General features: G+C 73.7%; 43 protein-coding genes and 1 pseudogene (1 of these 44 running past the window's edge). 27 read left to right on the top strand and 17 right to left on the bottom strand.

The window, feature by feature from the left end; genetic code table 11:
* From AQJ66_RS35015 to AQJ66_RS35005, 3 genes are all read right to left on the bottom strand, one after another.
* Positions 1–763 carry the beginning of an ATP-binding protein gene (locus AQJ66_RS35015; RefSeq protein WP_061930465.1) on the bottom strand. The gene continues 1,259 nt to the left of window position 1, outside the view, so 763 of the gene's 2,022 nt are visible here — the first part of the coding sequence; it begins with the start codon at positions 761–763; its stop codon lies off the left edge, out of view.
* On the bottom strand, positions 760–1,443 hold the full coding sequence (locus AQJ66_RS35010) for a Pvc16 family protein (protein ID WP_061930462.1): 684 nt from the start codon (positions 1,441–1,443) through the stop codon (positions 760–762). The genes AQJ66_RS35015 and AQJ66_RS35010 overlap by 4 nt, the downstream gene beginning before the upstream one ends.
* Before the next feature lie 154 nt (positions 1,444–1,597).
* On the bottom strand, positions 1,598–2,263 hold the full coding sequence (locus AQJ66_RS35005; RefSeq protein ID WP_061930459.1) for a helix-turn-helix transcriptional regulator: 666 nt from the start codon (positions 2,261–2,263) through the stop codon (positions 1,598–1,600).
* Positions 2,264–2,508: 245 nt separating this feature from the next.
* Between AQJ66_RS35005 and AQJ66_RS35000 the strand changes: the two genes are divergently transcribed.
* Positions 2,509–5,307 carry a helix-turn-helix transcriptional regulator gene (locus tag AQJ66_RS35000; RefSeq protein WP_061930456.1) on the top strand — a complete coding sequence of 933 codons (2,799 nt, stop codon included), beginning with the start codon at positions 2,509–2,511 and terminating at the stop codon, positions 5,305–5,307.
* A gap of 71 nt (positions 5,308–5,378) precedes the next feature.
* Here AQJ66_RS35000 and AQJ66_RS39180 read toward each other — a convergent pair whose 3' ends face one another.
* On the bottom strand, positions 5,379–10,505 hold the full coding sequence (locus AQJ66_RS39180; RefSeq protein WP_244163019.1) for a hypothetical protein: 5,127 nt from the start codon (positions 10,503–10,505) through the stop codon (positions 5,379–5,381).
* Between the two features lie 238 nt (positions 10,506–10,743).
* Between AQJ66_RS39180 and AQJ66_RS34990 the strand changes: the two genes are divergently transcribed.
* The 4 genes from AQJ66_RS34990 to AQJ66_RS34975 all read left to right on the top strand — a co-directional run bounded on the left by AQJ66_RS34990 (position 10,744) and on the right by AQJ66_RS34975 (position 12,793).
* The gene (locus AQJ66_RS34990) at positions 10,744–11,121 is read left to right on the top strand and encodes a hypothetical protein (RefSeq protein WP_061930453.1); all 378 of its coding nucleotides are present in this window, start codon (positions 10,744–10,746) and stop codon (positions 11,119–11,121) included.
* Entirely contained in the window at positions 11,118–11,729 is a 612-nt protein-coding gene (locus tag AQJ66_RS34985) for a class F sortase (RefSeq protein ID WP_061930450.1), read from the top strand. Before AQJ66_RS34990 ends, AQJ66_RS34985 begins: the two co-directional genes overlap by 4 nt.
* Before the next feature lie 91 nt (positions 11,730–11,820).
* Positions 11,821–12,312, top strand: coding sequence for an RNA polymerase sigma factor (locus tag AQJ66_RS34980; RefSeq protein WP_061930448.1), 492 nt, complete (start codon positions 11,821–11,823; stop codon positions 12,310–12,312).
* Entirely contained in the window at positions 12,296–12,793 is a 498-nt protein-coding gene (locus tag AQJ66_RS34975; protein ID WP_061930445.1) for a hypothetical protein, read from the top strand. Before AQJ66_RS34980 ends, AQJ66_RS34975 begins: the two co-directional genes overlap by 17 nt.
* Here AQJ66_RS34975 and AQJ66_RS34970 read toward each other — a convergent pair.
* Both AQJ66_RS34970 and AQJ66_RS34965 read right to left on the bottom strand, forming a co-directional pair.
* Complete coding sequence (locus tag AQJ66_RS34970) at positions 12,790–13,476, bottom strand: glycerophosphodiester phosphodiesterase (RefSeq protein ID WP_208611525.1); 687 nt, start codon at positions 13,474–13,476, stop codon at positions 12,790–12,792. The two genes, AQJ66_RS34975 and AQJ66_RS34970, sit on opposite strands and share 4 nt — an antisense overlap.
* A 20-nt stretch (positions 13,477–13,496) precedes the next feature.
* Positions 13,497–14,718: pseudogene (locus tag AQJ66_RS34965) on the bottom strand (adenosine deaminase).
* A 22-nt stretch (positions 14,719–14,740) separates the two neighbouring features.
* Here AQJ66_RS34965 and AQJ66_RS39795 point away from each other — a divergent pair.
* Positions 14,741–15,580 carry a DUF4190 domain-containing protein gene (locus AQJ66_RS39795; RefSeq protein WP_208611524.1) on the top strand — a complete coding sequence of 280 codons (840 nt, stop codon included), beginning with the start codon at positions 14,741–14,743 and terminating at the stop codon, positions 15,578–15,580.
* A gap of 266 nt (positions 15,581–15,846) precedes the next feature.
* Here the strand turns inward: AQJ66_RS39795 and AQJ66_RS34955 are convergent, their stop codons facing one another.
* Positions 15,847–16,410 (bottom strand): NADAR family protein, encoded by a 564-nt coding sequence (locus tag AQJ66_RS34955; protein WP_061930435.1) that lies wholly within the window; start codon positions 16,408–16,410, stop codon positions 15,847–15,849.
* 210 nt (positions 16,411–16,620) lie between these two features.
* On the opposite strand from AQJ66_RS34955, the gene AQJ66_RS34950 reads away from it, so the two are divergent.
* From AQJ66_RS34950 to ykgO, 8 genes are all read left to right on the top strand, one after another.
* The gene (locus AQJ66_RS34950; protein ID WP_061930432.1) at positions 16,621–18,156 is read left to right on the top strand and encodes a gamma-aminobutyraldehyde dehydrogenase; all 1,536 of its coding nucleotides are present in this window, start codon (positions 16,621–16,623) and stop codon (positions 18,154–18,156) included.
* Between the two features lie 52 nt (positions 18,157–18,208).
* Complete coding sequence (locus AQJ66_RS34945; RefSeq protein WP_061930429.1) at positions 18,209–19,456, top strand: ABC transporter substrate-binding protein; 1,248 nt, start codon at positions 18,209–18,211, stop codon at positions 19,454–19,456.
* Positions 19,453–20,616, top strand: coding sequence for an ABC transporter ATP-binding protein (locus AQJ66_RS34940; protein ID WP_061930426.1), 1,164 nt, complete (start codon positions 19,453–19,455; stop codon positions 20,614–20,616). Before AQJ66_RS34945 ends, AQJ66_RS34940 begins: the two co-directional genes overlap by 4 nt.
* A gap of 2 nt (positions 20,617–20,618) precedes the next feature.
* Positions 20,619–21,548: an ABC transporter permease gene (locus AQJ66_RS34935; RefSeq protein ID WP_061930423.1), complete on the top strand. Its 930-nt coding sequence runs from the start codon at positions 20,619–20,621 to the stop codon at positions 21,546–21,548.
* Positions 21,548–22,345 carry an ABC transporter permease gene (locus AQJ66_RS34930; protein ID WP_061930421.1) on the top strand — a complete coding sequence of 266 codons (798 nt, stop codon included), beginning with the start codon at positions 21,548–21,550 and terminating at the stop codon, positions 22,343–22,345. The genes AQJ66_RS34935 and AQJ66_RS34930 overlap by 1 nt, the downstream gene beginning before the upstream one ends.
* Positions 22,346–22,367: 22 nt before the next feature.
* Positions 22,368–23,795, top strand: a complete 1,428-nt coding sequence (locus tag AQJ66_RS34925; RefSeq protein WP_061930418.1) for an NAD(P)/FAD-dependent oxidoreductase — start codon at positions 22,368–22,370, stop codon at positions 23,793–23,795.
* A 179-nt stretch (positions 23,796–23,974) separates the two neighbouring features.
* Complete coding sequence (gene rpmG / locus AQJ66_RS34920) at positions 23,975–24,139, top strand: 50S ribosomal protein L33 (RefSeq protein WP_061930415.1); 165 nt, start codon at positions 23,975–23,977, stop codon at positions 24,137–24,139.
* A gap of 44 nt (positions 24,140–24,183) precedes the next feature.
* The gene (gene ykgO / locus AQJ66_RS34915) at positions 24,184–24,306 is read left to right on the top strand and encodes a type B 50S ribosomal protein L36 (RefSeq protein WP_061930412.1); all 123 of its coding nucleotides are present in this window, start codon (positions 24,184–24,186) and stop codon (positions 24,304–24,306) included.
* Here ykgO and AQJ66_RS34910 read toward each other — a convergent pair.
* Together AQJ66_RS34910 and gabT are read right to left on the bottom strand one after the other, a co-directional pair.
* Positions 24,285–24,989, bottom strand: coding sequence for a phosphatase PAP2 family protein (locus tag AQJ66_RS34910; protein WP_061930410.1), 705 nt, complete (start codon positions 24,987–24,989; stop codon positions 24,285–24,287). The two genes, ykgO and AQJ66_RS34910, sit on opposite strands and share 22 nt — an antisense overlap.
* A 437-nt stretch (positions 24,990–25,426) precedes the next feature.
* Positions 25,427–26,761 (bottom strand): 4-aminobutyrate--2-oxoglutarate transaminase, encoded by a 1,335-nt coding sequence (gabT, locus tag AQJ66_RS34905; protein WP_061930407.1) that lies wholly within the window; start codon positions 26,759–26,761, stop codon positions 25,427–25,429.
* 249 nt (positions 26,762–27,010) lie between these two features.
* On the opposite strand from gabT, the gene AQJ66_RS34900 reads away from it, so the two are divergent.
* The 3 genes from AQJ66_RS34900 to AQJ66_RS34890 all read left to right on the top strand — a co-directional run bounded on the left by AQJ66_RS34900 (position 27,011) and on the right by AQJ66_RS34890 (position 32,413).
* Positions 27,011–29,137, top strand: a complete 2,127-nt coding sequence (locus tag AQJ66_RS34900; protein ID WP_061930403.1) for a hypothetical protein — start codon at positions 27,011–27,013, stop codon at positions 29,135–29,137.
* Between the two features lie 127 nt (positions 29,138–29,264).
* Positions 29,265–30,833, top strand: coding sequence for a PucR family transcriptional regulator (locus tag AQJ66_RS34895; RefSeq protein WP_061930400.1), 1,569 nt, complete (start codon positions 29,265–29,267; stop codon positions 30,831–30,833).
* Positions 30,834–30,967: 134 nt separating this feature from the next.
* The gene (locus tag AQJ66_RS34890; protein WP_061930397.1) at positions 30,968–32,413 is read left to right on the top strand and encodes an aldehyde dehydrogenase family protein; all 1,446 of its coding nucleotides are present in this window, start codon (positions 30,968–30,970) and stop codon (positions 32,411–32,413) included.
* A 118-nt stretch (positions 32,414–32,531) separates the two neighbouring features.
* On the opposite strand, the gene AQJ66_RS34885 is transcribed toward AQJ66_RS34890, so the two are convergent.
* From AQJ66_RS34885 to AQJ66_RS34865, 5 genes are all read right to left on the bottom strand, one after another.
* Entirely contained in the window at positions 32,532–33,458 is a 927-nt protein-coding gene (locus AQJ66_RS34885) for a CDP-diacylglycerol diphosphatase (protein ID WP_079060595.1), read from the bottom strand.
* Between the two features lie 191 nt (positions 33,459–33,649).
* Positions 33,650–34,222, bottom strand: a complete 573-nt coding sequence (locus tag AQJ66_RS34880) for a TetR/AcrR family transcriptional regulator (RefSeq protein WP_061930394.1) — start codon at positions 34,220–34,222, stop codon at positions 33,650–33,652.
* Between the two features lie 28 nt (positions 34,223–34,250).
* Positions 34,251–34,970: an ABC transporter ATP-binding protein gene (locus AQJ66_RS34875; protein ID WP_061930391.1), complete on the bottom strand. Its 720-nt coding sequence runs from the start codon at positions 34,968–34,970 to the stop codon at positions 34,251–34,253.
* Positions 34,967–36,085 carry an ABC transporter permease gene (locus AQJ66_RS34870; protein ID WP_061930388.1) on the bottom strand — a complete coding sequence of 373 codons (1,119 nt, stop codon included), beginning with the start codon at positions 36,083–36,085 and terminating at the stop codon, positions 34,967–34,969. The genes AQJ66_RS34875 and AQJ66_RS34870 overlap by 4 nt, the downstream gene beginning before the upstream one ends.
* 19 nt (positions 36,086–36,104) lie before the next feature.
* On the bottom strand, positions 36,105–36,389 hold the full coding sequence (locus tag AQJ66_RS34865; protein ID WP_159052684.1) for an antibiotic biosynthesis monooxygenase family protein: 285 nt from the start codon (positions 36,387–36,389) through the stop codon (positions 36,105–36,107).
* Between the two features lie 162 nt (positions 36,390–36,551).
* On the opposite strand from AQJ66_RS34865, the gene AQJ66_RS34860 reads away from it, so the two are divergent.
* Positions 36,552–37,331, top strand: a complete 780-nt coding sequence (locus AQJ66_RS34860) for an SDR family NAD(P)-dependent oxidoreductase (RefSeq protein WP_061930382.1) — start codon at positions 36,552–36,554, stop codon at positions 37,329–37,331.
* A gap of 79 nt (positions 37,332–37,410) precedes the next feature.
* On the opposite strand, the gene AQJ66_RS34855 is transcribed toward AQJ66_RS34860, so the two are convergent.
* The gene (locus AQJ66_RS34855; protein ID WP_061930378.1) at positions 37,411–40,263 is read right to left on the bottom strand and encodes a glycoside hydrolase family 3 C-terminal domain-containing protein; all 2,853 of its coding nucleotides are present in this window, start codon (positions 40,261–40,263) and stop codon (positions 37,411–37,413) included.
* A 332-nt stretch (positions 40,264–40,595) separates the two neighbouring features.
* Here AQJ66_RS34855 and AQJ66_RS34850 point away from each other — a divergent pair, with 332 nt between their 5' ends.
* The 6 genes from AQJ66_RS34850 to AQJ66_RS34825 are packed head-to-tail and all read left to right on the top strand — an operon-like array spanning position 40,596 to position 49,247.
* Positions 40,596–42,284 (top strand): extracellular solute-binding protein, encoded by a 1,689-nt coding sequence (locus tag AQJ66_RS34850; RefSeq protein ID WP_061930375.1) that lies wholly within the window; start codon positions 40,596–40,598, stop codon positions 42,282–42,284.
* A complete protein-coding gene (locus AQJ66_RS34845) occupies positions 42,284–43,336 on the top strand; it encodes an ABC transporter permease (RefSeq protein WP_061930372.1) in 1,053 nt (350 codons plus the stop codon). Before AQJ66_RS34850 ends, AQJ66_RS34845 begins: the two co-directional genes overlap by 1 nt.
* On the top strand, positions 43,333–44,259 hold the full coding sequence (locus AQJ66_RS34840; protein WP_061930369.1) for a carbohydrate ABC transporter permease: 927 nt from the start codon (positions 43,333–43,335) through the stop codon (positions 44,257–44,259). The genes AQJ66_RS34845 and AQJ66_RS34840 overlap by 4 nt, the downstream gene beginning before the upstream one ends.
* 44 nt (positions 44,260–44,303) lie before the next feature.
* Positions 44,304–46,295: a beta-galactosidase gene (locus AQJ66_RS34835; RefSeq protein ID WP_061930366.1), complete on the top strand. Its 1,992-nt coding sequence runs from the start codon at positions 44,304–44,306 to the stop codon at positions 46,293–46,295.
* Positions 46,292–48,499, top strand: coding sequence for a glycosyl hydrolase family 95 catalytic domain-containing protein (locus AQJ66_RS34830; RefSeq protein ID WP_061930363.1), 2,208 nt, complete (start codon positions 46,292–46,294; stop codon positions 48,497–48,499). Before AQJ66_RS34835 ends, AQJ66_RS34830 begins: the two co-directional genes overlap by 4 nt.
* 34 nt (positions 48,500–48,533) lie before the next feature.
* Entirely contained in the window at positions 48,534–49,247 is a 714-nt protein-coding gene (locus AQJ66_RS34825) for a GH12 family glycosyl hydrolase domain-containing protein (protein WP_061930360.1), read from the top strand.
* Between the two features lie 49 nt (positions 49,248–49,296).
* On the opposite strand, the gene AQJ66_RS34820 is transcribed toward AQJ66_RS34825, so the two are convergent.
* Positions 49,297–51,339 carry a glycoside hydrolase family 31 protein gene (locus AQJ66_RS34820; protein WP_061930357.1) on the bottom strand — a complete coding sequence of 681 codons (2,043 nt, stop codon included), beginning with the start codon at positions 51,337–51,339 and terminating at the stop codon, positions 49,297–49,299.
* A gap of 139 nt (positions 51,340–51,478) precedes the next feature.
* The gene (locus tag AQJ66_RS34815; protein WP_061930354.1) at positions 51,479–52,492 is read right to left on the bottom strand and encodes a LacI family DNA-binding transcriptional regulator; all 1,014 of its coding nucleotides are present in this window, start codon (positions 52,490–52,492) and stop codon (positions 51,479–51,481) included.
* Positions 52,493–52,807: 315 nt separating this feature from the next.
* On the opposite strand from AQJ66_RS34815, the gene AQJ66_RS34810 reads away from it, so the two are divergent.
* From AQJ66_RS34810 to AQJ66_RS34800, 3 genes are all read left to right on the top strand, one after another.
* On the top strand, positions 52,808–54,745 hold the full coding sequence (locus tag AQJ66_RS34810; RefSeq protein WP_061930352.1) for an acyl-CoA dehydrogenase family protein: 1,938 nt from the start codon (positions 52,808–52,810) through the stop codon (positions 54,743–54,745).
* 115 nt (positions 54,746–54,860) lie between these two features.
* Complete coding sequence (gene dxr / locus AQJ66_RS34805; RefSeq protein ID WP_061930349.1) at positions 54,861–56,132, top strand: 1-deoxy-D-xylulose-5-phosphate reductoisomerase; 1,272 nt, start codon at positions 54,861–54,863, stop codon at positions 56,130–56,132.
* Positions 56,129–57,433 (top strand): M50 family metallopeptidase, encoded by a 1,305-nt coding sequence (locus tag AQJ66_RS34800; protein WP_061930346.1) that lies wholly within the window; start codon positions 56,129–56,131, stop codon positions 57,431–57,433. Before dxr ends, AQJ66_RS34800 begins: the two co-directional genes overlap by 4 nt.
* The last annotated feature ends 238 nt before the right edge of the window (positions 57,434–57,671 follow it).

The raw sequence follows: 57,671 nt of genomic DNA, 5'->3' as shown, positions 1-57,671 counted from the left end.
CGGCACAGGCTAGCCCGTCGCCCTCCCGGCCCTCGCGCAGGTAGGCGGTGAGCGGGGGCCCGGCGAGCCGGGCGGCCAGCCGGTGCGCGAAGCGCGTGAAGTCGCCGTCCCCGCCGGGCTCCTCGCCGTCCGGCTCCGGGGGCGGCGGCAGCGGATGGAGGTGGCCGGTGAGCGCGGCGTCGGGGGTGTCGTCTCCCAGCAGGTGGGCCACGAGCCGGTCGGGCACACGCAACGACCGGCTGAGGAAGGGTCGTTCGGGCTCCTCCACCGCGAGCAGACCGAGCGCGGGCAGCGGGGCCGTGGGGTGCAGCCGGGCCCGGGCGCCCGCCGAGTGGGCGGCGATCCCGCACAGGTCGAGGGCGAGGGCCACGGTGGCCCGCCGCCTGCTGACGTCGTCGTTGAGGTAGCCGTACAGCGGCTCGAAGGACCGGTCCAGGTCGGGGGCGACGGCGATGAGGAGCAGGGCGGCGTCGAGTTCGGTCAGGCCGAGGCGGGCGGACAGGGCCGCCAGGCGGTCGTCCGGCGGTTCGGCGGGACCGGGCGGACCCGGTGGCGCGGGCTCCGCCGGACGCAGCAGGTGCCGTACCGCCTCCTCCGACAGGTACAGGCCGCGCAGCGGGTCGCCGGCCGTGGGATCGTCGGCGGAGCGGTGCTCGACCAGCAGGGCGACCCGGTCGCGCAGGACGGCGAGGCGGGCGAGGAGCGGGGCGGCCGGGTCGGCCGCCGGTGCCGTCGCGTCGTACGGCGGGGTCCACGTGGTCACGTCGCCCGGCCCGTCCCGCCGCGCCGCCCGGCCGCCTTCCGGGCGTCCCGGGCCGCTGCCACCTGCCGGGGCCGGTGCGCGCGTTCCTCCGCCTCCTCCGGGACGCCGTCCAGGGTGCGCACCCGGACCGCCGCGCCCTCGGTGACCGGCGGGCCGGCGTCGTACTCCGGGTAGGCCGGGAAGGGCGCGGTGACCACCAGGTCGAGGGACGGCTTGAGTTCGCCGCCGAGCGCCGACCAGATCTCCGCCAGGGAACGCGACTCCGTCTGGATGCCGGCCACCGACAGCGGCACCGTCAGGCCCAGCGCGCCCAGCGCGCCCGGCAGTTCCGCCGGCGGCAGCAGCTCGCGCGGGATCAGGTTGGCCAGCACGGCGGACAGCAGCCGGTGCTCGTCCTGCGGCTGCTTGGTCCACGCCGTCACCAGGTACGACAGCCGGAACCAGCGCGGCGGCTGGCGGCGTTTGACGACCACGTCCCGCGCGTCGAGCACCGGGACGTGACCGCGCTGGCGCCGGTTCACGTCCTCCCGGATGTCGTACAGGTAGGCGTTGATCGTGGGCGCGTTGCGGCGGGCGGCCCAGTCGCGGGTCGGGGCGTCGAAGGCCACGTCGATACCGGAACCGGCCAGCGCGCCACCGCCGAGCAGGGTCTTGAGGACCTCGTCCACCTCGTGGATCACCGTCGTGCTCCTGCCCTGCCGTGCCCGGCCTCGCCCGTACGCCTGCCGCCCCGACCGATCCTGCCCTGCCCCCCGGCCGTCCCCGCAGGCACGCCGGGGACGGCCCCGGGGCAGAGCGACATGCCCAAGGGGCCGGTGCCGCTTGCCCGTTCGATCAGATGTAGCCTTCCCGGAGGGCATGCGCCACGGCGTGCGCCCGGTTGCGCAGGTGCAGCCGGGTGGTCAGCCCGTGCATGACGTTCTTGACGGTCCGTTCGGAGTAGGACAGCTTGCTGGCGATCTCTCCGGTGTCGAACCCCTCGGCGACCAGCCGCAGCACGTCAACCTCACGCGGTGTCAGTCCCGAGGCGGGTGCGCCGCCCGCCCGGCCGGCCGCGCTGCGGTGCAGCGTGCCCACCTGGGTGATGAGCCGGCCGAGGAGGTCGGCGGGCAGGTCGCCGTCGCCGCGGGCCGCCGCCAGGACGGCCTGCACCAGACGGGTCGCGGTGGCCTCGTGGCGCCACACGATGGCGCCCACCCCGCACTCGATCACGTCGAGCAGCTCGGCCTCCCGCAGGGACCGCACCACGAGCACCGCCCGCGCCCCCTCGCTGCGCACCAGCCGGCGCAGCCGGGTCAGCCCGGCCTCGTCGAGCACGTCGTCGACGAGCAGCGCCACCGTGCCCGGGCCCGAGTCCTCTCTGAGGCCGATCTCCGGGTACCGGCGCAACTGGCTCACCACGCCTTCGCGCAGGATCGGGTCCGGGGCGTGCACCGCCACCGGAATCCGCTCGGCGGTGTCGGCCGCACCGGGGTGTGTGGTCCGCGATGAGCTGAGCAAGCGTTTCCCCCATGTCCACGTGCAGGCCACCTGTGAGAGGTCGGTGGCAGACCTGCGCTCCCCACACTCCTGGGACGGGAGGGACCCGCGCAATCGTGGAGCACCACGAGCGGCACCACGAGATCGGACCCCCGAGGACCACGAGGTCCACGACGACCACCACAGGAAGAACATGCGGGACGTCACGGACGTCCACGACCAGCGCCGCGTCCACGACGCCGGCTCGTCCGAGCAAGGAGGCAGGGATGTCCGCACCGCACGGTGAGCAGCCGCGCGAGCACCGCGAGGCCGCCGCGCTGCTCGCGGACGCGGCCGAGCGCGCCCGCGCCGGCGCGGGCGGCCTGGTGCTGCTGCGCGGGGCCACCGGCACCGGCCGGACCACCGTCCTGGAGGCCGCCGCCGAAGCCGCCGCCGGCCGCGGCATGCGGGTGCTGCGCGCCCGCTGCGCACCCGGCGACAGCGCCGTCCCCTTCGCCGCCGTACTCCAACTGCTCGGCCCGGTGAAGGGGTTCGGGGAACCGTTCGGGGAGCCGTTCGGGGAGCCGGAGGAGACCGGCGGGGAGCGGGAACAGGGGGCGCTGCTGTGGCGGATCCTGCGCGAGCACGCCGAGGAGTCCCCGCTGCTGGTCGCCGTGGACGACGTCCACCTCGCCGACGCGCCCTCCCACCGCTGGCTGGTGGAGTCCGCCCGGCACGTGGACCGATTACGGCTGCCCGTCCTGCTGGCGGTCACCGAACGCAGCCAGTACGACGTCGACCCGCCCGCCCCAGGCTTCACCCACACCCTCTCGCCCGCCGTCGTCCGCACCCACACCCTCGCCCCGCTCACCGCGGGCTCGGCGGCCGAGCTGGTGCGCGCCCGCTTCCCGGCGGCCGGCGCGGCCTGGGTCGACGGCTGCGTGCGGGCCGGCGCCGGCAGCCCGATGCTGCTGCGCGCCCTCCTCGACGACCTCGGCGACCCGGACCGGCACCCGGCCGTGCCCGAGACGGCCGCCGCGCTGTACCCGGGCGCCTACCCGGCGGCCGTCTCCTGGTGGCTGGACAGTGCCGGGCCCGGCACGGCGGAGGTGGCCCGGGCGCTCGCCGCCCTGGACGAGGCCCTCGACGGCACGGCGGGCGACGACCCCGGCTGCACCGCCGGGGGGCTGGGCGGGCTGCTCGCCCACCTGGCGGGCGCCGACCCGGCGCGGGTGACGGGCTGGCTCACCGCGATGACCGGTCTGGGCGTCCTGCGCCCCGACCCGGACGGCCGCCCCCGCTACGCCCACCCCCTGCTGCGGGACGCGGTGCTCACCGGCGTGCCCGCGGCCCGGCGGCGCGCCGCGCACCGGCAGGCCGCGGAGGCGATGCTGCACCGCGGCGCCCCCACCGGGACGGTCGCCCGGCACCTGCTGGTGTCCGGGCCGGTCGGCGACCCCTGGGTGCCGGGCGTGCTCCAGGACGCGGCCGGCCTCGCCCTGCGCGACGGCCGCGCCGACACCGCCGCCGCCTTCCTGCGCCGGGCCCTCGACGAGCCGTTGCCCGACGCGCACCGGCAGCGGCTGCTGACCGAGCTGGGCTCCCTGGAGTGCGCCGGCCCGGGGACCGCGTCCGGCATCTCCCGGCTCACCGAGGCCCTGCGCCTGCCCGGCGCCCCGCAGGACCGGGTCCGGGCGGCCCTGGCCCTCGGCACCGCGCTGGCCGGGCGCGGCGAGGCCCGCGCCGCCGTCGGGATACTGCGCGCGGTGGCCGGCGACCTCGCCGACCGCCCCGATCTGACCGGCCTGCTGCGCAGCGCCTGCGCACTGCTGTCCGAGCAGGACCAGGCGGTCCGCCACGACGTGTACCGGTGGCTGTGCGACACCGCGGCCCGCCGCCCCGAGCTGATCGGGCCGGCCGCCCGGGCCCTGCTCGTCCGGTACGCGGTCACCGCCGGGCTCACCTCGGCGGACGACGCGATGCGGCAGATGCGGGCCCTGCTCGCCGAGCCCGCCGACCCGCTGACCGAGCCGTTCCTGCTGGGCACGGCCGCCGCGGTCGCCCAGTGGGCCGACGAACTCGACGAGGCCGACCGGCTCGTGGAGCGCGGGCTGGCCGGTCAGCGCCCCGACCTGCTGCACCCGATGCACGAGGCGCTGCTCGACGTACGGGCCGACGTCGCGGCGGCCCGCGGCGAGTACGGGCGGCTGCCCGCGGAGCCGCCCGTGACCGCGGACGCCGGGCCCGCCAACGCGCACGCCCACACCCTGATCGCGCTCGTCGAACTGGGCCGGACCGAAGAGGCCCGGCGACTCGCGGACGGTTTCGACCTGCGGGCGGCGCCCGACTCCTGGCAGCTCAACCGGTTCCTGTACGCGCGGGGCGTGCAGCGGGCCGCCGCGGGTGACACCGCGGGGGCGCTGCACGACTTCCTGGAGTGCGGCCGCCGCCAGTCGGCCCGCGAGGTGGTCAGCCCGGTCGTCACCCCGTGGCGCTCGGCCGCCGCCGAGTGCCGCCTCGCCCTCGGCGGCCCCCGGGAGGCGCTCGCGCTGGCCGAGGAGGAGCTGCGGCTGGCCCGGATCTGGGGCACGCCCCGCACGGTGGGCCGCGCCCTGCGGGTGCTGGGCACGGTCACCGGCGGCCGGCGCGGCCTGGAGCTGGCCGAGGAGGCCGTGACGCTGCTGCGGGACGCCGGCGCGGGCACGGAGCCGGAGCTGGTCGCCGCGCTCGTCGCCCGGGGCCGGCAGCTCACCGCCGCAGGGGACCGCACGCGGGCCCGGGAAGCCCTGCGCGAAGCGGCCGGACGCGCCGAGCGCCTCGGCGCCCCGCGGCTGCGCGCGCTCGCCGAGGAGGCCCTGCGCGAGGGCGGTGCCCGCCGCGCGGACGCCGCCCGCACCGGCTCCGGCGCCCTCACCGGCAGCGAGCGCCGCATCGCCCAGCTGGCCGCCGACGGCCGCACGAACACGGAGATCGCCGCCCTGCTGCACCTCGCCCGCCGCACGGTGGAGACCCACCTCACCCACGTCTACAAGAAGCTCGGGATACGGCGCCGGGTGCAGCTGCGGGAGGCACTGGGCGGCGACTAGGGTCTTTCGTCCGGATCAGGCCGGATCAGGGGCCGGGGGCCCGCGAGCCGGCGTGATCCGAACGAGGGGCGCTAAGCGGTGGGGGCGGGCGGTGCCGCCGTCCGGCGCAGGCCCAGGTGGTCGTCGGGGTCCTGGAGCGCGGCCCGCGCCGTCAGCATGCGGCGGACCATCGGTTCCGGCATGCGGACCACCACCGGCGTGGGCAGGGTGACCTCCCGGACGGCGCTCGACGCGCGGCCGGACCGCACCCGGCCGCTCACCTCGGCCACCACCCTGAAGTCCAGCGTGAACTGGACCAGCACCGACGTCATCTTGGGCTTGTGCAGCGGCATGGAACCGGAGGAGTTCACCGCAGCGTCGGCCGCCCCGCCCGAGCCGCCGGTGCCGCCCATCAGCTGGTTGAGCCGGAACTCGTCGGCGTTCAGCAGGCCGGCGCCGAACAGCCCCCGGCCCTGCCTGCCGTGGTCGGCGGAGCTCTGGCCGTCCGTCTGGGTGGGGCGCGGCGCGTCCAGGTGGCTCTGGCCCACCGTCTCGAAGGTCATCTTGTCGCCCCGGCCCAGCACCCGCCCCTCGCGCAGCCGCGCGTGCAGCGAGGCCCGCAGGTCCTGCCCCTCGACGCCGGTGGCGTGCACCGGCGGCAGCTCGGCACCGGCGGTGGTCAGCAGCGGCAGCGCCGCGATCAGCCACTCCGTGGAGACCGCCTCGTGCAGGGCGTACGCGGCGGCCTGCCCCCGGTCCCGGAAGCGGTCGCCGCCGCCCGCGGCGCGGACCGCCGAGGCGACCGACTCCCGTACGCGGGGCGCCCCCCGGAAGCCGTTGACCTGGGCCTCCATCGGCAGCCGCACCCCGCCCGCGCGCCAGGTGCCGAGATCGGCCGCCGGGCCGGCCCCGGCCCCGGAGGCGTGACCGGCGGCCGAGGCGCCGCGCCGGGGCGCGGCCACCCGGCCGAGGGCCTCCAGGTCCTTCTCCAGGACGCGGTGGGTCAGCGTCAGACCGTCCAGCCGGGACAGCTCGACCCGGGTGCCGCCCCGGTACAGTTCGAGGCTCGCCCGGATCGGCACGGTCATCCGGGCCGCCTTCGCGGTCTTCGCCTCGGCGACCGTCTTCATGCCGAGCTGGCCCCGGCTCACGGAGCCGTCGCGCCGGGAGCCGGCGGAGGCCATGCCCAGGCCCGCCGCGGCACCCGTGCTCTTCAACTGACCCACCCCCTCGTCCGGTTTGCCCGACCCGGCGAGCAGACCCTCGACGCCGGTCACCGAGCCCGCGTCGCGGGAGCCGGCCCGCTGGGCGACGGCCGAGGTGATGTACTCCATGTCCCGGCCGTCGCCCGCCGCACCCTGGAAGCCGGCGTCGCCCACGCGGTCGACCCGGAACACCGCCCAGTACGGCGTCCGCCGGCCGTCGAACAGCTCCACGGTGACCCCGCCGTCCATGGCGCCCGACAGCAGCCCGGCCGAACCGTCCCGGTCCAGGACGCGCAGCAGGCGCTGCACGTTGTCGTTGCGGTCCTCGAGCTGCCGCCGGGGCAGCAGGTCGTCGGCGAGGCCCTGCCGCCCGCTGCGGGCGAGGCGGGCCCGCAGCCGCTCCAGCAGCGGCACGAAGTTCGGCAGGTCCTCGATCATGCCGAAGCCGAGGGGGAGTTCCCGCGCGAGGGACGGCCCGGAGCGGACCGGCGCGGACGAGGAGGACCCGCCCGGGTCCGTGGCACGGTCCCGTTCCCGGCCGGTGCCCCGCCCGGCGCCGGCCCGGGAACTCTCCGCCCCGCTGCCGCCCCGCGCGGCGGACGGCGCCGCGACCGGCTCCGCGTCGAGCCCGAGCTGCCGGCGGATCGGCGCCGGCAGCTGCGCCTCGGTCAGCCAGACCGCCGCCGCGCCCGGCAGGGTCCGGGCGGCCTTCGTCACGCAGGGGCCGCCGCCGGTGACCTTCACCTCCGCGACCATGTTGACCAGCAGGTCGCACTGGACGAGGTAGAGCGGGGCCTTCTTCGGGGTGTGGGCGTTGCGCTCGACGGTGCCGGACACGGCGGACGCCTCGGCGGCGCCCTCACCCGTGGTGCGGTAGCCCGCGAGGCCCTGGCCGGTGCGCCACTGGGGGCCGTTCTCCGAGCCCGTCGCCCCGACCTGCACGGTGCTGGTGGTGCTCTGCCCCTGCTGTCCGGCGGACTGGTGGCCACCGAGCACGAAGGTCTCCGTGCCGGGGCCCGCGCCCCGGTGCAGGAACCTCGGGTTCGTCAGGGCGAGCCGGGTGCCGACCGCCCCGTTCAGCGCGGCCAGGCGGCGCGGATGACGCAGGTTCTTCACCACCCAGCCCGAAGAGGCCGCCTGCCGCAGGGACGCCGTGATCGCCTGCGGGCTGAAGCGTTCCTCGACCGCCAGCCGCGGGGCCAGCCCCTCCGTCGCCAGCGCCGGGTCCTCGCGGCCGTCCTTGGTGCGGGCCGCGGCCCGGGCCAGCAGCTCGAACGCCAGGTCCCGGATGGGCTGCCCGTCGCCGACCGTCTCCACCAGCTGCCAGTCGCGCAGCGCGCGCCCGACGGCCGGCCGGGGCGTGAGCGCGGCCAGGTCGCCGATCCCCGCGGCGGCGAAGTCGTGGTCCGGTGCGGGTGCCTGCGCCCGGCGCCGGTCTCGCACCGCGTCCCGCCGCTGCCTGCCCTCCTCGTCCAGCGTGAACTCCGCCGGGGTGAGCAGCCGTACGTCCTGCTCGTCCAGGTGCAGGCCCGCCAGGGTCGCCGGCTCGGGCGCGTCCTGACCGGGACTGCCGGGGGTGAGGGCGCGGGCGAGCTTGCGCTGCCGCGAGGTCATGGTGACGTCCACGTCGAGGCGCAGCGCGGCTCCGAAGGCACTGGCCTGCTCGGACCCGTTGGTGAGGACGTCGGTACGGGTGGTCGGGCCGGCCTGGTTGCGGCGGGTGCCCGCACGCTGCCGCTCGTAGCGGGCCGAGCCGGTCAGGAAGCCGGGCACCAGCCGGGCCTGCGCGAGGACGAGACCGCCGATGGACCGGGAACTGCCGCGCCCGCTCTGGGTATTGCTCGTGACGCCCGAGTGGCTGCGCACCAGCCAGTCCCCGATGTCGCCGAGGTAGCCGGTCTCGCGCAGTGCGCCCTTGACCCGGATCTGCACGTCGTGCGCGTGCAGGGTGCTCTTGCGGCGCAGCCGGACCCGGATGCCGGTGGACAGCAACTGGTCCTTGTTCACCCGCAGGTTGGTCTCCGACAGGGCGGCCGTCAGCTCCCGGTGGTTGCGCCGCTGCACCTCCGCCTCCTCCCTGCCGGGCAGGGCCGCGGGAGGGGTGGCGCCGAACGCGGGCAGGTATCCGGCCAGCCGGGGGTCCGTCGCGAACAGTTCCTGGACCGCCTTGCGCAGGGGCCCGGTGTCCACCCGGCTCAGGGCGACACTGGAACCCATGGCGCCGAAGGGCAGATGGCGCTCGGCGTCCTCCTCGGTCTCCGTGCCGTCCGCGGCCCGCGCCTTCCGCCGGGGCTTGTCGATGAACTCGCCCGCCGTCACCCCCGGCGGCAGCGGCAGCCCGAGCGAGTGCGCCTCGTCGGCGCGCAGACTGATCCACACGTTCATCGTGTGCCGCGCGACCCGGGTCCGCGGGTCGAGGACCATCCCGGCCGAACGGGGGCCCGTGCCCTCCACGGTGAGGGCGACGATCCCGAGGTAGAGCACCTTGTCGCCCCGGACCTCCGCGCCCTGCCGGCTCGACACCGTCTGCTCGGCCACGGTGAACCGTGCGCTGCGGGCGGCCGCGACCGGCATGGCGGTGGCCCGTACGACCGCCGCGTTCCCGGCCGCGCCGACGCCGATCGCCGGCCCCAGCCCGGCCGCCACCGCACGCCCCTTGCCCGCGGACTCGGCCACCGAGTGCTGGGTCTGCTGGTGGGTGCGCAACTGGGTCCCGCCGGTGCCCCAGGCGGGGGAGAGGCCCGTGATCGCGGCGTGCATGCGGTAACTGCCCACCGTGCGGCCGTCCTTGGACGGCAGGTCCTCACCCGTCACACCGTCCCGCAGCAGCCGGGGCAGGTCCTCCAGGACGGTCGCCGTGGACGTCGCCTCGTACAGCCGCGCCCGGCCGGGCGCGCCGGGCGCGGTCAGCGAGGGGTGCAGGACGGAGGCGACCGCGTCGAAGAGCCCGCCGCCGCCCTGGTGCGGAGCCGCGCTGTCTGCCACGGCCACCGGGGCCAGGGAGTCGGCCAGTGAGACGAGCCGGGCGCTGTCCTCGCCGACGGGCCGCGGGGCGCGCGGCGCCCCGGTGCCGGCGGGCACCAGATGCTCGGTCGGCACCCGCTGGGTGAGCGTGCCCGCGCCCTGGGCGGTCTGCTCGTCCCGCGCGCCGTGCTTCCTGATCCGCACCCCGTACCGCACCCGGCGCGGCACCTCGACCGACCCCTTGTCGCTGCGCAGCACGCGCGGCTCGGCCACGTTCTTCTGGCTGCGCGACTCCCGCGAGGACTGCCAGGGCTGCACGGTGCCCGTGGCCGCGCCGCCCAGCCACAGGCCCGGCACGACCGGCGCGAGCCCGAAGGCCATGCCGCCCGCGCCCCTGTTCGACGACGCGCCGGCCGTGGTGCTCACGGTGGCCGCGGTGTTGTGCTGGACGTCGACCTTGGTCTCCTTGCCCTCGGCGTCGTCCAGCCGCGCCAGGGGCGCGCCGTCCGGGTCGGGGCCGACCTCGCCCAGGACACCGCCCGGGTGGAAGACCGGCGGCCGGTCGTCGGGCGCGGGGGAGACGGTGACGGTGACGTCGAACCACTCCTTGCCGTTCGTCCCCCGCACCGCGAAGGCCCGGCCCCGCCCGAAGAAGCTCTCCGGCCGCCCGGCCAGTTCACCGGCGATCTCGGCGACCGCGCCGTCACCGTGCCCGACGGCCGCGGCGACGGTGGTGCGGACGAACTCGTGCCCGGTCAGCCCGTACACCGTGGACAGCCCGGACGCCGTCAGGTCCCTCAGGTACGGCGGCAGCGTGAACCCCCGCTCGGTCTCGGGGATGCCGGGCGGCGGGGCTGCGGGGCGCCGCCCGGGCAGGGGCCGGGACATCCCGTCCTGCCGGTGCCGGAGCGCCCGTGCGGTGGCCGCGTTGCCCGCGGACTGCTGGAAGGCGAGCAGGGGCTGCGACGGGGGACCGGGGGTGCGGGCCGCCAGGGGCGCCCGCGGGGAGCCCTCCGTCCGGCCGTCCCCCGACTGCTGCTGTGTCCGCACGGCCCAAAAGTAGCCACCGGCGCGATCACGGACGGGCGGTCGTCCAAGACTGAACCAACTCGCCGCTCCCGCCACACCGTCACCTCGGCCTGCGTTCACCGGGCGTTCCCCGGCGCCCCGGACCGGCGGCGACTTTGCCATCCCTTTACAACGTGCCCTGCCCCTGCCTCGTCTCTCCGCTCGATCCCTGACACGGCCCGCCCCGACGGGCGGGCCCGCCGACGAGAGAGAGCCACCCATGCGTTCAACTGTCCTCAGTGCCACGGCACTCGCGTGCGCCGCCGTGCTGGCGGCCACGGTGCCCGCGTTCGCCGGCGGCCGGACCGCGAGCCCGTCGCCCGTGCCGACGTCCACCACCGTGCCCTCGACCCGGCCGAGCCAGGCTCCGTCCGCGGCGCCGACCAGGGCGGCGAGCCCCGTGCCGAGCACCGCGCCGGGCCGGAGGCGCGGCCAGGTCGCCGTCGTGCCGTCCGGGGCGCCCGACACCGGCGTGGTCCCCGCGTCGCGGGCATCCGGGCCGGACGGCGGACTGATCGGCGGAAGTGCCGCCGGTGCCCTCGCCGTGGGCGGTGCGGCGTTCCTCGTCGTACGCCGCCGCCGGGCGACCGGGGCATGACCTCCCTCTCCAGGCGCGCCTTCGTCACCGCGGCGACCGCCTCGCTGCTCGCGGGCTGCGGACCCCGGCCCCACCCGGCCGCGTCCGCCGCCCCCTCCGCGGGCCCGCCCACGCCCGGCCGGGCCCCTGCCGGCGCCGTGCGCGCACTGGCGCGTTCGGTCCCGGTGCGGCTCGCGATACCGGCCATCGGGGTCGACACCCCGGTGCTGCGGCTGGGGCTGGCCGCCGACGGCAGCGTGCAGGTGCCCCCGGTCACGGACCACGACCGGGCGGGCTGGTACCGGCACTCGCCGACGCCCGGTCAGGTGGGCCCGTCGGTGATCCTCGGTCACGTCACCGTCGGCGCCTACGGGGACGGCGTCTTCCGCCACCTCGACCGGCTGCGCCGGGGCGACGGGATCGCGGTGCGCCTGGAGAACGGGGCCTCGGCCGGCTTCACCGTCACCACCGTACGGACCGTCGCCAAGGCCCACTTCCCCACCGAGGCCGTCTACGGGGACGTGGACCGGCCGGAGTTGCGGCTCATCACCTGCGGCGGACCCCGTACCGGCGGCGGATACCCCGACAACGTGATCGTGTTCGCCGCGCTGAGCGGCCGCACGTCCTGACCCGGCCGGTCCACCCGGCCCCGGGCCGGCGGAACCCCCGCCGCCGGCCCGGGGTCTTCCCCGGCGAGTCACCCGAACCCCCTGGAGAGCGTTGAAACGGTCCCGTGAGAAGGCGGCAGCCGAGCTGTTCGCCGCCCTCTACCCGCGCCTGGCCGGCTGGTGCCGCCGTCTGGTCGACGACGACGGGACGGCCCACGAGATCGCCTCGGAGGCGTTCACCCGGCTCTGGGCCCGCTGGACGTCCGTGGCGGAGCCCCGGGGCTTCCTCTACGTCACCGCCGCGAACCTCGTGCGGGACCACTGGCGCAAGCTGGAGCGCGAACGCAGGGCCGTGCACCGCGCCGGTGTCGAGGCGGCCGTCCGCCCGCCCGCCGAACAGGCCGACCCGTCGGTCCGGTTGCTCGTGCAGGCACTGCCGGAGCGACTGCGCACCCCGATCCTGCTGCACTACTACGCTGACATGCCGATCCGGGAGGTGGCCGTGCTGACCGGGCGCAAGGAGGGGACCGTCAAGGCCGACCTGCACGCGGCCCGCGAACTGCTCCGCGCCCACCTGAGGAGAAGTCTTGATCACATACTCTGACGACGGTCCGGACTTCGAACCCGACGACCCCCTCACCGTCGTCCTGCGGCCCGCCACCGGGCATCTCGCCCCGCCCGCCGGCCGGTTCGAGCAGATCCGCCGGAGTGCGGCCCGCCGCAGACTGCTCCGCGCGGCGGCCGGAGCCGGTGTGTCGTGCGCGGTCGCCGCGGCCGCCGCGCTCCTCGCGCTGCCGCTGCCGCGCACCTCGCACGAGCCGCCCGCCTCCCCGGTGGTCCCGCTCGCCCCGCCCCCCGCGAGCAGCCCGCCGTCGCCGGCCGGACCGTCCCCGTCGGCCCCGCCCGGCCGCGACCGCTCCACCGCTCCCGAGACCCGCCCGAGCCCCCGCCCCTCCGCGGCGAGCTCCACGGACCGGCGGGGGACGGCCGCGCAGGTGCCCACGACCGCGCCGAGCCGCGCGGTGTCGGCGGCACCGCGCGTGCCCGAGGCGAGCCGCCGGCCGGGGCAGCGCTCGGGGGGCTAGCCGGCGGAGCGCAGGGTGTGCAGCAGGTCGACGCGGTTCGTGGTGATCGAGTCGACGCCGAGGCCGAGGAGGCGGCGCTGCGAGCGGCGGGTGTCGGGCGTCCAGACGGAGAGCAGGTAGCCGTCGCGGTGGACGCGGGCCGCGAGCGCGCGGTCGACCAGCGCGAAGCGGTAGTTCAGCCAGCGCGGCCGCACCGCGTCGAGCAGGCCGGGCCGCGGCGGCGCCAGGGTCGTCCAGGTCAGGGCGATCTCGGCGGACGCGTCGGCGGCGCGCACCGCGAGCATCGTCTCGGCGTGGGCGCAGTAGTACACGCGGTCCCGCGCCCCGCTCTCGTGCACGACGCCGACGATCTGCCGCACCGCCCGCGGATCGGCCCGGCCCGGCAGGTCGATCATCACCCGGGTGCCGTCCGTAGCGGTCAGCGCGTCGGCCAGCGTCGGCACCCCGCCCGCGGTGAGTCCGCGCACCTCGTCGGCCGACAGCGAGCGCAGCGGCCGGTCGTGCGCCCACAGCCGCTTCAGCGTGCCGTCGTGCAGCAGGACGGGGACACCGTCACGGGTGACCCGTACGTCGATCTCCACCGCGTCCGCGCCCAGGGCGAGCGCGGCGCGCAGGGAGGCGAGGGTGTTCTCGCGGGAGTGGTAGGGGGCGCCGCGGTGGGCCACGGCGGTCACGGTCTGCATGGCCCCCATTGTGCGGTGCCTCAGCCGGCCGGCCAGGTGCTGGTGTAGGTGTCGATCTCGGCGGTGATCCGCGCCTTGCCGGCCGCGTCCAGGAAGGACGCCTCGACGGCGTTCTTCGCCAGGTCGGCCACGCCGCGCTCGTCCAGGCCGAGGAGGCGGGCGGCGACGGCGTACTCGTTGTTCAGGTCGGTGCCGAACATCGGCGGGTCGTCGGAGTTGATCGTGACGAGGACCCCGGCGCGGGTGAACTCCATGAGGGGATGCTCGTCGAGCGTGGTCACGGCCCGGGTGGCGATGTTCGAGGTCGGGCAGACCTCCAGCGGGATGCGGTGCTCGGCCAGGTGCGCCAGCAGCCTGGGGTCCCGTGCCGAGCTGGTGCCGTGCCCGATCCGCTCGGCGCGCAGCTCGGTCAGCGCGTCCCACACCGTCTCCGGGCCGGTCGTCTCGCCGGCGTGCGGGACCGAGTGCAGGCCCGCGGCGAGGGCCCGGTCGAAGTACGGCTTGAACTGCGGCCGGGGGACGCCGATCTCCGGGCCGCCGAGCCCGAACGACACCAGGCCCTCCGGGCGCAGCCGGTCGTCGGTGGCCAGCCGGGCCGTCTCCTCGGCGGACTCCAGGCCCGCCTCCCCGGGGATGTCGAAGCACCAGCGCAGTACGGTGCCGAGCTCGGCCTCGGCCGCCTTGCGCGCGTCCTCGATCGCCTCCATGAACGCCTTCTCGTCGATGCCGCGCCGGGTCGAGGAGAACGGGGTGATGGTCAGCTCGGCGTAGCGCACCTGCTGCCGGGCCAGGTCGCGGGCGATCTCGTAGGTCAGCAGCCGGACGTCCTCCGGGGTGCGCACGAGGTCGACCACCGACAGGTAGACCTCGATGAAGTGCGCGAAGTCGGTGAAGGTGAAGTAGTCGGCCAGGGCCTCGGCGTCGGTGGGGACCTTCGAGTCGGGGTGGCGGGCGGCCAGCTCGGCGACGATACGCGGGGAGGCGGAGCCGACGTGGTGGACGTGCAGCTCGGCCTTGGGCAGACCGGTGATGAAGGCCCGCAGGTCGCGGTCGGCGGTGCCCTCGGCGGGGACGGCGTCGGTGTGGTCGCTGCGGTCGGTCAAGGTTCCTCCCCGGAACGGCGCGCCGCCCGTGGGGCCGGAGCCGGGGGCGGGCGCGGGTGATCGGCTGATCGGGTGACTCGGGATCATCGTAGGCCCCGGCCGACCGCGGCCGGGGACGCGCCGTAGCATGACGGGACATCCAGCAGAGGGGGTCGCGCACCATGGCCGACGAGGCGGCACAGCCGGCACCGGCGGAGCGCCGGGTGTCCCTGGACAAGGACGCGGCCGCCCGGCCGGGAGACGCGGGTTCGTGGCCGCCTCCGGCGCAGGGTTCCGGCGACACGGTCGCCCCCGGGCCGGGGCCCACCCTCCATGACCACCAGACGGTCACCTCGCTGCCCACCTCGCAGGAGCCGGGCCCCACCGACGCGGCGCCCCCGGCCTGGGCCGCCCCCACCGCGCAACCGGCCTGGGCCGCCCCCACCGCGCAACCGGCCGCGCAGCCCTATCCGCCGCAGGCCCAGCCGGCGAACCCGTTCGCGCCTCCGCCCGCCGGCCCGGCGCACCCGTACGCCCCGCCGGCCGCTCCGGGCCCGTACCCGCCGCCCGCCGCCGCGGCCCAGCCGGTGGAGGCGGTGCCCCCGCCCCCGATAGCGCCCGACGGCCCCGGGCAGATCCCCTACGGCTACCCCGCCGCCCCCGCACCGGCGTACGCCTACCCCGCCGCCCCGCAGCCCCAGCCGGGCTACGGCATGCCCGGCGTCCCGCCCTACCCCGCGGCCCCCGGCTACGGCTGGCCCGGGATGCCGCCGCAGCCGAACAACGGCATGGGCACCGCCTCCCTGGTGCTGGGCATCCTGGCGACGGTCGGGTTCTGCGCGTGGCCGCTGGCCCTGGTGATGGGCATCGTGGCGATCGTGCTCGGCGCCCTCGGCCGCGGCAAGGCCCGCCGGGGTGAGGCGACGAACCCGGGCGTGGCCCTGGCCGGCATCATCTGCGGCTCCACGAGTCTCGTCCTGATCCTCGCCCTGCTCGCCTTCGCGATCGCCCACTACGGCTGAGCCGCGCGCCCCCTCGGCCGGAGTGCGCCGCGGCCGGAGCCGCCGGCGCACCAGGGGCCGGGCGCTCCGGCTCCCGGCCGTCGCCCACCCACCGTCCGACTCGGTGGGGACACAGGGCGCCCGCTCCACGGTGACCCGGCCGATCCCGTCCGGGGTCACCGCCGCATGATGCAGGCCGAGCCGGACTCGTCAGCCCCGGCCGACCGGCCCCGGTCGGCCCAGCCGAGCCGGGAGTGCCCCGGGGCGCGAAAGCCCCGCAGGGCCGCTCAGGCCCCCGCACCCGCCAGGTGCTCTCTCGCCTCCATCAGCGCGAAGCCCAGGAGGTTGGGGCCTCTCCAGCGGGCGGGGTCGGAGGCCGCCTCGTCGTCGGCGGCCAGGCCGATGCCCCACACGCGGTCGACGGGGCTCGCCTCCACCAGGACCCGGTCGCCGGTGTTCAGGAGGAACAGGCCGAGGTCGTCGTCCGAGGTGAACTTGTGGACGCTGCCCTCGACCACGATGCGGAAGCGCTCCCGGGCCCACGTCTCCTCGTCGAAGCCGCGGACCAGGCGCCCTGCCCTCTTGGCCTCGGCCGGGTGCTCCGCCGCCAGGACGCGGCGCTCGGCCTCCGGGTCGCCGAACAGCCGGGCCTTGCCGGCCATCATCCAGTGCTCGGCCGTCGCGTAGCGCACCCCGTCGACGACGAAGGGTGACGGCCACCACTGGCTCAGACAGGCCGGGCCGATCCGGCCGTCCGGGCGCGGCCGGTGCCCCCAGAAGTGGAGGTACCTGATCCGGGTACCGGCCCGGACCTCCCTGATCAGGGCTTCCACCCCGTCGATCTTCCCCATGCACGCGAGTCTGGCAGGCACCACTGACACTCCGTCCGCCCTTTACGACGCCGACTCGACACCTGGTCGACAGATTCCGTCGCGTAACCAAAAGGCAACAACGGAATCACTTGTTGGAGTGCGCCTCCTCTGTCAGGATCGGCACTCAAATCGAGCTGGAGCTACGCCACCCACCCCTTTGGGGAGGGACGCACGGCGGAGGAGAGCGACATGCACAACCCGGGCACCGCCCCCCCGGAACGATTCCCCGCGCAGGACCGGTTCGCCGAGGGCGCGCAGTTCATCGCCGGACGGCCCGCGAAGGGCACCTCCGGGCGGACCCACGCCGTGGTCGACCCCGCCACCGGCGAGGAGGTGTACACCTACGAACTGGCCGGCACCGCCGACGTCGACGCGGCCGTCGCCGCCGCCCGCGAGGCCTTTCCGGGCTGGGCGGCCACCACCCCCGGCGAGCGCTCCGACGCCCTGCACCGGTTCGCCGCCGTACTCGCCGACCGCGCCGAGGAGTTCGCCCGCGCCGAGTCCCTGCAGTGCGGCAAGCCGCTGAAGCTCACGCGCGAGTTCGACGTGCCGGGGACCATCGACAACACCGCCTTCTTCGCGGGTGCCGCCCGGCACCTGCAGGGGCAGTCGGCCGGTGAGTACTCCGGCGACCACACGTCGTACGTCCGGCGCGAGCCGATCGGCGTCGTCGGGTCCATCGCGCCCTGGAACTACCCGCTCCAGATGGCCGCCTGGAAGATCCTGCCGGCGATCGCCGCCGGCAACACCGTCGTCCTGAAGCCGGCCGAGCTGACCCCGCTCACCTCGCTGCTGTTCGCCCGGGCCGCCACGGACGCGGGCATCCCGGACGGGGTCGTCAACATCGTCACCGGGACCGGACGGGAGGCCGGTGAGCACCTCGTCGGCCACCCCGACGTCGCCATGACCTCCTTCACCGGCTCCACCGCCGTCGGCAAGCGGGTCGCCGAGCTCGCCACCGCCACCGTCAAACGGCTCCACCTGGAGCTCGGCGGCAAGGCCCCGTTCGTCGTCTTCGACGACGCCGACCTGGAGGCGGCCGTCCACGGGGCCGTCGCCGGCTCGCTCATCAACACCGGGCAGGACTGCACGGCCGCCACGCGCGCGTACGTGCAGCGCCCGCTCTACGAGGCCTTCGTGGAGCGGACGGCCGCGCTGATGGAGACCGTGCGCCTGGGCGACCCGTTCGCCCCGGGCACCGACCTCGGCCCGCTCATCTCGCACGCCCAGCGCGACCGCGTCGCCGGCTTCGTGGACCGGGCGCGCGCCTACGCGCGCGTGGTCACCGGCGGCGAGGCACCGGGCGGCGACCTGGAGAAGGGCGCCTACTACCGGCCCACCCTGGTCGCCGGCGCCGCCCAGGACAGCGAGATCGTCCAGTCCGAGATCTTCGGCCCGGTGCTGGTCGTCCTGCCGTTCGACAGTGACGAGGAGGGCATTCGCCTGGCCAACGACACCCCCTACGGCCTCGCCGCCTCCGCGTGGAGCCGAGACGTCTACCGCGCGAACCGCGCCACCCGCGAGATCAAGGCGGGCTGCGTGTGGATCAACGACCACATCCCGATCATCAGCGAGATGCCGCACGGCGGCTACCAGGCCTCCGGCTTCGGCAAGGACATGTCCGTGTACTCATTCGAGGAGTACACGCAGGTCAAGCACGTAATGTTCGACAACACCGCGGTGGCCGCGAAGGACTGGCACCGCACCATCTTCGGGGACCGTTAGCCACGAACCGGCCGTGACCCAAGGCCGATCCCTCCGAAAGGGCACCACGCGCATGGAGCAGTACGAGCCCGACCGCCCGACGCCGGCCGTAGCGGCCGCCGTACGGCGCAGCCTCCGCAACGGGCGGGCGGCCCTGACCCGCCGGTCGCTGCTGCGCGCCTCCGCCGGCGGCGCGCTCATGACCGGTGGACTCGGGGCGCTGAGCGCCTGCGGGATCCCCGCGGCGACCAAGACGCAGGGCGGTGTGTCCGCCGACGACCACTCGGCCGAGGAGAAGGTCGTCAACTTCTCCAACTGGCCCGAGTACATCGACGTGGACGACAAGGGCAAGCGTCATCCCACGCTCGACGCCTTCGCCCGGCGGACCGGTATCCAGGTCAAGTACACCGAGGACATCAACGACAACGACGAGTTCTTCGGCAAGATCCAGCCGGAGCTCGCCGCCGGCCAGGACACCGGCCGCGACCTCGTCGTCCTCACCGACTGGCTGGCCGCCCGCATGATCCGGCTCGGCTACGTCCAGAAACTGGACCCGTCCAACCTGCCGCACGCCTTCGCCAACCTGTCGGACCAGTTCCGGGCGCCCGACTGGGACCCGGGCCGCGCCTACTCGTACCCCTGGCAGGGCATCTCGACCGTCATCGCGTACAACAAGAAGGCGCTCGACGGCATAGAGGTGAAGTCGGTCTCCGACCTGCTGGACAACCCCAGGCTCAAGGGCCGCGTCGGCTTCCTGACGGAGATGCGCGACAGCATCGGGATGACCATGCTCGACATGGGCAAGGACCCGGGGAAGTTCACCGACGACGACTACGACGCGGTGATCGCCCGTCTGCAGAAGGCCGTCGACAAGGGCCAGATACGCCGCTTCACCGGCAACGACTACACGTCCGACCTCTCCAAGGGCGACTTCGCCGCGTGCGTCGCCTGGGGCGGCGACATCGTCCAGCTCCAGGCGGACAACCCCGACGTCGGCTACGTCATCCCCGACAGCGGCTACATGACGTCGACCGACAACCTGCTCATCCCCAACAAGGCACGTCACAAGACGAACGCCGAGCGGCTCATCGACTTCTACTTCGAGCCCGAGCCGGCCGCCGAGCTCGCCGCCTACGTCAACTACGTCAGCCCGGTCGCCGGGGTCGAGCCGTACCTCGCGAAGATCGACAAGTCGGCGGCGAAGAACCCGCTGATCCTCCCCGACAAGGCCATGCAGGCCAAGTCCCACGCCTTCCGCGCCCTGACGCAGAAGGAAGAGACGGCCTACCAGCAGAAGTTCTCGAAGCTCACAGGGGCGTGACGACGATGACGACGACAGACCACAGCGGCGACGTCCGCCTCACGGGCATCGGCAAGACCTACGGTTCCTTCACCGCCGTGCACCCGCTGGACCTGACCGTGCCGCAGGGCTCCTTCTTCGCCCTGCTCGGAGCCTCCGGCTGCGGCAAGACGACGACCCTGCGCATGATCGCCGGCCTGGAGGAACCTTCCTGCGGGACCGTGCACCTCGGCGACCAGGACGTCACGCACCTGCCGCCGTACAAACGGCCGGTGAACACGGTCTTCCAGTCCTACGCCCTCTTCCCGCACCTCGACATCTTCGAGAACGTCGCCTTCGGCCTGCGCCGGCGCGGCGTCAAGAGCGTGAAGAAGCAGGTGGAGGAGATGCTGGAGCTGGTCCAGCTGGGGGAGCAGGCGCGCAAGAAACCGCATCAGCTCTCCGGCGGCCAGCAGCAGCGGGTGGCCGTCGCCCGCGCGCTGATCAACCACCCGAAGGTGCTCCTGCTCGACGAGCCGCTCGGCGCCCTCGACCTGAAGCTGCGCCGCCAGATGCAGCTGGAGCTCAAGCGGATCCAGACCGAGGTCGGCATCACCTTCATCCACGTCACGCACGACCAGGAGGAGGCCATGACCATGGCCGACACGGTCGCCGTGATGAACGCGGGCCGGGTCGAGCAGCTGGGCGCCCCCACCGACCTGTACGAGAACCCGCAGACCACGTTCGTCGCGAACTTCCTCGGCACCTCGAACCTCATCGAGGCCGAGGTCGACACGAGGAACGGCGACGACGTCGTGCTCAAGGCGGGCGGCGGCAAGCTCGTCCTGCCCGCGGCGCGCTGTTCCGCCCCGGCGGCGGCCGGCGGCAAGGTGCTGGTCGGCGTCCGCCCGGAGAAGATCGCGCTCACGCACGCCGACGACGCCGGTGCCATCCCCGAGGGCCGCAACCGCCTCACCGGCAGGATCGCCGACGCCAGTTTCATCGGCGTCTCCACGCAGTACGTGATCGACAGCCCGGTCTGCGACGAACTCGCGGTCTACGTCCAGAACGTCGAGCGCGACGGCCGCCTGGTCCCCGGCGCCGACGTGGTCCTGCACTGGAACCCGGCGCACACCTTCGGCCTCGACGCGGCGCAGGACATCGACGCCGGCGTGGAGACCGTCGAGGAAGAGGCCGCGTAGACATGTCGACCCTCACCGAGGCGCCCCCGCCCCTCGCCCCCGCCGAACCCGCGCCGAAGCCCCCGCGCAGGCGCGGCCGCCTCACCCCGTACTGGCTGCTGCTGCCCGGCATCCTGTGGCTGGTCGTCTTCTTCGCGCTGCCGCTGGTCTACCAGGCCTCCACGTCCGTGCAGACCGGCTCCCTGGAGCAGGGCTACAAGGTCACCTGGCACTTCGCGACCTACTGGGACGCGCTCACCGAGTACTGGCCGCAGTTCCTGCGCTCGGTGCTCTACGCGGCCGCCGCGACCGTGCTGTGCCTGCTGCTCGGCTACCCGCTGGCCTACCTGATCGCCTTCCGCGCCGGCCGCTGGCGCAACCTGATCATGATCCTGGTGATCGCGCCGTTCTTCACCAGCTTCCTGATCCGCACGCTGGCCTGGAAGACGATCCTCGCCGACAACGGCCCGGTCGTGCACGCCCTGAACTCGCTGCACGTCCTGGACCTGACCAGCGCCCTCGGCTGGACGGCCGGCGACCGGGTCCTGGCCACACCGCTCGCGGTGGTGTGCGGTCTGACGTACAACTTCCTGCCGTTCATGATCCTGCCGCTCTACACCTCCCTGGAGCGGATCGACGGGCGGCTGCACGAGGCGGCCGGCGACCTGTACGCCAGGCCCTGGACCACCTTCCGCAAGGTGACCTTCCCGCTGTCGATGCCGGGCGTGGTCTCCGGCACGCTGCTGACCTTCATCCCGGCGGCCGGTGACTACGTCAACGCCGAACTCCTCGGCTCCACCGACACCCGCATGATCGGCAACGTCATCCAGACGCAGTTCCTGCGGATCCTGGACTATCCGACGGCGGCCGCCCTGTCCTTCATCCTCATGGCCGCGATCCTGGCCATGGTCACGATCTACATCCGTCGCTCCGGGACGGAGGACCTGGTCTGATGCCCGTCGTCACCTGGCTCAAGCGCCGACTCGTCGTCATCGCCGGCCTGCTCACGCTGGCCTACCTGCTGCTGCCGAACGTCATCGTCACGGTGTTCTCCTTCAACAAGCCGAAGGGGCGCTTCAACTACCAGTGGCAGCAGTTCTCCACGTCCGCCTGGAAGGACCCGTGCGGGGTCGCCGGCATGTGCGGTTCGCTGTCCGTCAGCCTCCAGATCGCCGTCTGGGCGACCCTCGGCGCCACGCTCCTCGGCACGATGATCGCCTTCGCGCTGGTCCGCTACCGCTTCCGCGCGCGCGGCGCCATCAACTCGCTGATCTTCCTGCCGATGGCGATGCCCGAGGTCGTCATGGCCGCCTCGCTGCTCACCCTGTTCCTCAACATGGGCGCCCAGCTCGGCTTCCTCACGATCCTGATCGCCCACATCATGTTCTGCCTCAGCTTCGTCGTCACGGCGGTCAAGGCGCGCGTGATGTCGATGGACCCGCGCCTGGAGGAGGCCGCCCGGGACCTCTACGCCGGCCCCGTGCAGACCTTCCTGCGGGTCACGCTGCCGATCGCCGCACCCGGCATCGCCGCGGGCGCGCTGCTGTCCTTCGCGCTCTCCTTCGACGACTTCATCATCACCAACTTCAACGCGGGCTCCACCGTCACCTTCCCCATGTTCGTGTGGGGTTCGGCGCAGCGCGGCACGCCCGTCCAGATCAACGTCATCGGCACGGCCATGTTCCTGGTCGCCGTGCTGTTCGTCCTCACCTCGATGGTCATCGGCAACCGCCGGAACAAGAAGGCGTAGAGCCCCGTAGGGAGTTGAAATCATGGCCCCAGGCGCCATGAGCCGTGGCACAGACTGGATCTCCTCTCTCTCCGAAGCCCAGCCGGTCCCGTACTGGCTGGAAGACCCCGGCAAGCCCCGCCCCGAGCCCGCCCTCACCACCGCCGAGACCTGTGACCTGCTGGTCGTCGGCGGCGGCTACAGCGGACTGTGGACCGCGCTCAACGCCAAGGAGCGCGATCCGCAGCGGGACGTGGTCCTGCTGGAGGGCCGCGAGGTGGGCTGGGCCGCCTCCGGCCGCAACGGCGGCTTCTGCGCCGCCTCCCTCACCCACGGGCTGCCCAACGGCCTGGCGCGCTGGCCCGGCGAGATCCACAAGCTGGAGGAGCTGGGCCGGCGCAACCTCGACGAGATCGAGGCCGCGGTCGCCCGGCACGGCATCGACTGCGACTTCGAGCGCACCGGCGAGATCGACGTCGCCACCGAGAACTACCAGGCCCGGGAGCTGAAGGACTGGCACCGGGAGCTCCGGGAGAAGGGCCTCGCCGACGGCGTCGAGTTCCTGGACGCCGACGCCGTGCGCGAGCAGGTGGACTCACCCACCTTCCGGGCCGGCCTGTGGGACCGCCGGGGCGTGGCCATGCTGCATCCGGCCAAGCTCGCCTGGGGCCTGAAGAAGGCCTGCCTGGAGCTCGGGGTGCGGGTGTACGAGCACACGCCCGCGCTGACCCTCAGGCAGTACGGCGCCGGGATGGCCGTCGGCACCCCGTACGGCCGGGTCCGCGCCCGCCGGGTCGCGCTCGCCACCAACGTCTTCCCGAACCTGCTGCGGCGCGTGCGGTCCTACACCGTGCCGGTCTACGACTACGCGCTGATGACCGAGCCGCTTTCCGCCGGCCGACTGGCGGAGATCGGCTGGAAGAACAGACAGGGGCTCGGCGACTCGGCCAACCAGTTCCACTACTTCCGGCTGTCCGCGGACAACCGGATCCTGTGGGGCGGCTACGACGCGGTCCACCACTACGGCGGCCGGGTCCGCGCCGAGTACGACGACCGGCCGGAGACCTACGCCAAGCTCGCCGGGCACTTCTTCACCTGCTTCCCGCAGTTGGAGGGCGTCCGCTTCACCCACGCCTGGGGCGGGGCGATCGACACCTGCTCGCGTTTCTCGGCGTTCTTCGGCACCGCCCACCAGGGCAGGGTGGCGTACGCGGCGGGCTACACCGGCCTGGGCGTGGGCGCGACCCGCTTCGGGGCGGACGTGATGCTGGACCTGCTGGACGGGGAGCGGACCGAGCGGACGGCGCTGGAGATGGTCCGCACCAAGCCGCTGCCCTTCCCACCGGAGCCCTTCGCCTGGACCGGCATCGCCCTCACCAAGTGGTCACTGGCCCGCGCGGACGCCCGGGGCGGCCGCCGCAACCTGTGGCTGCGCACGATGGACCGACTGGGCCTGGGCTTCGACAGCTGACGGTGTCCCGACAGGGTCTCCTTCTCCCTCGTGACGCGTCCGGCGTCCACGGGCCACGGGAGAGGGAGGCCCTCTTTCGTACGCCGGGGCTGGGAATGTCCCGAGGGATGCTCGTGTTGTACGCGTCGAATGACATGCCCGGGTCAAGCAGCTCGGGTGATGGCGGAAGGAAACCCCTCATGGCACGCAGCACCGCGCGGCCCGTCGTCAGGCTGAAGTCGACGGCCGGTACCGGAGCCACCTACACCACCCGCAAGAACCGTCTGAACGACCCCGACCGCCTGGTCCTGCGCAAGTACGACCGGGTGGCCGGCGAGCACGTCCTGTTCCGCGAGGAGCGCTGACACGCCACCCGGCGACCCGGGACGGCGAAGGAGAGGAGTCCACGATGAAGGTGCGCGCGTCATTGCGCTCGCTGAAGGCCAGGCCCGGTGCCCAGGTGGTGCGCCGGCGGGGCGTGACCTACGTGATCAACAGGAAGGACCCCCGCTACAAGGCCCGCCAGGGCTGACGCCGGGAGTCCTGCCCGGCGGTGCCGGTGCGCGCGCGGCGCGCACCGCGCTCCAGGGCGAGCCCGGTGACCCGGTCGAGGACCAGTGAGAGCGCGGTCAGCAGCACCGCGCACAGGCACCAGCTCGCCACGACGTCCAGCGGCCAGTGGTAGCCGTGCCGGACCAGCCCGAAGCTCACGCCGAAGGTGACGAGGGCGCAGCCGATGACCAGCTCCCGGCGGACGTGGGCCGAGTGCAGCCAGGGCCGCAGGAGCAGGGTCGCGGAGCCGTAGGCGACCCCCGCCGTCGCCGTGTGGCCGGACGGGAAGTAACCGGTGCCCGGCGGCATCAACGGGGTCCCCGGCCGGGCGGTCCAGTCCTTCAGTGGGACGACGACCGCCGGGACCAGCGCCATCAGCACCAGCGCGGCCACGGGCGGCACCCACCACAGGTCCGCCCCCGTCGCACGGCCCCGCCGGGCGACGTACCCCGCGGCCAGCAGCAGGACGGGGACGGCGATCCGGAAGTCACCGAGGTAGGTCAGCAGCCGGGAGAGGGTGTCCGGATGGACGAGCGCCCGGCTGAGCCGGGCGTCCACGCGCAGCAGCGGGCCGTCGGCCACGACCTGCCAGGTGAGGACGGCGAGGACGAGGGCCGGGACGCCGAGGAGGAGGGAGCGGCGGGCGGGCGCTGAGGTCGACACGGGGACCAGCTTCGCACCCGCGGCCCGCGAGCACCGGCATCCGGAGGAAGAGGAAGGAGGTCGGCCGCCCCGGAACAGGGGGGGTAGTTCCGAGGCGGCCGTCCGGATCGGAACGTCGCTCGCCCCGGGGGGTTTGGGGCGGCGACCGTCCGATCGGTGAGGAGATCCCGAAGCCGTCAGGCCCCGGATGTGTGCGCTAAGCACGACCAGGTCGAAGCTGGGGAGGCCCCGGCCTGAAACCACCCACAGTCCCCTGTGGGCGGGGTGTATCTCTCATCTGAGGAAGAACCTACGGCAGGCCGGGGCGCTTCGGCAGCCGTAATCCCGACCCGCCATCCACCTCGCACACCTTCTTCACACGGCCTGCCGCAGGACGTCGTCAGAGGTGCGGACCACTCGCTCAGATGCGCGACTTCCGGCCTCCAGGACGCGCCGCGTCAGATGCGCGCGAAGCCCTGCTCGATGATGTCCAGACCCTCGTTGAGCAGGTCCTCGCCGATCACCAGCGGGGGCAGGAAGCGCAGCACGTTGCCGTAGGTGCCGCAGGTCAGGACCAGCAGGCCCTCCGCGTGGCAGGCCTTGGCGAGCGCGGCGGTGGCCTCCGGGTTCGGCTCCTTGGTGGCGCGGTCCTTGACCAGCTCGACGGCGATCATCGCGCCGCGGCCCCGGACGTCGCCGATGACGTCGAACTTCTCGGCCATGGCGGTGAGGCGGGACTTCATGATCGCCTCGATGTTCTTCGCCTTGGCGTTGAGGTCCTGCTCCTTCATCGTCTCGATGGCGCCGAGCGCACCGGCGCAGGCCACCGGGTTGCCGCCGTAGGTGCCGCCCAGGCCGCCCGCGTGCGCGGCGTCCATGATCTCGGCGCGGCCGGTCACGGCGGCCAGCGGCAGACCGCCGGCGATGCCCTTGGCGGTGGTGATCAGGTCCGGGACGATGCCCTCGTCCTCGCACGCGAACCACTGGCCGGTGCGGCAGAAGCCGGACTGGATCTCGTCGGCGACGAACACGATGCCGTTGTCGGCGGCGAACTGGCGGATCGCCGGCAGGAAGCCCTTGGCCGGCTCGATGAAGCCGCCCTCGCCGAGCACCGGCTCGATGATGATCGCGGCCACGTTGTCCGGCCCGACCTGCTTGGTGATCTGGTCGATGGCCTGCTTGGCGGCCTCCGGACCGCAGTTCTCCGGACCGGTCGGCCAGCGGTAGCCGTAGGCGACCGGGACGCGGTAGACCTCGGGGGCGAAGGGGCCGAAGCCGTGCTTGTACGGCATGTTCTTCGCGGTCAGCGCCATCGTCAGGTTCGTCCGGCCGTGGTAGCCGTGGTCGAACACGACGACCGCCTGGCGCTTGGTGTAGGCGCGTGCGATCTTCACGGCGTTCTCGACGGCCTCGGCGCCGGAGTTGAACAGCGCCGACTTCTTGGCGTGGTCACCCGGGGTGAGCTCGGCGAGCGCCTCGGCGACCGCCACGTAGCCCTCGTACGGGGTGACCATGAAACAGGTGTGGGTGAAGTCGGCCAGCTGGGCGCTCGCGCGGCGCACGACGGCCTCGGCGGACGCGCCGACGCTCGTCACGGCGATGCCGGAACCGAAGTCGATCAGGCGGTTGCCGTCGACGTCCTCGATGATGCCGCCGCCCGCGCGGGTGACGAAGACCGGCAGCGTGGAGCCCACGCCCTGCGCGACCACGGCGGTACGGCGGGCCTGCAGCTCCTGCGACTTCGGGCCGGGGATGGCGGTGGCGACGCGGCGCTCCTGCGGAAGTGCGGTCATGCGGGGCTCCTGGGGTGTTGCAGACGCTTTTCTTCTTCATCTCGCAGGCTAGGCCGGGCGCCGGGGGCTGGGCATGCTCCATGTGGGCGTTGTCGCCGGGGCCGGTTGTCCGTGGTGGACATAGCCGCTCGGAGGCGGTACCCCCGGACGGGCCCGTCCTACGGCCGCGTAAGCGGTGAACTCCCCTTGCCGGGGCGTTAGATTGGCTCGCTGACGGTGGACGGAACGGCTGGTCAGGGGGCAAGCGAGATGGACAGCGACGGGACGCGGGACGTGCGCGGCACGCATCCGAACCCGGTGCCGCGCCCGGCGGTGCCCCGGGAGGCCGCGGCCGTGCCGCCCAGGCCCCCGGTCCCCCCGGGCGCGCCACCCCGGCCGGACGGCTCGGCGTTCCTCGCCTGGCTGCGCACGCCCCGGCCCGAGGCGGCACCGGGCGTGTGGCGGCTGGGCCACCGGCCGAGGCCCGAGCGGGAGCCCGAGCTGATCCCGGCCCGGCAGCTGCTGAGCGGCGCGCTGATCGCGTTCCTGGTCGGCTGGCTGGTGTGGTCGCTGCTGTGGAACGGCTACCTCGGCGGCTGGTGGGTGCTGCCGCTGGAACTGTTCACCCCGGACTCCTGGCGGCAGAGCAACGACGCCGTGGGCAACGCGGTCGTCTGGTACGGCTACTACACCCTCATCGCCCTGGCCATCATGCTCGTCGTCGGCCGGCTCGGGCGCTGGGGCGAGGTCTGGCGCCGCTGGGGCCCGCCCGCCTGGCGTCCCGCCGAGCCCGCCACCGCTCCGCCGCCCGCGCCCGAGCAGGACCCCGCCGAGTGGCCCGAGCTGCGCCGGGCCGGGGCGCACGAGGCCGCCGAACGGCTGGCCGCCGACGCCCGGGCCGGCCTCATGCGGGACGTCGACCTGGCCCGGATCGACCGCGCCTGGCAGGGCGTGCGGTCCGGCACCCACAGCCTCGCCGCGTTCACCGGCACCGTGCTGCGCCAGGGCGCCGCGGCCTGCCCGCACCCCTCCGGCGAGCGCGACCTGCCCGCCCGGCACGCCCGGCACGACCTGCTCACCGGCCAGGTCCGGCTCGGCACCGCCGCCGACGACCCCCGCAACCCGTACCACTACCGCGGCGCCGGACTCGCCCTCGGCCCCGACCTGCTCGGCACCTCGCTGCTCGCGGTCGGCCCGGCCGGCTCCGGCAAGACCGGCTCCCTGGTCCGGCCGCTCGCCGAGTCGCTGTGCCTGCACGCCCTCGCCGGCCGCGCCGCCGTCGTGGCCGTCGGCGCGGCCGGCGCCGGACTCGGGCCGGACGCGTCGTACGACGTCGTCGTCCGCGTCGGGCACCCCGACTCCGTCCACGACCTGGACCTCTACGGCGGCACCACCGACCCAGACGAGGCCGCCGCCATACTCGCCGAGGCGCTCGTCGGCGACCTCACCGACCCGCACCCCGGCAGCGACAGCCGCCGCTCCACCACCGTCCTCGCCCAGCTGCTCGGCCCCTTCCGCGCCGTCCACGGCCGCTTCCCGTCGGTGCCGGAGCTGCGCCAGCTGCTCGACGGCACGACCGGCCCGCTGGCCGCCCTGCGCAAGGCGCTCACCGACTCCGGACAGGACTCGCTGCTGCGCGAACTCGACGCCCGGGAGCGGCAGATGGCCCACCCCGGCGACGTCGGCGCCGTCCTCGCCGACCGGATCGCGCTGCTGGACCGGCCCGCCTTCGCCGACTTCTTCGACACCTCAGGACAGTCCCGGCCGTTCTCCCTGAAGGCCCTCGACCACCCCGTCCGGGTCCGCATCGACCTGCCCCAGCGCGGGCACGCTGACGCCTCCCGGATCCTCGCCCGGCTGGTGCTCGCCCAGTTCACGGCCGGCGTGACGGTACGGGAGGACCGCTCGCTGTTCGCCTGCCTGCTGCTGGACGACGCCTCCGGTGTCGTCACCCCGGAGGCCGTGCGCGGCATCCAGCGGCTGCGGTCCGTGAACGCCGGGGTCGTCCTGACCCTGCGCACCCTGGACGACGCCCCCCGGCCGCTGCGCGGCCCGCTGCTCGGCGCCACCGGCTGCCGGATGGCGCTGTCCGGGCTCACCCCCTGGGACGGGCAGGACTTCGCCGAGGTGTGGGGCAAGGAGTGGACCGAGACCCGGGACGTCACCGACCGGCAGATCATCGCCGAGACCCCGGCCGGCAAGGCCGTGCACATGCTGCGCCGGGTCATCACCGGGCAGGCGCCCACCGCCCGCGCCGTCACCGTCCGCCAGGTGGAGCGCGAACGCTGGTCGGCCTCCGAACTGGCGCACGGGGTGCCGCCGGGGCACGCGGTGCTGTCCCTGACCACGGTCCGGGGGGAGCACGCGCCACCGGTGCTGGTGGACCTGCGGGGGTGAAGCGCCCGGATCGCTCCTTTCCGGTCCTCGCCGGACCGTACGGTGAGGCAGAATCGGCATAGGTCGTTCATACGCGGCGGCCAACTGATCACTTCGATCACCGGATCTCCCTCACCGTGAAGGCCTCATGCCCCCGACGCTCGCCTCGCTCGTCCACCACTCCGCGCTCAAGCTGACCGTGCGGGCGGGCGAGGACCGGCTCGACGTGCCCGTGCGCTGGGCCCACGTGAGCGAGCTGGCCGACCCCGTCCCCTACATGGAGGGCGGCGAGCTGCTGCTGATCACCGCGCTCAAGCTGGACGCGGAGGATCCGCAGGCCATGCGGCGGTATGTGAAGCGGCTGGTCGGAGCCGGTGTCGTCGGGCTCGGCTTCGCCGTCGGCGTCAACTACGACGAAGTACCCAAGGCCCTCGTCGAGGCCGCCGAGCGGGAGGGGCTGCCGCTGCTGGAGGTGCCCCGCCGCACCCCCTTCCTCGCCATCAGCAAGGCGGTCTCCGCCGCGATCGCCGCCGACCAGTACCGCGCCGTGACGGCCGGCTTCGCCGCCCAGCGCGAACTGACCCGGCAGGCCCTCACCCACGGGCCCGAGGGCCTGCTCGCCGCGCTCGCCGCGCAGGTCGACGGATGGGCGGCGCTGTACGACGCCTCGGGCGCCGTCGTCGCCACCGCACCGGAGTGGGCCGGCCGCCGGGCCGCCCGCATCACGGCCGACGTCGAACGGCTCAGGGAGCGCCCCGCGCCCGCCTCCTCGGTGGTCGGCGGGCCGGACACCGAGGACCGGGTCGAGCTGCACTCCCTGGGCACCGGCCGCCGCCCGCGCGCCGCGCTCGCCGTCGGCACCGCCGCCGCCCTCGGCACCGCCGAGCGGTACGCCGTCCACTCCGCCATCGCCCTGCTCACCCTCACCACCGAGCGCTCGCGCTCCCTGCACGCGGCCGAGCAGCGGATCGGCGCCGCCGTGCTGCGCATGCTGCTCGCCGGGGAACCCGACCACGCCCGGGCCGTCGCCGGGGACCTGTACGGCGGTCTGCTCGACGCCCCGTTCCGGGTGATCGTCGCCGAGGCGGTGTCCGGCGGCGACCCGCTGGGCGGTCTCACCGAGGCCGTGGAGTCGGCGGCCGCCCGGTCCGGGGAGGCCGTGCTCGTCGTGCCCGAGGGGGAGCGGCTGGTGGTGCTCGCCGGGGACGGGGGAGCGGCGGCCGCCGCGTGCACCGCGTACGCCGCGGGACGGGAGAAGGCCCGGTCCGCGCCGGAGGCGCAGCCGGAGGAGGACGAACTGGTCGTCGGCCTGTCCGCGCCGGCCGGGCCGATCGCCGCGGCCGCCGCCTACAAGCAGGCCGAGCAGGCGCTGTCGGTGGCCCGGCGGCGGGGCCGGGTGCTGGTCGAGCACGAGCAGCTGGCGGCGGGCTCGGTGCTGCCGCTGCTGGCCGACGACGCGGTGAAGGCGTTCGCGGACGGGCTGCTGCGGGCGCTGCACGAGCACGACGCCACCGGCCGCGGTGACCTGGTCGCCTCCCTGCGGGCCTGGCTGTCCCGGCACGGGCAGTGGGACGCGGCCGCCGCCGACCTCGGCGTGCACCGGCACACCCTGCGGTACCGGATGCGGAGGGTGGAGGAGATCCTCGGGCGCTCGCTGGACGACCCGGACGTCCGCATGGAGCTGTGGCTCGCCCTGAAGGCGACGTCGTCCGACTGACGCCACCGCGCCAAACCGGAGTGACCCGGCCCCCGACTGCGCCGACTCGGACAAGCGCTCCCCGCCCGCCCCGGCCCTACCGTGGACGACGAACCGAAAGCACACTCCTACGCGGAAGGGCCGGGACTCGACACATGACTTCCCTCCACGCCTTCTGGCTCGCCGGCCGCCAGGCCACCGGCGAGGACACCTTCGACGTCACCTCCCCGTGGGACGGCCGTCTCGTCGGCACGGTCAGCGTGCCGACCGACGCCCAGGTCGAAGAGGCCGTGGCCGCCGCCCACGCCGTCCTCGAGGACTTCGCCGCCACCCCGGCCCACGTCCGTGCCGCCGCCCTCGACCACGTCGGCAAGCGGCTGGCCGAGCGCACCGAGGAGATCGCCCAGCTGATCTCCGCCGAGAACGGCAAGCCCGTCAAGTGGGCCCGGGGCGAGGTCGGCCGCGCCGTCTCCGTCTTCCGGTTCGCCGCCGAGGAGGCCCGCCGGTTCAACGGCGGCGAGGCCCAGCGGCTCGACACCGACGCCGGCGGCCAGGGCCGGCTGGCGCTGACCCGCCGCTTCCCCAAGGGCGTCGTCCTCGGCATCGCGCCGTTCAACTTCCCGCTGAACCTGTGCGCGCACAAGGTCGCCCCCGCCATCGCCGCGGGCGTCCCGATCATCCTCAAGCCGGCCCCGGCCACCCCGCTGTCGGGCCTGATCCTCGGCGAGCTGCTGGCCGAGACCGACCTGCCGGCCGGCTCCTGGTCGGTCCTGCCGGTCACCAACGACAAGATGCCGGCCCTCGTCCAGGACGAGCGCCTGCCGGTGATCTCCTTCACCGGTTCCGAGAAGGTCGGCTACGCGATCATGGACTCGGTGCCGCGCAAGCACTGCACCCTGGAGCTGGGCGGCAACGGGGCCGCGGTCGTCCTCGGCGACTACTCCTCCGACGCCGACCTCGACTGGGCCGCGAACCGCATCGCGACCTTCTCGAACTACCAGGGCGGCCAGTCCTGCATCTCCGTGCAGCGCGTGATCGCCGACGCCTCGGTGTACGACCGCCTGCTGCCGCGCATCGTCGCCGCCGTCGAGGCCCAGGTCACCGGTGACCCGAGCGACTCGGCGACCGACGTCGGCCCGCTGGTCAGCGAGGACGCCGCCCGGCGCGTGGAGTCCTGGGTCGACGAGGCCGTGTCGGCGGGCGCCAGGCTGCTGACCGGCGGCAAGCGCGAGGGCGCCTCGTACGCGCCGACCGTCCTCACCGACGTGCCGGCCGACGTGACCCTCTCCTGCGAGGAGGTCTTCGGGCCCGTCCTGACCGTGCAGCGGGTGGACGGCGAGGCCGAGGCGTTCGCCGCGGTCAACGACTCCAAGTACGGCCTCCAGGCGGGCGTGTTCACCCACGACCTCCAGGTCGCCTTCCGCGCCCACCGCGCCCTCGAGGTCGGCGGCGTCGTCGTCGGCGACGTCCCGTCCTACCGCGCCGACCAGATGCCGTACGGCGGCGCCAAGCAGTCCGGCGTCGGCCGCGAGGGCGTCAAGTTCGCGATGGACGACTACACCTACGAGCGCGTCCTGGTCCTCACGGGCCTCGCACTCTGACCTGCCACGAACAGGTCACACAACGGCCGGAGCCCACTGTGCGGGGGCTCCGGCCGTTGTCTCACGTCCTGTGCCCGGTGACCTGCCCGCGTCGGGCACGTCCTGCGCCGGGGGAGCGTCAGGTGTACACCAGCAACTTGTCGCACGTGCTCGTACCGTCGTGGAGCGAGGTGTCACTGTTGAGGACGTAGAAGGACCCGGCGAACCCGGTGGCGGACATCTTCGGAACCACGATCAGTGTCTCGTTCGCCATGTCCAGCCCGGCCGGCTGCACCACGTTGTCGTACAGCAGCCTGAACAGGTTCTGCGCGAGGTTCGGCAGCCTGAGGATCCGGTAGGTGCGATCCCCCCCGGTGCCCGGGCGACCCGTGATCAGTGCCTGACTCCCGGGCTTCGCCCAGTCCGAGGGCTGGAAGGCCATGCGGCCCATCGATTCGAGATCCTGCAGCCGCCGCTGCGTACTCGCCTGGACGCCGGCCATGTGGATGTGCAACTGGTTGAGGCTGCGGATGCCCTGCGAGTTGATGCCCAATCCGATATTCGGATACTGGACGGGCACGCTCCCCCCGCTTCTCGCGTTCTGCCACGCGTCGTCCCAGTAGTTCTCCACGCCCGGGGTCGTGAGGAACGGGCACTCGATGCCGGTGATCCGGCACGTGGGAACCAGCAGGTAGTTGTGCGGGTTCTCCGGCTTGCCGTGCAGTACGACGTAATCGGGAGTCGTCTTCAGGCAGTCGGGCGGGAGCTGTGGCGGCGGCGGGATCGTCCCGTGCGTGCAGTACTGGACGTCGTTCCACAGCGGGTCGTTGTCGGCCGGGCTGCCGCACAGGCGCTGGAACTGCGCAGGGGGGCAGGGGCTCGCCCCTGATCCGGGGGGAGCGGGGGTGGGGGCGCACGGGTCGGGTGCGGGCGTCCCGGGCACCGGGCCGGCTGCCGCGTTCCCGGTCCCCGCCGCACCGGCCAGGAGCGCCGCCGCTCCCACAGCGCCGGAAAGGGCGAAGAATTGACGCCGAGGGACCTCTTGGGAATTGCTCTGGCCGTTCATGCGTGATCTCCGATGGTGATGACCGCTGCTTCACTCCGCCGAATGCGATCGAGTTCCCCCGCTGATTCGCTCACAGGGTAGGCAGTGAAAAGCGGATTTCCCATCAACTGGAAAGGTGAGTGTCGCCTGTTCCGCGTTTCAGGTAACAGCCCCTACGGGAAGACCGCGACCGTCTGCCCGGCCGACGGCTGTCAGTCGAGCCCGTGGCGCACCAGGTGCAGGGCCCGGTCGGCGACGTCCTCGGGGTCGGCCCCGTGTTCCACGGCCGTCATGGCGGCCTGGAGGAGGCCGCCGATTAGTTGGGCGGTCAGCTGCGGGTGGGCGGGGCTGAGGGCGGCGATCGCCGACTGGAGCGGCGCGTAGTGCACGAGGTGGAGCTCGTGGACGCGGTCGCGGCACTCCCGGGGCAGTTCCGCGCGCATGAGGGCGGCGGCCGGGCGGTGCATGCCATCGGCGGCGAGGCGGAGTTCGGTCCGGACGAAGGCGTCGATGCGGTCCGCGGGGTCGCTCACGGTGTCGAGCGCCCGGGCGAGGGCGGCGTTCGCGGCGGTGAAGGACTCCTCGACGACGGCTGCCAGCAGGGCCGCGCCGGAGGGGAAGTACTGGTAGAAGCTGGAGCGGGCCAGTCCCGCCCGGGCGCCGACCGCGGCCGGGGTGACCGCGGTGGCGCCCTGCTCGACGAGGATGTCGACGGCTGCCCGGATCAGCGCGGCGCGTTGCTGGGCCCGGTGCTCGGCGACCGTGGCGGCGTTGATCTTGGGCATGGCGCGGGAGTGCCTTTCGAGGCCGGGGTCAGGTCAGCCGGCCGTCCCGCATGACGAGGACGTGGTCGGCCGCGTCCAGTATCTCGGTGTCGTGCGTGACCATGACCGTGGCGGTGCGGTGGGCGCGGGTCTGCTGGGCCAGCAGCTCGACGATCTCGCGCGCGCGGGCGCGGTCGAGGGCCGAGGTGGGCTCGTCCACGAGCAGGACCTCGGGGGCGAGCAGCAGCGCGCGGGCCAGGCCGACGCGCTGGCGTTCGCCCCCGGAGAGCTGGTGGGGGCGCCGGTCGGCGCGGGCGGTCATGCCGACGGCGTCCAGCAGTTCGTCGGCACGGCGGCGGGCGGCGGCGTCGAGGCGGCCCGCGACGTGGGCGGGCAGCAGGAGCTGCTCGCGGGCGGTGAGGGAGGCCAGCAGGTTGGCGTGCTGGAAGACGTAGCCGATGTGGTGGCGCCGGTGGGCGGTGCGCTGGTGCTCCTTGAGGGTGGTCAGGTCGACGCCGGCGACGTGGACGCTTCCCCGGGTGGGGGTCTGCAGGCCGCCCGCGACGGCGAGCAGGCTGGACTTGCCCGAGCCGGAGGGGCCGGTGACGGCCAGGAACCGGCCCGGGGCGACCGACAGGCCGACCCCGTCGAGTGCGGTGACCTGCTGCTGTCCGGTGCCCAGGCGCAGGGTGACGTCGGTCAGGCGCAGGACGGCCGCGGCGGCGGTGGAGTCCGGGGCGGGGGTCCCGGCGGGGGTGGGGTGGGTCATCGGTCGGCTCCCAGGGCGGTGAGGGCCTGGACTCCGGTGATGCGGCGGACCGCGACGGCGGCTCCGGCCAGGCCGAGGGCGGTGAGCAGCAGTGCGGCCGCGGTGACCTGGCCGGTCTTCAGTGCGAAGGGCGCCGATGCGTTCATGGCTCCGCCCAGCGCCAGCCCGGCGGCGGTGCCGGCCGCGGTGGCGGCGAGCAGGACGACGGCGACCTGGGTGAGGGCGTCGCGCAGGATGTAGCCCGTACTCGCGCCGATGGCCTTGAGCAGGGCGATCTCCTGGCGGCGCTGGATGGTCCAGACGGTGAAGAACGAGCCCACCACGAGGGCGGAGATGGCGTAGAGGAAGCCGCGGATCAGGGTCATGGTGCTGGACTCGGCGGTGTAGCCGGGGGAGGCCGCGTAGGTGCCGGCCTTGCCGACGGTCCGCGTGCCGAGCCGGTGGTCGATCGCGGCGGTGCCGGCACCGGGGGCGAGCCGCAGGGCCACCGCGGTCGCCTGGCCCGTCGCCGCGGGCGGCAGGGCGCCCGGCAGGCCGTAGTGGAGCTTCTGCCACAGGGCCAGTGGTGCGTAGACGACACCGACGTGGCCGAACGAGGCGTGGCCGATCGTGCCGATCACGGTCAGCGGCGTGTCCGCCTGCCCGGCGATGAGCCGGTCGCCGACTTTCACGCCGTCCTTGGCGATCTCCTCGCTGACGAGGATGCCGTTCGGGTCGGCCGACAGCGGCCTGCCCGTGGCGGGCGCGGGGGCCAGGAAGCCGGTCGGCCGGACGCCGAACACGGCCAGGTCGAGCTGCTTGCCGCCCGGGCCGGAGAGCTGGGCGTGGACGAGCTGCTGGCCCAGTGGTTCGGCCTCGCGCACCCCGGGCTGTGCGGCCCAGGCCCGCCAGGTGTCCCGGGTGACCGTGGACCGGGAGAACAGCTCGCCGGAGGCGGACTTGTCGAACGCCAGGTGCGTCACGGGCAACGCGCGCAGCGAGGAGATGCCGGAGTCCGCCAGCCCGCTGGCGAGTCCGGACAGGATGACGCCGAGGACGGCGATCATGGCGACGACGGCGCCGATGAGAGCGAAGCGCCCGCGGGCGAACCGCAGGTCGCGTACGGCCAGGAACATGGGAGGGGTCCGTCCGCTCTCAGGCGCCGACGGCGGCGACGGTCCGGTACGCCTCGGCCTGGCCGTCCACCCCGCGCGCGGACGGCCCGTGGGCGGCGCGGAAGGCGGGCGACCGGGTCCAGGCCTCGAACGCGTCACGGGAGGTGAAGTCCATCACCGCGACGTACGCGCCGTCCTCCCGCTCCGGGCGCAGCAGCCGCGCACCGACCAGGCCGACCACACCGGGCAGGGTTTCGCGCATGCTCGCGGCGAACCGCTCCTCGAAGACCGCGGCACCGGCCGCCGGGACCGGAATCCGGTTCATCACCGTGTACATCTCTCGACACCGTCTTTCAGGCAGGAAGGAATCACGGTCGGCGCATCACTTGCCGACACTTGCGTCGGGATCCTAGCCGATGTTCCCGACACTTCTGTCGGCAAGTGGGGGGTGTCCGATGCGGCGCGTGCCCGTCCGTAGGCTTCGGGCATGACATCGCAGGGCTATCTCTCCGAACTGTTCTCCCTCGACGGCCGCGTCGCCCTGGTGACCGGCGGCAGCTCCGGCATCGGGCGCGCGGTCGCCGGGGCGCTCGCCCGCGCCGGTGCGGCGGTGGTGGTCCTGGCCCGCAAGGAGCCGCAACTCAAGGAGACCGCCGAGGAGTTGACGGAGCAGGGATGCCGGGCCGGCTGGGTGAGCGGGGACCTGGGCACCCGGACCGGGGTGCGCGCGGCCGCCGACGCGGCGGCCGCGGTGTTCGGGGAGCCCGACATCCTCGTGAACTGCGCCGGGGTCAACCTGCGGCCGCCGATGGCGGAACTGGACGAGCGGGTGTGGGACACCACCATGGCGGTGAACCTGGAGGCGCCCTTCCTGCTGGGGCAGCGGTTCGGGCCCGGCATGGCCGAGCGGGGCTACGGCCGGATCATCCACGTCACCTCCCAGCAGGCGCACCGGGCGTTCGTGCACAGCGGCGCCTACGGGGTGTCCAAGGGAGCGCTGGAGTCGCTGGCGCGTTCCCAGGCCGAGGCCTGGTCGCCGTACGGCGTCACCTGCAACACGCTCGTGCCGGGCTTCGTCCCGACGCCGCTCAACGCGCGCCTGTCCTCGGACCCGGAGAAGGTGGCCGCGCTCGCCGCCCGCACCCTGGTCGGGCGCAACGGGCTCGCCGGGGACTTCGCGGGGGCCGCCGTCTTCCTCGCCGGTCCCGGCTCCGCCTACGTGACCGGCCAGTCGATCTTCGTCGACGGCGGGTTCTCGGTCCACTGAACCGCCGTCACCCGAAGGGGCCCGGCACCGCTGCCTTCCGGTGCCGGGCCCCTTCCTGACGCCGGGCGGCTCCGGACCCTCAACCGGAGAACCCGACGTGCGCGAGCCGCAGCGGGCCGCGCAGTGCGAGGCGGACGTCGTGCACGCCCTCGACGGCCGGGATGCGGGCCGTGACGGTGGTGTACGTGTACGGGTCGGCCGTGGGCGTGAGGAGGGTCAGCTCGGCCAGCACCGGGCCGCCGTCCAGGGAGAGCCGCAGAACGCCCTCGCCGGCGAGCTGGGCGCTCACCTCGCGCACGCCGTCCGCGAAGTCGCAGGAGCGGTGGACCAGTTCGGCGGACGTGCCGGCCGCGGGGGTCACCGCGTCACCCGCCCGCCTCGTCCGGTCCACGATCGCGATGCCGGACTGCTCGTCGAAGTCCGCCCCCTCCAGACCCCGCCGGGTCACCGGGCGCGGGGCCGGGCGCTCGCCGTCGAGGGCGAGGGTCGTGCGCAGCCGGACGTCCTCGCTGGAGGCGCCGAGCAGGAGCTCGTACGGCCCCTGCTCCAGGCGCCACCCGCCCTGGGCCACGTCCCAGAACTCCAGGGCGGACAGCGGTACGTCGAAGGCCACCGTCGTGCGCTCGCCGGGCGCCAGCGTCACCCGGCGGTGCCCGAGCAGCTCCCGGCGCGGCCGGGGCACCGACGGGTCCACGGCCCGGCCGTAGAGCTGGGCGACCTCGTCGGCCGTCCGGTCGCCGGTGTTGGTGACGGTGCAGGACACGTGCACGGAGGCGTCCGCGACCCGGACCGACAGGCCGTCGTAGGCGAAGCTCGCGTACGACAGGCCGTGGCCGAACGGGAAGAGGGGGGTGCCCTCGAAGTACAGGTACGTCTGGCGGGCGCCGATCACGTCGTAGTCGAGCAGGTCCGGCAGGTCGGCGTCGGACGCGTACCAGGTCTGCGGGAGGCGCCCCGCGGGGGAGGCGTCGCCGGCCAGGATCCGGGCCAGGGCCGTGCCGGCCGCCTGGCCGCCGTGCGCGGTCCACAGCACGGCCGCCAGCCGCGTCACGTCCACCGCGTAGGGGTACGCCGACGTCAGGACCAGGACGGTGCGCGGGTTCGCGGCGCGGGCGGCGCCCAGCAGCCGCCGTTGGTGGGCCGGCAGGTCCAGCGTCGTGCGGTCCTCGGTCTCGCGGCCGTTGATGTGCGGGTCGTTGCCCGCGACCACCACGACGACGTCCGCCCGGCCCGCCGCCCGCGCGACCGCGTCCTCGCCGCGCTCGACCGTGATCACCTCGAAGACCTCGCCGGTCCCGCCGTTGTCGCCGGGGTCGGCAACCTTCACGCCGTCGGCGCCGACACGGACGTGACGACCCGTGCCGAGGTGCTTCAGGAGGTGACCGCTGCCGTGGGGTTCCAGACGGAAGGTCTCCTGGACGACCCAGCCGCCCGGCTGGTCGGCGGAGGCGCGCAGGCGGCCGTCCTCGGCGACGGACAGGTAGCGGCCGTCGGGGGCGCGCAGGGTGAGGACGCCGTCGCCCCAGTCCACCAGCGCGAACTCGGTGCCGGCCGGGTCCGTGGTCAGCGGGGGCAGGTCGGTGCGGCCGGACAGCAGCGCCGGGTCGAGGGCGCCCTCCGCGCCCCGGGCCTCGTCCGGGGCGTCGGCGGCCGGCACGTGCAGGAAGGCGCCGGCCGCGGTCCGCAGCCGGACCCGGTCCACCCCCTCCGCGAACTCCACGCGCTCGGCGCCGAACCGCTCGTACAGGCCCTCCAGGGGCGTGGAGCGGTGCAGCAGGCCGCCGCTGTACCAGTCGAGCTTGCACTCGTCGGCGAGCAGGCCGACCACGGCGATCCGGGTGCCGGGCGCGAGCGGCAGCAGGCCGTCGTCGTTCTTCAGCAGGACGACGGCCTGCTCGGCGGCCTCCTGGGCGAGCGCCCGGTGCGCCGGGGTGTCGAACTCGCCGGCCAGGTGCGGGTCGTGGTGCGGGTCGAACTCGCCGAGGCGGAAGCGCACCGAGAGCTGGCGGCGCACCGCGGTGTCCACGTCCGCCTCGGTCAGCAGGCCCCGCTCCAGCGCCCCCCGGACGCGCGCGGTGATCGGCGAGCCGTCCGTGCCGTGGTCGGTGAAGCTGTCCACGCCGGCCAGCAGGGCGGCCGCGGTGGCCTCCTCGTGGGTGTCGAAGTAGTGCTCGGCGTCGACCAGGTTGCTCGGCGCCCCCGCGTCCGAGCACACCAGCAGGTCCTCCTCGGTCCAGGTGCGCAGGTGGGAGCGCAGGTACGGGGAGAGATGGTTGGGGCGGCCGTTGACCAGGTTGTAGGCGGGCATGACGCCGGCCACCGCGCCCGCCTCGACCGTGTCCCGGAAGGCGCGCAGGTCGTACTCGTGCAGGACGCGCGGGCGGACGGAGGCGGACGACGTGGCCCGGTCCGTCTCGTTGTTGTGCGCCAGCCAGTGCTTGAGGACGGGGGCGGTGCGCCAGTAGAGCGGATGGTCGCCGCGCAGGCCGTGCGTGTACGCCGTCGCGATCGCCGACGTCAGCCGCGGATCCTCGGAGTAGCCCTCCTCGTTGCGGCCCCACAGCGGGTGGCGCAGCAGGTTCACCGTCGGGGCCCACACGTTGAGGCCGCCCCGGTCGTCGAGCGCGCGCATCGCCCGGACCTCCCGGGACACCGCCTCGCCCACGCGCCGCACCAGGTCCGGGTTCCAGGTCGCGCCGAGGCCGACCGCCTGCGGGAACACCGTCGCCGGGCCCATCCAGGCCACCCCGTGCAGGGCCTCCTGGCCGGTGCGGAAGGCGGCGACGCCCAGCCGCTCGACGGCGGGCGCGAACTGGTGCAGGAAGGCGGTCTTCTCGTCCAGCGTGAGCCGTGCCAGCAGGTCGTCGACGCGCTTCGGATGCGGCAGCTGCGGGTCGCGGAAGGGCGGCGTGGGCGGCGAGTCAACGGTCACGGGCGGTTTTCCCCTTGGACGGAACGGCACGGCGCTTTCGAAGCGCTTCGATGCTCGTTCGGCCACCGGGTGGGTGTCAAGGTGCCGGTCCGGATCCGGCGGCATTTCGCATCGCGCAGTAAGGCAAGGGAGGCATCGTCACCTTCCTCGGCAGGTCCGGGGAATCTTGGAAGCGGCCCTTGTGCACCCCCGGGTGTTCACTTAACCTCGCTGCAACATCGAAGCGCTTCGACTCGTTCCGCAGGGCGCTTCGGCTCAGCCAGATCCACTCGAGACACCGCAGCCGACGGCCCACCGCCGGGTGTCCTGGTGCGCCATGAAGGGTTGACGCAATGACGCCGAACGCCGCCTCCCCCTCTTCCGGTCCTGCCGGACCGAGCCGGAGAAGCTTCCTCGCATCCACCGCGGTCGCCACCGCGGCGGTCGCCGGCGGGATGCCCCTGCTCGCCGCCTGCGGAGGGTCGGACAGCGGATCGCGGGAGGGCACCACGTCGGGCAGGGCCGCGGACAAGCTGCTCCCGGCGTACGTCGCCGGCACGCTCGCGCGGCCGGACCTTCCCTCGAAGAACGGCTCGGCGGCCGGCTACACCGGCAAGGTCGACCTCGCGGCCCTGCAGACCTCGGTCCCGCACAAGCTCGGCACCGGCGCCCCCTTCACGATCATGTCCCCGTTCTGGGGCTCCCCGCCCAAGGGCGACTGCGCCTACTACAAGGCGCTCGACGCCGCGGCGGGCACCAAGGTCACCTGGCAGAACCAGGACGGCAACACCTACGGCCAGAAGCTCGGCGCCGTCCTCGCCTCCAGCTCCATACCCGACATGGTCGTCGTGCCGGGCTGGGAACTGGTCGGCAAGATAGCGAACGCGGTCACCGCGAAGTTCATGGACCTCGGCCCCTACCTCGCGGGCGACAAGGTCAAGAAGTACCCGAACCTGGCCGCGATCCCCTCCGACGCCTGGCGCATGGGCATCTTCGGCGGCGCGCTGCGCGGCATCCCCATGCCCTCCGCCGCCGCGACCTTCATCGTGCCCTACTACCGCAAGGACCTCTTCGACAAGAAGGGCTGGTCCGTACCCACGTCGCCCGACGAGTTCCTCAGCTGGGCCAAGGACGCCACCAGCGCCAAGGCCAAGGTGTACGCCTGCGGCGACATGTCGTGGACCGCGTTCAACATCTTCGGCGTCCGCAGCTCGGGGCCGCTGGGCTGGACCATCGGCTCCGACGGCAAGCTGACGTACCGCATCGAGCAGCCCGAGTACCTCGAGGCCCTGGAGTGGAGCCGCAAGCTGTTCGACGCCGGCGTGGTGCACCCCGACGACAAGGCGCGCTCGGGCGACGCGGGCCAGCGGTTCACCGCCGGGCAGATCCTGGTGTTCAACAACGACACCTCCGCCTGGTACGGGAAGACCGCCGAACAGGCCAAGGCCAACCCGGACTTCCGGATCGAGGGCATGGACATCTTCGGCCCCGACGGCGGCCACCCGACGCTGTACGCCTCCCAGCCCGCCACCATCTGGTCGCTGATCCGCAAGGGCGCCTCGAAGACGACGGTGGAGAACGCGCTGGCCGCCGCCGACTTCGCGGCCGCCCCCTACGGCACCAAGGAGCGGATGCTCGTCGACTACGGCGTCGAGGGCACCCACTACACGGTCAAGGGCGGTGTCCCGGTCAAGACCGACCAGGGCAACAGCGAGGTGATCAACGCCTGGGTGATGCTGGCCGCCCCGGCCCCCTACTTCGCCCACCCCGACTACCCCGACGTCGCCCGCAAGCAGGTCGAGTGGCAGCAGCGGATGGGCGCCTTCATGAAGAAGACGTCCACGTACGGCATGAACATCGTCGAGCCGAACCGCTACGCCAACCTCTCCAGCCAGTTCGAGCAGCTGGAGATCGACTACGTGCGCGGCAACAAGAAGCTGTCCGACGTGCAGGCCGCCATCTCGACCTGGAAGTCCTCCGGCGGCGAGAAGCTGCGCGACTGGTACAAGCAGCTCCTCGACAAGAACGGCAGCGGCAACTGATGTCTCTCACGGCCGGGAGCAGGCCCGACGGAACCCGTCCCCCCGCGGCCGTCGAGGAACCGACGGCCGCGGTCACCACGGCCGCGGCCAAGGAGCGGATGCCCCGCCGGGCGGGCAGGGCCGGCAAGGTGCCCTGGCGGATCCGGCTGCGCCGCGACCGCGCGCTCATCCTGATGACGCTGCCCGTCATCCTGCTGCTCCTGCTCTTCAACTACATCCCGCTGCTCGGCAACGTCGTCGCCTTCCAGGACTACGACCCGTACGTCTCCAGCAACGGCGTCACGGCGATCTTCCACAGCCCGTGGGTCGGCGTGCAGCAGTTCTCCAGGATGCTGGGCGACCCGTTGTTCTGGAGCGCCGCCAAGAACACCCTCGTGCTGTTCGTGCTCCAGCTGGTGCTGTTCTTCCCGGTCCCCGTCGCCCTCGCGCTGCTCGTCAACAGCGTGGTCCGACCCCGGGTCCGGGCCGTGGCGCAGGCGATCATGTACCTGCCGCACTTCTTCTCCTGGGTCCTCGTGGTCACCGTCTTCCAGCAGATCTTCGGCGGCGCGGGCATCATCGCGCAGACCCTGGAGAACCACGGCTGGGGCGGCTTCGACCTGATGACCGACGCGAGCCTGTTCAAGTACCTGGTCACCGCGCAGGCCGTCTGGAAGGACGCCGGCTGGGGGATCATCGTCTTCCTCGCCGCGCTGGCCGCCGTCAGCACCGACCTGTACGAGGCCGCCGCCATGGACGGCGCCGGACGCTGGCGGCGCATGTGGCACGTGACGCTGCCCGCGCTGCGCCCGGTGATCGCGCTGCTGCTGGTCCTGCGGGTGGGCGACGCGCTGAGCGTCGGGTTCGAGCAGTTCCTGCTCCAGCGGGACGCGGTCGGCGCGGGAGCGAGCGAGGTCCTCGACACCTACGTGTGGAACATGGGCATCCAGAACGGCGACTTCAGCTACGCGGCCGCCGTCGGCCTCGTCAAGGGAGCCATCGGAGTGTGTCTCGTCCTGGGCGCGAACAAGTTCGCGCACCTGCTGGGCGAGCAGGGGGTGTACCAGAAGTGAGCCTCAACACGCAGCTCGTCCGCAGCCTCCGGGCTCCCGCCCGCCCCACCTGGGAGGAGCCGCCCGGCAAGGCCGGTCTCACCGCCAAGGGCGGCCTGCTGGTGCTCTGCTGCCTGGGCGTGCTCGGGCCGCTGTGGATCGTGATCGTCACCAGCCTGTCCCCGAAGCCCGTGATCGACCGGGTCGGCGGCCTCGTCGTGATCCCCCAGGGCATCACCTTCGTCAACTACCGGGAACTGCTCAGCGGCGGCCAGGTCAGCCGGGCGATCACGGTCTCGGTCGGGGTGACCCTCGCCGGCACCCTGTTCTCGATGACGGTGTCCGTGCTCGCGGCCTACGGCCTGTCCCGGCGGGACAGCCTGGGCCACCGGTTCCTGCTGATGGCCATGATGGCGACCATGTTCTTCGGGGCCGGCCTCATCCCGACGTACCTCCTCGTGCAGTCGCTGGGCCTCACCGACACCTACCTGTCCCTGATCCTGCCGAGCGCGGTCAGCGTCTTCAACATCCTCGTGCTGCGCGCCTTCTTCATGGGCATCTCACCCGAACTCACCGAGTCCGCCCGCATCGACGGGGCCAGTGACGTGCGCATCCTGCTGACCATCGTCCTGCCGCTGTCGCGGGCGGTGCTGGCCGTCATCTCGCTGTTCTACGCCGTCGGGTACTGGAGCGCCTGGTTCAACGCGTCCATCTACCTCACCGACCAGCGGATGATGCCGCTGCAGAACGTGCTCATCCAGCTGGTCCAGAAGAACACCGAGGCGCCGACCGGCCTGCAGCAGGCGGTCCGCACCGGGCAGCTCTCCGCCCTGGGGCTGCAGATGGCCGTCATGGTCCTCGCCCTCGTCCCGGTCGCGGTCGCCTCCCCGTTCGTCCAGCGGCACTTCAAGAAGGGCATGCTCACCGGGGCGGTCAAGGGCTGACACCCGTACCGGTCCGCCAACCCACCACGCTCAGCGAGGCACCCATGCCATCCACCCCACGGCGGCCGACGCCCACCCTCGCCGACGCCACCCGCGGCCGCGTCCTCTTCGGCGGCGACTACAACCCCGAGCAGTGGCCCGAGGAGACCTGGCCCGAGGACGTCCGGCTGATGAAGGACGCCGGGGTCAACTCCGTCACGCTCGGCGTGTTCTCCTGGGCGCGGCTCGAACCCGAGCCGGGCAGGCGGGAGTTCGGCTGGCTGGACCGGGTCATGGACCTCATGCACGAGCACGGCGTCGGCGTCGTCCTCGCCACCCCCACCTCCTCCCCGCCCCCGTGGCTGGGCCGCCTGCACCCGGACACCCTGCCCCGCGACGCCGACGGCCGTGTCGAGTGGTGGGGCGGCCGGCAGCACTTCTCCCACTCCAGCGCCACCTACCGGCGGTACGCCGCCGCCATCACCGAGGACCTGGCCGCCCGCTACGCCGGCCACCCGGCCCTCACCATGTGGCACATCAACAACGAGTACTGCACCGCCGACTACGGCGACGAGGCGGCCGCCGCCTTCCGGCGCTGGCTGCGCGCCCGGTACGGCACCCTCGACGCCCTCAACTCCGCCTGGGGCACGGCCTTCTGGAGCCAGGGCTACGACACCTGGGACGGCGTCCTGCCGCCGCGCCACGCGCACTACATGAACAACCCCGGCCAGGTGCTGGACTTCCGCCGCTTCACCTCCGACATGCTGCTGGAGTGCTACACGGCCGAGCGGGACATCGTCCGCCGGCACACCCCGCACCTGCCGGTCACCACCAACTTCATGCCGCTGTTCCCCGGGCAGGACGCCTGGCGCTGGGCCGAGGAGGAGGACGTCGTCTCCGTCGACCTCTATCCCGACCCGCGCGACCCGCTGGGCGCCCAGCACGGGGCCCTGGTGCAGGACCTCGCCCGGTCCCAGGCGGGCGGCCCGTGGATGCTGATGGAGCAGGCGGCCGGGCCCGTCAACTGGCGCGGGGTGAACCACCCCAAGCCACGCGGCCTGAACCGCCTGTGGTCCTTCCAGGCCGTCGCCCGGGGCGCCGACGCCGTCTGCTACTTCCAGTGGCGCCAGTCCCGGCAGGGCGCGGAGAAGTTCCACTCCGGGATGGTGAGTCACGCGGGCGAGGAGGGCCGCACGTACCAGGAGGTGATGCGGCTCGGCGGCGAACTCGCCCGGATCGGGGAGCACGTCGCGGGCCGGCACAGCCGCGCGGACATCGCGATCCTGCACGACTGGCACTCCTGGTGGGCCGGCGACCACGAGGGCCGGCCGTCCACCGAGGCGGACCTGCCGACCGTGCTGCACGCCTGGCACCGGGCGCTGTGGGAGGCGAACCTGCCCACCGACTTCGCCCACCCCGGCCACGACCTGTCGGCGTACCGGATGCTCGTCGTCCCTCAGCTCTACCTCCTCACCGACACCGCGATCGACAGCCTCCTCGCCCACGTCCGCGACGGGGGCACGCTGGTCTGCGGCTTCCTGACCGGCATCGCCGACGAGCAGGACCGGGTCCGCCCCGGCGGCATGGACGCCCGGCTGCGCGAGCTGCTCGGCATCCGCACCCTGCACGAGTGGTGGCCCCTGGAGGCGGGGGAGACGGCGGCGACGGACGGCTTCCGCGGGACCCTGTGGTCCGAGGAGATCGACGCGACCGAGGATGCCTCGGCCGAAGCCGTGTACCGGGGCGGCGAGCTGGACGGGCTGCCCGCCGTGCTGCGCCGGGGCCGCGCCTGGTACGTCTCCACGCTCCCCGAACCCGGCGCGCTGCGCGCGCTGCTCACCCGCATCGCGGCCGGAGCGGGCGTGCCCCCCGTCCTCGACGGCCTCCCGGCCGGCGTCGAGGCGGTGCGCCGCGGCGAGCTGCTGTTCCTGCTCAACCACGGGCGCGAACCGGTCACCGTCCGGGTGCCGGGCACCCACGTGGAGCTGCTCGGGGACACGGCCGTCACGGGCGAGGTCGCCCTCGGCCGCCACGGCGTGGCGGTGCTGCGGCCGTGACACCGGAACCGGAGGCGCACGGGCCCGTCCACGGCACCTGGGAGCCGGCCCCCGCCGCCCGCTGGGAGGACGCGTTCCTGGCCGGCAACGGCCACCACGGCGTCCTCGTGTTCGGTGATCCGGACGACGACCGGGTGGTCGTGACCCACCACACCCTGGTCCGCCCCAACGGCGGTGAACACGCCCGCCCGCCCCGCCTCGCCGCCCGGCTCCCGGCGCTGCGGGACCGGCTGCTCGCCGGCTACCTCACCGCCGCCGAGGAGTTCACCGACGGCCGCCCCCTGCAGTGGGTGCAGCCCTTCCACCCGGCGTTCCAGGTCCGGCTGCGCAGGCCCGCCGACGACGAACACGGCTACCGCAGGGCCGTCGACTTCCGCACCGGCGAGGTCACCGCCGCCCGCGCCGGCTGGAGCAGCCGGGTCTTCGTCTCCCGCGCCGACGACGTGATCGTGCAGGAGGTCACGGCGCCGGACCTGGCCGTCACCCTCGACCACCGGCTCCCGGGCGTCCCGACCGGACTGGGCGTCGGGCACGGCGCGCTGCTCACCCCCGAGGGCGCCCTGCTCAGCCTGCGCGCCCGCTATCCGGGCAGCGACCGCGCCTACACCGGGGTCACGCTCCTCGCGGTCCGCGGCGGCACCACCGAGCTCGTCCCGCCCGGCGTCCGGATCACCGGCGCCCGCTCGGTCCTGCTGCTCACCCGGGTGCGCCGCCACACCGGCGAACTCGACGTCACCGCCGAGGGCCGGCTGCTGCGCGACCTCGCCGGGGACGGCGCGCGGGTCTACGACGAGCTCCTCGGCCGGCACCTGGACCGGCACCGCACCGCCTACCGGCGCGTCACCCTCGACCTCGGCGCCGACCCGGCAGAGCGCGCCCTGCCCGGCTCGGAACTGCTGAGGCGGCCGCCCGGCACCGCCCTCGTGGAGCGGCTCTTCGCCGCCGGCCGCTACCACCTGCTCTCCAGCAGCGGCCTGTTCCCGCCCCGGCTGCCCGGCCTGTGGACCGGCGACTGGGACACCGCCTGGTCGGGGGCGTTCACCACCAACGCCAACCTCAACCTGCAGACCGCCTCGGCGGCCGCCGCGGCACTCCCCGAAGTGACCGAGGCACAAGCCGGCCTGGTGCACCGTCAGCTGGGTGACTGGCGGGAGAACGCGCGCGCCGTCTACGGCGCCCGGGGCGCGGTGGCGCCCACCCACACCGACGGCGAGTCCGGGTACGCCTACCACTTCAGCCGGGAGTACCCCCTGCACCTGTGGACCGCGGGGGCCGACTGGCTGCTCAAGCCGCTGGTCGACCACGACGAGACCCGCGGCGCACCGGACCCGCGCACCGCCGCCGCCCTGGCCGAGACCGCCGCCTTCTACGAGGACTTCCTCACCCGCACCGACGCCCGTGGCCGGCTCGTCGTCGTCCCCTCCTACTCGCCCGAGAACCGCCCCGCGCGCGGCAGCTGGGGCGCCCTGAACGCGGCCATGGACCTCTCCGCCGCCCGGCACGCCCTGCTCACCGCCGCCCGCTACCACCCCGGCCGGGCCGCGAAGTGGCGCGCGCTGGCCGACCGGCTGCCCCCGCACCGGGTCAACGCCGATGGCGCCCTCGCCGAGTGGGCCTGGCCCGGCCTGGACGACACCTACGACCACCGCCACCTCAGCCACCTCTACGGCGTCTGGCCCCTGGAGGAGATCACCCCCTACGACACCCCGGACCTGGCCGCCGCCGCGCACCGCGCCCTCGAACTGCGCGGCGCGGAGAACGACTCGGCGCACGGCCACCTCCACCACGCCCTCGTCGCGGCCCGCCTCCGGGACGCCGGCCGGGTCGCGCACGCCCTGCGCCAGGTGCTGGAAGGCGACTTCTTCCACGCCTCCCTGATGAGCTCCCACTATCCGCACCGGGACGTCTACAACGCCGACGCCGCGCACGCCCTGCCCGCCGTGCTGATCGAGATGCTCGTGCAGTCCACCCCGGACCGCCTGGTGCTGCTGCCCGCCGTGCCGGCCGCCTTCCCCCGGGGCGAACTGCGGGGCGTGCGCACCCGGTTCGGCGCGGAGCTGGACCTCGCCTGGGACCCGGACGGCGCCCGCGCCGTCCTGAGGCCCGGCCGCACCCACCGCATCGAACTGCGGACTTCCTCCGGCGCCGAGCCGCTCGACCTGGTCGCCGGAGAAGACCGCGTCCTCACCCTGGGGGCGCGGTGAGCGAAGGAAACCCCCCCACCCATGGAAGGACACCATGGCAACCACCCTCCCGAGCCGGATCGCCACGGCCCTGATCGCCCCCGCCCTGGCCCTCGGCGCCACCGCCGGCCTCGCTGCGGCACCCGCCTCCGCCGCCGTCTGGTCCTCCTGCGACCAGTGGGGCAGCACCACCCTGAACGGCTACACGCTCTACAACGACATCTGGGGCTCCGGCGCCGGCACCCAGTGCATCTGGGCCGACTCCGGCACCAACTGGGGCGTCAACGCCAACCACCCGAACACCGGCGGCATCAAGGCCTACCCCAACGCCAAGAAGGTGATCAACAAGTCGATCACCTCGCTCTCCTCGCTGACCAGCGGCTACAACGTCAGCGTCCCGTCGTCGGGCGCGTACAACACGTCGTACGACATCTGGGACACCGGCTACAAGTACGAGATCATGCTCTGGGTCAACAAGACCGGAGCCGTCGGCCCGCTCGGCAGCTCGCAGGGCACCGTGTCCCTCGGCGGCTCCACCTGGACCGTCTACAAGGGCAACAACGGCTCCAACGACGTGTTCTCCTTCGTCCGCAGCTCCAACTCCAGCTCCGGCACGGTGAACATCCTGCCGATCCTGAAGTGGATCAAGGACACCAAGGGCTGGTTCGGCAACGTGACCATCGGCGACCTCCAGTTCGGCTTCGAGATCACCTCGTCCTCCGGCGGGCTGAACTTCACCGTCAACAGCGAGAGCGTCAGCAGCGGCTGAGCAACCGAGGCGGACGAGGGCCGGTCCCGTGCGGGACCGGCCCTCCCGTTCACTCAGCGATCGGCAGCTCGGCCCCGTCCCGCAGGAACAGCGGGATGCGGTCCAGCGGGGCGTCCACCGTCACCGCCGCGCCGCCCTCGTACGACGCGCCCGTCCAGGCGTCGGTCCAGCGCGCGCCGGCCGGGAGGTGCACCGTGCGGGCCGTGGCCCCGGCGGTCAGCACCGGCGCGACGAGCAGGTCCGGGCCGAAGAGGTAGGCGTCGTCCACGCTCCAGGCCGCCTGGTCCCCGGGGAACTCCAGGAACAGCGGCCGCATCACCGGCAGGCCCTCCTCGTGCGCCTCCCGCATGACCCGCAGGACGTACGGCTTCAGTCGCTCGCGCAGCCGCAGGTACCGCTCCAGGATCGCGCCGGCCTCCTCCCCGTACGACCACACCTCGTTGGGCCCGCCGGTCATGTCCGGGCCCAGCTCCATGCCCGGGTCGCGGAAGCCGTGCAGCCGCATCAGCGGGGACAGCGCGCCGAACTGGAACCAGCGCACCATCACCTCCCGGTACGCCGGGTCGTCCGGGTCGCCGCCGTGGAAGCCGCCGATGTCGGTGTTCCACCAGGGGATGCCGGACAGCGCGGTGTTCAGGCCGGCCGCGATCTGCCGGCGCAGGGTCGCGAAGTCCGTGCCGATGTCACCGGACCACAGGGCGGCGCCGTGCCGCTGACTGCCCGCCCACGCCGAGCGGTTGAGGGTGATCACCTCGTCCACCCCGGCCGCGCGCAGCCCCTCGTCGAAGGTGCGGGCGTTCTCGGCCGGGTACAGGTTGCCGACCTCCAGGCCGGGCCCGGCCCAGTAGCGCAGGTTCTCCGGGAAGCCCGGCTTCAGCTCCGGTTCGCAGGCGTCCAGCCAGAACGCCGTGATGCCGTACGGGTCGAGGTAGTTCTCCTTGACCCTCGACCACACGAACTCCCGCGCCCCGGGGTTGGTGGCGTCGTAGAACGCCACCTGCACGGTGGAGGCGACCTCCTTGTCCGGCCAGTCGGCGTGCGCCATCGGGCCGTACTGGGTGCCGATGAAGTAGCCGCGCTGCTCCATGACCGGGTGGTTCTCCGACAGCGGGGACACCGACGGCCACACGGAGACGACCAGCTTGATGCCCAGCTCCTCCAGCTCGCGGACCATCGCCGCCGGGTCGGGCCACTCCTTCGGGTCGAACTTCCACTCGCCGAGGTGAGTCCAGTGGAAGAAGTCGCAGACGATCGCCGAGATCGGCAGTCCCCGGCGCTTGTACTCCCGGGCCACCCGGAGGAGTTCGTCCTGGGTACGGTAGCGCAGCTTGCACTGCCAGAAGCCCGCCGCCCACTCCGGCAGCATCGGCGTGCGGCCGGTCACCGCCGCGTAGGCGCGCTGGCCGTCGGCCGGGGTGCCCGCGGTGATCCAGTAGTCCAGCTGCCGGGCCGAGTCGGCCACCCAGCGGGTTCCGTTGGCCGCGAGCTCCACCCGGCCGATCGCCGGGTTGTTCCACAACAGGGTGTAACCGCGGCTGGACACCAGCACCGGCACGCTCACCTCGGCGTTGCGCTGCACCAGGTCCAGCACCAGGCCCTTCTGGTCCAGGCGGCCGTGCTGGTGCTGGCCCAGGCCGTAGAGCCTCTCGCCCTCGTACGCGGCGAACCGCTGCTCCAGCCGGTGGTGACCGCCCCCGACCGCCGTGTACAGGCGCGAGCCCGGCCACCAGAAGTGCGCGCGCTCCTCCGCGAGCAGTTCGCCGCCGTCGTCGGTGCGCAGGAAGCGGATCAGGCCCTCGGCGCTCACCTCCACGGTCAGCGCGCCGACGGTCAGCCGCGCCTCGCCGTCCCCGGTCTTCACGGTGCCGTGCGCCGGCGGGCGCCCGTCGAGCAGGGCGCCCGGCAGCGACTCCAGGACCGGGCCGCCGAGCCGGGCGCGCACCCGGACCGCGTCCGGCCCCCACGGCTCGATGCGCACCGTCTCCTGGCGCCCGCTCCACTCCAGCGCGCCGTCCCGCTCACGGAAGGTGCCGACGGTGGGTGAGGACTGGGCGAGGCTGATCCGGGGCTGGATTCCGGCAGGCTGGTTCACGGGCACGCTCCTGAAGGAGTGCAGACAGGGGAAGCAGGCAGAGGAAGCGGAGAGAACGAGCAGGCAGAACAAGCAGGCAGAACAAGCAGGCAGCGGTGTGCCCCGTCCGCCGGAGCACGGTGTGCGTGAGGGGGAGCCGTCAGGACGCGGCGGGCGCCGGCCCCGAACTCGCCCGCACGGTCAGCTCGGGCGCGAGCAGCACGACCTCGTCGCCGCCCCGCCCGTCCAGCTTGGCCACCAGGTGCTCCACGGCGTGCCGGCCCATCTCCTGCGCGGGGATGGCGACCGAGGTCAGCCGCACGGAGGCCTGCACCGCGACCTGGTCCGGGCAGATCGCGACCACCGACACGTCCTCGGGCACCGCCCGGCCCTGCTGGCGCAGCAGCGCGAGCAGCGGCTCCACCGCCGACTCGTTCTGCACGACGAACCCGGTGGTCCCCGGGCGCTCCTCGAGGATCCGGGCCAGCGTCACGGCCATCGCGTCGTACCCGCCCTCGCAGGCACGGTGCAGCAGCCGCACGCCCGCCGCACGCGCGCGCGAGCGCAGGCCCTCCAGGGTGCGCTCGGCGAAGCCCGTGTGCCGCTCGTAGACGGCCGGGGCCTCGCCGACGACCGCGACGTCACGGTGGCCGAGTCCCGCCAGGTGCTCCACGCACAGCGCGCCCGTCGCCGTCCAGTCCAGGTCGACGCAGGTCAGGCCGGACGCGTCGGCGGGCAGGCCGATCAGCACGGACGGCTGGCCGCTGCCGCGCAGCAGCGGCAGCCGCTCGTCCTCGAGCTGGACGTCCATCAGGATCATCGCGTCGGCCAGCCCGCTGCCGGTCACCCGGCGGACCGCGTCGGGGCCCTCCTCACCCGTGAGCAGCAGCACGTCGTAGCCGTGCGTACGGGCCGCGGTGGCCACCGCGATGGCGATCTCCATCATCACCGGCACGTACATGTCGGTGCGCAGGGGGACCATCAGCGCGATGATGTTCGACCGGTTGCTCGCGAGGGCGCGGGCCCCCGCGTTCGGGTGGTAGCCGAGCTCCCGGATGCTCTGCTCGACCCGCTGCCGGGTGGTGGCGGAGATGGACCGCTTGCCGCTGAGGACATAGCTCACCGTGCTCGCCGAGACTCCGGCGTGCTGGGCGACCTCGGCAAGGGTGACCATCCAGCTCTCCAAGCTTTGTGAAGCGCTTCGACACGGCGCATGGCTGACAAGGGCGAGTGAGGGTGTCTCGACAGTAGCTCCAGCGCGAGTGGGTGTCCATAGGCTGTCGAAGCGCTTCGACAGTATTTCCTGCGACCCGGGAGACGGCCGAGGGCAGCAGTACACACCCGCGCCCCGTCGCGGCGGCGGCGCTTTCGGCCGATCGGACGCGCGAGGGGTGGTGAGGTCGGCCCGTTTCGGGTACCAACGATCCAGTAGCACTGGTCGGTAACGAACGGTCCGCATCATCCCTCTTCGCGGCGAGGTGAGCCCTCCATGTCCGCCACCACCACACCCCGCACCACCGTCACCGAGCGCGAGGCCCGCCAGGTGGCGGAGGCCGCCCGGCAGCAGGACTGGCACAAGCCCAGCTTCGCCAAGGAACTCTTCCTCGGCCGCTTCCGGCTCGATCTCATCCACCCCCACCCGCTCCCGGACCCCGAGTCCGAGCGCCGCGGCGAGGAGTTCCTCACCCGGCTGCGCGCCTTCTGCGAGAGCGAGGTCGACTCGGCCCGCATCGAGCGCGAGGCCCGCATCCCCGACGAGGTCGTCGCGGGCCTGAAGGAACTCGGCGCCCTCGGCATGAAGATCGACCCGAAGTACGGCGGCCTCGGCCTCACCCAGCTGTACTACAACAAGGCACTCGCTCTCGCCGGCTCCGCGAGCCCCGCGCTCGGCGCCCTGCTCTCCGCCCATCAGTCGATCGGCGTACCGCAGCCGCTGAAGATGTTCGGCACCCAGGAGCAGAAGGACGCCTTCCTGCCCCGCTGCGCCCGCACCGACATCTCCGCCTTCCTGCTCACCGAGCCCGACGTCGGCTCCGACCCGGCGCGCCTGGCCACCACGGCCGTCCCCGACGGCGACGAATACGTGCTCGACGGGGTGAAGCTGTGGACCACCAACGGGGTGGTCGCCGACCTGCTCGTCGTCATGGCCCGCGTGCCGAAGTCCGAGGGCCACCCGGGCGGCATCACCGCCTTCGTGGTGGAAGCCGCCTCCGAGGGCGTCACCGTCGAGAACCGCAACGCCTTCATGGGCCTGCGCGGCATCGAGAACGGCGTCACCCGCTTCCACCGGGTCCGCGTGCCGGCCGCCAACCGGATCGGGCCCGAGGGCGCGGGCCTGAAGATCGCGCTCACCACCCTCAACACCGGCCGGCTGTCGCTGCCCGCCATGTGCGCCGGTTCCGGCAAGTGGTGCCTGAAGATCGCCCGCCAGTGGGCGGCCGAGCGGGAGCAGTGGGGCAAGCCGGTCGCGCTGCACGAGGCCGTCGGCTCCAAGATCAGCTTCATCGCGGCCACCGTCTTCGCCCTGGAGGCCGTCGTCGACCTGTCCTCCCAGATGGCCGACGAGGACCGCCACGACATCCGTATCGAGGCCGCCCTCGCCAAGCTCTACGGATCCGAGATGTCCTGGCTGATCGCCGACGAACTGGTCCAGATCCGCGGCGGGCGCGGCTACGAGACCGCCGAGTCCCTCAAGGCGCGCGGGGAACGCGGCGTACCGGCCGAGCAGATGCTGCGCGACCTGCGCATCAACCGCATCTTCGAGGGCTCCACGGAGATCATGCACCTCCTCATCGCCCGCGAGGCCGTCGACGCACACCTCTCCGTCGCCGGCGACCTCATCGACCCCGACAAGACCCTGTCCGACAAGGCGAGGGCGGGCGCCAACGCCGGCGTCTTCTACGCCAAGTGGCTGCCGAAACTGGTCGCCGGCCCCGGGCAACTGCCCACCTCGTACGCCGAGTTCAAGCACGGCGTCGACCTGTCCGGGCATCTGCGCTACGTCGAGCGGCATGCCCGCAAGCTGGCCCGCTCCACCTTCTACGCCATGTCCCGCTGGCAGGGCCGGATGGAGACCAAGCAGGGCTTCCTCGGCCGGATCGTGGACATCGGCGCCGAACTGTTCGCGATGAGCGCGGCCTGCGTGCGCGCCGAGCGGATGCGCGGCGAGGGCCGGCACGGGCGCGAGGCCTACCAACTGGCCGACGCCTTCTGCCACCAGGCCCGCGTCCGCGTCGAGGAGCTCTTCGGCCGCCTGTGGTCCAACACGGACGAGCTGGACCGCAAGGTGGTCAGGGGCGTCCTCGGCGGCGCCTACGAGTGGCTGGAGGAGGGAGTCGTCGACCCCTCCGGTGACGGCCCCTGGATCGCCGACGCGACCCCCGGCCCGAGCACCCGCGAGAACGCCCGCCGCCCCTTCGGGTCGTAGGAGCCCGCTTCCGGACCGGACCGGCGGGACCCCCGACGGTCCGGTCCGGGCCGGCCCTGACGCGGACGGGGGACACCCTGTCCGGAGCACCGCGGCCGCACGCGACAATGGGGGGATGACCGACAGTCCCGCCAGTCCCGCACCCCTCGCCGACCCGCACCTCGTGTACGACCCCGTCGCGGGCGACGGCCCGAAGGACGTGGTGATCCTCGGCTCCACCGGGTCCATCGGAACCCAGGCCATCGACCTCGTGCTGCGCAACCCCGGCCGCTTCCGGGTCACCGCCCTGTCCGCGAACGGCGGCCGGCCGGCCCTGCTCGCCGAGCAGGCGCACCGGCTGCGGGTGCCGGTCGTGGCGGTCGCCCGCGAGGACGCCGTACCGGCCCTGCGCGAGGCCCTGACCGAGCGCTACGGCCCCGGGGAACCGCTCCCCGAGATCCTCGCCGGGCCGGAGGCGGCCACCCGGCTCGCCGCCTCCGACTGTCACACCGTGCTCAACGGCATCACCGGGTCGATCGGCCTCGCCCCGACCCTGGCCGCCCTGGAGGCGGGCCGCACCCTCGCCCTGGCCAACAAGGAGTCGCTGATCGTCGGCGGCCCGCTGGTCAAGGCGCTCGCCAAGCCCGGCCAGATCATCCCGGTCGACTCCGAGCACGCCGCGCTGTTCCAGGCCCTCGCCTCGGGCACCCGCGCCGACGTGCGCAAGCTGGTGGTCACCGCCTCCGGCGGCCCCTTCCGCGGCCGGACGAAGGCCGAGCTGGCGCACGTGTCCGTCGAGGACGCCCTCGCCCACCCCACCTGGGCCATGGGTCCGGTCATCACGATCAACTCCGCGACCCTCGTCAACAAGGGCCTGGAAGTCATCGAGGCACACCTGCTCTACGACATTCCCTTCGACCGCATTGAGGTGGTCGTGCATCCCCAGTCGTATGTTCACTCGATGGTCGAGTTCACCGACGGATCCACGATCGCCCAGGCGACGCCCCCCGACATGCGCGGGCCCATCGCCATCGGTCTGGGCTGGCCCGAACGGGTGCCGGACGCGGCTCCCGCCTTCGACTGGAGCAAGGCCTCCACCTGGGAGTTCTTCCCCCTGGACAACGAGGCCTTCCCCTCGGTGAACCTCGCCCGGCACGTGGGGCAGCTCGCGGGCACCGCCCCGGCGGTGTTCAATGCCGCCAACGAGGAGTGCGTCGAGGCCTTCCGCCACGGCGCACTGCCCTTCAACGGCATCATGGAGACCGTCACCCGGGTGGTGGAGGAACACGGCACCCCGGTCACGGGAACTTCACTCACCGTGTCGGACGTCCTCGAAGCGGAGACCTGGGCGCGGGCCCGGGCCCGGGAACTGACAGCCACGACGGCGACCGCGGAGGCGCGTGCATGACGACCTTGATGTTCATCCTCGGCATAGTGGTCTTCGTGGTCGGCCTGCTCGTCTCGATCGCGTGGCACGAGCTGGGGCACCTGTCCACGGCCAAGCTCTTCGGCATCCGCGTCCCGCAGTACATGGTCGGCTTCGGCCCGACCATCTGGTCGCGGCACAAGGGCGAGACCGAGTACGGCATCAAGGCCGTCCCGCTCGGCGGCTACATCCGCATGATCGGGATGTTCCCGCCCGACGAGGCCGGCCGGATCTCCGCCCGCTCCACCTCCCCGTGGCGCGGCATGATCGAGGACGCCCGCTCGGCCGCCTTCGAGGAGCTCAAGCCCGGTGACGAGACGCGCATGTTCTACACGCGCAAGCCGTGGAAGCGGGTCATCGTCATGTTCGCGGGCCCCTTCATGAACCTGGTGCTCGCGATCGGCCTGTTCCTGACCGTGCTGATGGGCTTCGGCATCCAGCAGCAGACGACCACCGTCGCCGCCGTCTCGCCCTGCGTCATCGCGGAGAGCCAGCACCGCGACAGCTGCAGGAAGTCCGACCCCGCCTCCCCGGCCGCGGCCGCCGGCATGCAGAAGCGCGACAGGATCGTCTCCTTCGCCGGCACGCCGACCAAGGACTGGAACACGCTGTCCGACCTCATCCGCGACAGCGCGGGCAAGACCGTCCCGATCGTGGTCGAGCGCGACGGCCGGCAGCTCACCCTGCACGCCACGATCGCCACCAACCAGGTCGCCAAGAAGGACTCCAGCGGCACCTACGTCCAGGGCAAGTACGTCAAGGCCGGCTTCCTGGGCTTCAGCGCCGCCACCGCCGTCCAGCAGCAGAGCTTCGGGGAGTCGGTGACCTGGATGAGCGACCGGGTCGGCGACGCCGTCGACTCCCTGGTCGCCCTGCCCGGCAAGATCCCGGCCCTGTGGAACGCGGCCTTCGGTGACGGGCCGCGCGAGCCGGACTCCCCGATGGGCATCGTCGGCGCGGCCCGCGTCACCGGCGAGATCGCCACCCTGAACATCCCGGCCTCGCAGCAGCTGGCCATGTTCGTCTTCGTCCTGGCCGGCTTCAACCTGTCCCTGTTCCTGTTCAACATGCTCCCGCTGCTGCCCCTCGACGGCGGCCACATCGCGGGCGCCCTGTGGGAGTCGCTGCGCCGGGCCGTGGCCCGCGTCCTGCGCCGCCCGGACCCCGGCCCGTTCGACGTGGCGAAGCTGATGCCGGTGGCGTACGTGGTCGCCGGGATCTTCGTCTGCTTCACCGTGCTGGTGCTCATCGCGGACGTGGTGAACCCGGTGAAAATCTCCTAGCCACCTCGCGTTCACGGCGGCCCGGAGCACCTCGCTCCGGGCCGCCTTCCATCGGGTGTGTTTGCCGGGTGGGATGTGTGGGTGCCGGCGGCCGTGCCGTAATCTCGAAGCCTGGAGCCCGCCGTTCACGGGACCTGGACCTTGATCCACGACTTGGGGTTGCACAGCAGATGACTGCGATTTCTCTCGGCATGCCGTCCGTTCCGACCAAGCTCGCCGAGCGCCGGAAGAGCCGGCA

Source organism: Streptomyces bungoensis (assembly GCF_001514215.1).
Classification (GTDB): Bacteria; Actinomycetota; Actinomycetes; order Streptomycetales; family Streptomycetaceae; genus Streptomyces; species Streptomyces bungoensis.
Note: the sequence above shows the minus strand (reverse complement) of the source record. Positions and strands in the feature narration are given on the sequence as shown.

Coding starts and splice junctions, on each gene's coding strand:
- AQJ66_RS35000 (WP_061930456.1), top strand. CDS start 2,509: ATGTCCGCACCGCACGGTGAGCAGCCGCGCGAGCACCGCGAGGCCGCC.
- AQJ66_RS34990 (WP_061930453.1), top strand. CDS start 10,744: ATGCGTTCAACTGTCCTCAGTGCCACGGCACTCGCGTGCGCCGCCGTG.
- AQJ66_RS34985 (WP_061930450.1), top strand. CDS start 11,118: ATGACCTCCCTCTCCAGGCGCGCCTTCGTCACCGCGGCGACCGCCTCG.
- AQJ66_RS34970 (WP_208611525.1), bottom strand. CDS start 13,476: ATGCAGACCGTGACCGCCGTGGCCCACCGCGGCGCCCCCTACCACTCC.
- AQJ66_RS39795 (WP_208611524.1), top strand. CDS start 14,741: ATGGCCGACGAGGCGGCACAGCCGGCACCGGCGGAGCGCCGGGTGTCC.
- AQJ66_RS34955 (WP_061930435.1), bottom strand. CDS start 16,410: ATGGGGAAGATCGACGGGGTGGAAGCCCTGATCAGGGAGGTCCGGGCC.
- AQJ66_RS34950 (WP_061930432.1), top strand. CDS start 16,621: ATGCACAACCCGGGCACCGCCCCCCCGGAACGATTCCCCGCGCAGGAC.
- AQJ66_RS34945 (WP_061930429.1), top strand. CDS start 18,209: ATGGAGCAGTACGAGCCCGACCGCCCGACGCCGGCCGTAGCGGCCGCC.
- AQJ66_RS34935 (WP_061930423.1), top strand. CDS start 20,619: ATGTCGACCCTCACCGAGGCGCCCCCGCCCCTCGCCCCCGCCGAACCC.
- AQJ66_RS34930 (WP_061930421.1), top strand. CDS start 21,548: ATGCCCGTCGTCACCTGGCTCAAGCGCCGACTCGTCGTCATCGCCGGC.
- AQJ66_RS34925 (WP_061930418.1), top strand. CDS start 22,368: ATGGCCCCAGGCGCCATGAGCCGTGGCACAGACTGGATCTCCTCTCTC.
- rpmG (WP_061930415.1), top strand. CDS start 23,975: ATGGCACGCAGCACCGCGCGGCCCGTCGTCAGGCTGAAGTCGACGGCC.
- ykgO (WP_061930412.1), top strand. CDS start 24,184: ATGAAGGTGCGCGCGTCATTGCGCTCGCTGAAGGCCAGGCCCGGTGCC.
- gabT (WP_061930407.1), bottom strand. CDS start 26,761: ATGACCGCACTTCCGCAGGAGCGCCGCGTCGCCACCGCCATCCCCGGC.
- AQJ66_RS34900 (WP_061930403.1), top strand. CDS start 27,011: ATGGACAGCGACGGGACGCGGGACGTGCGCGGCACGCATCCGAACCCG.
- AQJ66_RS34895 (WP_061930400.1), top strand. CDS start 29,265: ATGCCCCCGACGCTCGCCTCGCTCGTCCACCACTCCGCGCTCAAGCTG.
- AQJ66_RS34890 (WP_061930397.1), top strand. CDS start 30,968: ATGACTTCCCTCCACGCCTTCTGGCTCGCCGGCCGCCAGGCCACCGGC.
- AQJ66_RS34885 (WP_079060595.1), bottom strand. CDS start 33,458: ATGAACGGCCAGAGCAATTCCCAAGAGGTCCCTCGGCGTCAATTCTTC.
- AQJ66_RS34880 (WP_061930394.1), bottom strand. CDS start 34,222: ATGCCCAAGATCAACGCCGCCACGGTCGCCGAGCACCGGGCCCAGCAA.
- AQJ66_RS34875 (WP_061930391.1), bottom strand. CDS start 34,970: ATGACCCACCCCACCCCCGCCGGGACCCCCGCCCCGGACTCCACCGCC.
- AQJ66_RS34870 (WP_061930388.1), bottom strand. CDS start 36,085: ATGTTCCTGGCCGTACGCGACCTGCGGTTCGCCCGCGGGCGCTTCGCT.
- AQJ66_RS34865 (WP_159052684.1), bottom strand. CDS start 36,389: ATGAACCGGATTCCGGTCCCGGCGGCCGGTGCCGCGGTCTTCGAGGAG.
- AQJ66_RS34860 (WP_061930382.1), top strand. CDS start 36,552: ATGACATCGCAGGGCTATCTCTCCGAACTGTTCTCCCTCGACGGCCGC.
- AQJ66_RS34850 (WP_061930375.1), top strand. CDS start 40,596: ATGACGCCGAACGCCGCCTCCCCCTCTTCCGGTCCTGCCGGACCGAGC.
- AQJ66_RS34845 (WP_061930372.1), top strand. CDS start 42,284: ATGTCTCTCACGGCCGGGAGCAGGCCCGACGGAACCCGTCCCCCCGCG.
- AQJ66_RS34835 (WP_061930366.1), top strand. CDS start 44,304: ATGCCATCCACCCCACGGCGGCCGACGCCCACCCTCGCCGACGCCACC.
- AQJ66_RS34825 (WP_061930360.1), top strand. CDS start 48,534: ATGGCAACCACCCTCCCGAGCCGGATCGCCACGGCCCTGATCGCCCCC.
- AQJ66_RS34815 (WP_061930354.1), bottom strand. CDS start 52,492: ATGGTCACCCTTGCCGAGGTCGCCCAGCACGCCGGAGTCTCGGCGAGC.
- AQJ66_RS34810 (WP_061930352.1), top strand. CDS start 52,808: ATGTCCGCCACCACCACACCCCGCACCACCGTCACCGAGCGCGAGGCC.
- dxr (WP_061930349.1), top strand. CDS start 54,861: ATGACCGACAGTCCCGCCAGTCCCGCACCCCTCGCCGACCCGCACCTC.
- AQJ66_RS34800 (WP_061930346.1), top strand. CDS start 56,129: ATGACGACCTTGATGTTCATCCTCGGCATAGTGGTCTTCGTGGTCGGC.